Annotated in this window: 58 protein-coding genes (1 of these 58 cut by a window edge); 30 read left to right on the top strand and 28 right to left on the bottom strand. The window is 67.5% G+C overall.

Annotated features, from left to right (window positions below; translation table 11 throughout):
- The 6 genes from FHD67_RS11525 to tldD form a co-directional block, all read right to left on the bottom strand.
- On the bottom strand, positions 1–383 hold the 5' portion of the coding sequence (locus tag FHD67_RS11525) for a hypothetical protein (RefSeq protein WP_139598776.1). Its footprint begins 190 nt before the window's first position; the window shows 383 of its 573 coding nt (coding positions 1–383); it begins with the start codon at positions 381–383; the stop codon falls past the left edge of the window.
- Between the two features lie 65 nt (positions 384–448).
- On the bottom strand, positions 449–1,087 hold the full coding sequence (locus tag FHD67_RS11520) for a 3-oxoacid CoA-transferase subunit B (protein WP_046001381.1): 639 nt from the start codon (positions 1,085–1,087) through the stop codon (positions 449–451).
- On the bottom strand, positions 1,087–1,791 hold the full coding sequence (locus FHD67_RS11515) for a CoA transferase subunit A (protein ID WP_046001382.1): 705 nt from the start codon (positions 1,789–1,791) through the stop codon (positions 1,087–1,089). Before FHD67_RS11515 ends, FHD67_RS11520 begins: the two co-directional genes overlap by 1 nt.
- A gap of 99 nt (positions 1,792–1,890) precedes the next feature.
- Positions 1,891–4,596, bottom strand: a complete 2,706-nt coding sequence (gene topA / locus FHD67_RS11510; RefSeq protein ID WP_139598775.1) for a type I DNA topoisomerase — start codon at positions 4,594–4,596, stop codon at positions 1,891–1,893.
- Between the two features lie 94 nt (positions 4,597–4,690).
- A complete protein-coding gene (gene dprA, locus FHD67_RS11505) occupies positions 4,691–5,827 on the bottom strand; it encodes a DNA-processing protein DprA (protein ID WP_139598774.1) in 1,137 nt (378 codons plus the stop codon).
- Between the two features lie 67 nt (positions 5,828–5,894).
- A complete protein-coding gene (tldD, locus tag FHD67_RS11500) occupies positions 5,895–7,316 on the bottom strand; it encodes a metalloprotease TldD (protein ID WP_139598773.1) in 1,422 nt (473 codons plus the stop codon).
- Positions 7,317–7,524: 208 nt separating this feature from the next.
- Here tldD and coxB point away from each other — a divergent pair, with 208 nt between their 5' ends.
- The 10 genes from coxB to FHD67_RS11450 all read left to right on the top strand — a co-directional run bounded on the left by coxB (position 7,525) and on the right by FHD67_RS11450 (position 16,464).
- Positions 7,525–8,430: a cytochrome c oxidase subunit II gene (coxB, locus tag FHD67_RS11495; RefSeq protein ID WP_084693889.1), complete on the top strand. Its 906-nt coding sequence runs from the start codon at positions 7,525–7,527 to the stop codon at positions 8,428–8,430.
- A 68-nt stretch (positions 8,431–8,498) separates the two neighbouring features.
- The gene (cyoE, locus tag FHD67_RS11490; RefSeq protein ID WP_139598772.1) at positions 8,499–9,416 is read left to right on the top strand and encodes a heme o synthase; all 918 of its coding nucleotides are present in this window, start codon (positions 8,499–8,501) and stop codon (positions 9,414–9,416) included.
- Positions 9,416–9,646 (top strand): hypothetical protein, encoded by a 231-nt coding sequence (locus tag FHD67_RS11485; RefSeq protein WP_046001387.1) that lies wholly within the window; start codon positions 9,416–9,418, stop codon positions 9,644–9,646. The genes cyoE and FHD67_RS11485 overlap by 1 nt, the downstream gene beginning before the upstream one ends.
- The gene (locus FHD67_RS11480; protein WP_045982854.1) at positions 9,643–10,215 is read left to right on the top strand and encodes a cytochrome c oxidase assembly protein; all 573 of its coding nucleotides are present in this window, start codon (positions 9,643–9,645) and stop codon (positions 10,213–10,215) included. Before FHD67_RS11485 ends, FHD67_RS11480 begins: the two co-directional genes overlap by 4 nt.
- Before the next feature lie 34 nt (positions 10,216–10,249).
- The gene (locus FHD67_RS11475) at positions 10,250–11,077 is read left to right on the top strand and encodes a cytochrome c oxidase subunit 3 (protein WP_045982855.1); all 828 of its coding nucleotides are present in this window, start codon (positions 10,250–10,252) and stop codon (positions 11,075–11,077) included.
- A gap of 79 nt (positions 11,078–11,156) precedes the next feature.
- Positions 11,157–11,828, top strand: coding sequence for an SURF1 family protein (locus FHD67_RS11470; RefSeq protein WP_045982856.1), 672 nt, complete (start codon positions 11,157–11,159; stop codon positions 11,826–11,828).
- Between the two features lie 10 nt (positions 11,829–11,838).
- Positions 11,839–13,215, top strand: a complete 1,377-nt coding sequence (gene thrC / locus FHD67_RS11465; RefSeq protein ID WP_139598771.1) for a threonine synthase — start codon at positions 11,839–11,841, stop codon at positions 13,213–13,215.
- Positions 13,212–14,486 carry a M16 family metallopeptidase gene (locus FHD67_RS11460; RefSeq protein ID WP_084693890.1) on the top strand — a complete coding sequence of 425 codons (1,275 nt, stop codon included), beginning with the start codon at positions 13,212–13,214 and terminating at the stop codon, positions 14,484–14,486. The genes thrC and FHD67_RS11460 overlap by 4 nt, the downstream gene beginning before the upstream one ends.
- On the top strand, positions 14,486–15,067 hold the full coding sequence (locus FHD67_RS11455; RefSeq protein WP_139598795.1) for a GNAT family N-acetyltransferase: 582 nt from the start codon (positions 14,486–14,488) through the stop codon (positions 15,065–15,067). Before FHD67_RS11460 ends, FHD67_RS11455 begins: the two co-directional genes overlap by 1 nt.
- Positions 15,067–16,464 carry an FAD-binding oxidoreductase gene (locus FHD67_RS11450; protein ID WP_139598770.1) on the top strand — a complete coding sequence of 466 codons (1,398 nt, stop codon included), beginning with the start codon at positions 15,067–15,069 and terminating at the stop codon, positions 16,462–16,464. Before FHD67_RS11455 ends, FHD67_RS11450 begins: the two co-directional genes overlap by 1 nt.
- On the opposite strand, the gene FHD67_RS11445 is transcribed toward FHD67_RS11450, so the two are convergent.
- Complete coding sequence (locus FHD67_RS11445) at positions 16,461–16,994, bottom strand: adenine phosphoribosyltransferase (protein ID WP_127899092.1); 534 nt, start codon at positions 16,992–16,994, stop codon at positions 16,461–16,463. The two genes, FHD67_RS11450 and FHD67_RS11445, sit on opposite strands and share 4 nt — an antisense overlap.
- Positions 16,991–17,593: a flavin reductase family protein gene (locus FHD67_RS11440; protein WP_045982860.1), complete on the bottom strand. Its 603-nt coding sequence runs from the start codon at positions 17,591–17,593 to the stop codon at positions 16,991–16,993. Before FHD67_RS11440 ends, FHD67_RS11445 begins: the two co-directional genes overlap by 4 nt.
- A 112-nt stretch (positions 17,594–17,705) precedes the next feature.
- On the opposite strand from FHD67_RS11440, the gene FHD67_RS11435 reads away from it, so the two are divergent.
- Together FHD67_RS11435 and FHD67_RS11430 are read left to right on the top strand one after the other, a co-directional pair.
- Positions 17,706–18,302 (top strand): GNAT family N-acetyltransferase, encoded by a 597-nt coding sequence (locus FHD67_RS11435; protein WP_139598769.1) that lies wholly within the window; start codon positions 17,706–17,708, stop codon positions 18,300–18,302.
- A complete protein-coding gene (locus FHD67_RS11430; protein WP_045982861.1) occupies positions 18,262–19,053 on the top strand; it encodes an EcsC family protein in 792 nt (263 codons plus the stop codon). Before FHD67_RS11435 ends, FHD67_RS11430 begins: the two co-directional genes overlap by 41 nt.
- Before the next feature lie 48 nt (positions 19,054–19,101).
- Here FHD67_RS11430 and FHD67_RS11425 read toward each other — a convergent pair whose 3' ends face one another.
- A complete protein-coding gene (locus FHD67_RS11425; RefSeq protein WP_139598768.1) occupies positions 19,102–20,634 on the bottom strand; it encodes an ATP-dependent DNA helicase in 1,533 nt (510 codons plus the stop codon).
- A 98-nt stretch (positions 20,635–20,732) separates the two neighbouring features.
- Here FHD67_RS11425 and FHD67_RS11420 point away from each other — a divergent pair, with 98 nt between their 5' ends.
- On the top strand, positions 20,733–20,939 hold the full coding sequence (locus tag FHD67_RS11420) for a hypothetical protein (protein ID WP_045982863.1): 207 nt from the start codon (positions 20,733–20,735) through the stop codon (positions 20,937–20,939).
- Between the two features lie 66 nt (positions 20,940–21,005).
- On the opposite strand, the gene ccrA is transcribed toward FHD67_RS11420, so the two are convergent.
- Positions 21,006–22,295, bottom strand: a complete 1,290-nt coding sequence (gene ccrA / locus FHD67_RS11415; RefSeq protein WP_139598767.1) for a crotonyl-CoA carboxylase/reductase — start codon at positions 22,293–22,295, stop codon at positions 21,006–21,008.
- A gap of 208 nt (positions 22,296–22,503) precedes the next feature.
- Here ccrA and FHD67_RS11410 point away from each other — a divergent pair, with 208 nt between their 5' ends.
- Together FHD67_RS11410 and FHD67_RS11405 are read left to right on the top strand one after the other, a co-directional pair.
- Positions 22,504–24,462: a protein meaA gene (locus tag FHD67_RS11410; protein ID WP_139598794.1), complete on the top strand. Its 1,959-nt coding sequence runs from the start codon at positions 22,504–22,506 to the stop codon at positions 24,460–24,462.
- Positions 24,463–24,547: 85 nt separating this feature from the next.
- Positions 24,548–25,471 (top strand): acyltransferase family protein, encoded by a 924-nt coding sequence (locus FHD67_RS11405; protein ID WP_046001396.1) that lies wholly within the window; start codon positions 24,548–24,550, stop codon positions 25,469–25,471.
- A gap of 60 nt (positions 25,472–25,531) precedes the next feature.
- On the opposite strand, the gene rpmE is transcribed toward FHD67_RS11405, so the two are convergent.
- The 10 genes from rpmE to FHD67_RS11355 all read right to left on the bottom strand — a co-directional run bounded on the left by rpmE (position 25,532) and on the right by FHD67_RS11355 (position 31,513).
- Positions 25,532–25,753 (bottom strand): 50S ribosomal protein L31, encoded by a 222-nt coding sequence (gene rpmE / locus FHD67_RS11400; RefSeq protein WP_042249018.1) that lies wholly within the window; start codon positions 25,751–25,753, stop codon positions 25,532–25,534.
- A gap of 14 nt (positions 25,754–25,767) precedes the next feature.
- Positions 25,768–26,151 carry a 50S ribosomal protein L19 gene (gene rplS, locus FHD67_RS11395; protein WP_045982866.1) on the bottom strand — a complete coding sequence of 128 codons (384 nt, stop codon included), beginning with the start codon at positions 26,149–26,151 and terminating at the stop codon, positions 25,768–25,770.
- Positions 26,148–27,035, bottom strand: a complete 888-nt coding sequence (trmD, locus tag FHD67_RS11390) for a tRNA (guanosine(37)-N1)-methyltransferase TrmD (protein ID WP_045982867.1) — start codon at positions 27,033–27,035, stop codon at positions 26,148–26,150. The genes rplS and trmD overlap by 4 nt, the downstream gene beginning before the upstream one ends.
- Positions 27,032–27,532, bottom strand: coding sequence for a ribosome maturation factor RimM (rimM, locus tag FHD67_RS11385; protein ID WP_046001398.1), 501 nt, complete (start codon positions 27,530–27,532; stop codon positions 27,032–27,034). The genes trmD and rimM overlap by 4 nt, the downstream gene beginning before the upstream one ends.
- Positions 27,533–27,583: 51 nt before the next feature.
- Positions 27,584–27,940 carry a 30S ribosomal protein S16 gene (rpsP, locus tag FHD67_RS11380; RefSeq protein ID WP_045982869.1) on the bottom strand — a complete coding sequence of 119 codons (357 nt, stop codon included), beginning with the start codon at positions 27,938–27,940 and terminating at the stop codon, positions 27,584–27,586.
- A 28-nt stretch (positions 27,941–27,968) separates the two neighbouring features.
- Positions 27,969–28,265 (bottom strand): chorismate mutase, encoded by a 297-nt coding sequence (locus FHD67_RS11375; RefSeq protein ID WP_042249024.1) that lies wholly within the window; start codon positions 28,263–28,265, stop codon positions 27,969–27,971.
- Positions 28,262–28,798, bottom strand: coding sequence for a GNAT family N-acetyltransferase (locus FHD67_RS11370; protein WP_139598766.1), 537 nt, complete (start codon positions 28,796–28,798; stop codon positions 28,262–28,264). The genes FHD67_RS11375 and FHD67_RS11370 overlap by 4 nt, the downstream gene beginning before the upstream one ends.
- Entirely contained in the window at positions 28,795–30,291 is a 1,497-nt protein-coding gene (gene ffh / locus FHD67_RS11365) for a signal recognition particle protein (RefSeq protein WP_045982871.1), read from the bottom strand. Before ffh ends, FHD67_RS11370 begins: the two co-directional genes overlap by 4 nt.
- 163 nt (positions 30,292–30,454) lie before the next feature.
- On the bottom strand, positions 30,455–30,853 hold the full coding sequence (locus FHD67_RS11360; protein ID WP_139598765.1) for a TonB C-terminal domain-containing protein: 399 nt from the start codon (positions 30,851–30,853) through the stop codon (positions 30,455–30,457).
- Positions 30,854–30,925: 72 nt separating this feature from the next.
- Positions 30,926–31,513 (bottom strand): FMN-dependent NADH-azoreductase, encoded by a 588-nt coding sequence (locus FHD67_RS11355; RefSeq protein WP_046001400.1) that lies wholly within the window; start codon positions 31,511–31,513, stop codon positions 30,926–30,928.
- A 101-nt stretch (positions 31,514–31,614) separates the two neighbouring features.
- On the opposite strand from FHD67_RS11355, the gene FHD67_RS11350 reads away from it, so the two are divergent.
- The 3 genes from FHD67_RS11350 (at position 31,615) to FHD67_RS11340 (ending at position 34,286) form a co-directional block, all read left to right on the top strand.
- Positions 31,615–32,460 carry a LysR family transcriptional regulator gene (locus FHD67_RS11350; protein WP_046001477.1) on the top strand — a complete coding sequence of 282 codons (846 nt, stop codon included), beginning with the start codon at positions 31,615–31,617 and terminating at the stop codon, positions 32,458–32,460.
- A gap of 88 nt (positions 32,461–32,548) precedes the next feature.
- Positions 32,549–33,442 carry a DMT family transporter gene (locus FHD67_RS11345; RefSeq protein WP_139598764.1) on the top strand — a complete coding sequence of 298 codons (894 nt, stop codon included), beginning with the start codon at positions 32,549–32,551 and terminating at the stop codon, positions 33,440–33,442.
- Between the two features lie 73 nt (positions 33,443–33,515).
- Positions 33,516–34,286 (top strand): division plane positioning ATPase MipZ, encoded by a 771-nt coding sequence (locus FHD67_RS11340; protein WP_045982875.1) that lies wholly within the window; start codon positions 33,516–33,518, stop codon positions 34,284–34,286.
- Positions 34,287–34,339: 53 nt separating this feature from the next.
- Here FHD67_RS11340 and FHD67_RS11335 read toward each other — a convergent pair whose 3' ends face one another.
- From FHD67_RS11335 to FHD67_RS11305, 7 genes are all read right to left on the bottom strand, one after another.
- Positions 34,340–35,674, bottom strand: a complete 1,335-nt coding sequence (locus FHD67_RS11335; RefSeq protein WP_046001403.1) for a pyruvate dehydrogenase complex dihydrolipoamide acetyltransferase — start codon at positions 35,672–35,674, stop codon at positions 34,340–34,342.
- A 12-nt stretch (positions 35,675–35,686) separates the two neighbouring features.
- Positions 35,687–37,066: a pyruvate dehydrogenase complex E1 component subunit beta gene (locus FHD67_RS11330; protein ID WP_046001404.1), complete on the bottom strand. Its 1,380-nt coding sequence runs from the start codon at positions 37,064–37,066 to the stop codon at positions 35,687–35,689.
- A gap of 13 nt (positions 37,067–37,079) precedes the next feature.
- Positions 37,080–38,114 (bottom strand): pyruvate dehydrogenase (acetyl-transferring) E1 component subunit alpha, encoded by a 1,035-nt coding sequence (gene pdhA / locus FHD67_RS11325; protein WP_139598763.1) that lies wholly within the window; start codon positions 38,112–38,114, stop codon positions 37,080–37,082.
- Positions 38,115–38,198: 84 nt separating this feature from the next.
- Positions 38,199–38,492 carry an FtsB family cell division protein gene (locus FHD67_RS11320; RefSeq protein ID WP_045982879.1) on the bottom strand — a complete coding sequence of 98 codons (294 nt, stop codon included), beginning with the start codon at positions 38,490–38,492 and terminating at the stop codon, positions 38,199–38,201.
- A gap of 61 nt (positions 38,493–38,553) precedes the next feature.
- Positions 38,554–39,333 carry a 23S rRNA (adenine(2030)-N(6))-methyltransferase RlmJ gene (gene rlmJ / locus FHD67_RS11315; protein ID WP_139598762.1) on the bottom strand — a complete coding sequence of 260 codons (780 nt, stop codon included), beginning with the start codon at positions 39,331–39,333 and terminating at the stop codon, positions 38,554–38,556.
- Between the two features lie 39 nt (positions 39,334–39,372).
- Entirely contained in the window at positions 39,373–39,588 is a 216-nt protein-coding gene (locus tag FHD67_RS11310) for a hypervirulence associated TUDOR domain-containing protein (RefSeq protein WP_127899078.1), read from the bottom strand.
- A gap of 613 nt (positions 39,589–40,201) precedes the next feature.
- Entirely contained in the window at positions 40,202–40,429 is a 228-nt protein-coding gene (locus tag FHD67_RS11305; RefSeq protein ID WP_045982882.1) for a DUF1127 domain-containing protein, read from the bottom strand.
- 338 nt (positions 40,430–40,767) lie between these two features.
- On the opposite strand from FHD67_RS11305, the gene FHD67_RS11300 reads away from it, so the two are divergent.
- From FHD67_RS11300 to murD, 9 genes are all read left to right on the top strand, one after another.
- Positions 40,768–41,859 (top strand): Mrp/NBP35 family ATP-binding protein, encoded by a 1,092-nt coding sequence (locus tag FHD67_RS11300; RefSeq protein WP_139598761.1) that lies wholly within the window; start codon positions 40,768–40,770, stop codon positions 41,857–41,859.
- 630 nt (positions 41,860–42,489) lie between these two features.
- Entirely contained in the window at positions 42,490–43,002 is a 513-nt protein-coding gene (locus FHD67_RS11295) for a division/cell wall cluster transcriptional repressor MraZ (protein WP_045982884.1), read from the top strand.
- A gap of 3 nt (positions 43,003–43,005) precedes the next feature.
- Entirely contained in the window at positions 43,006–43,968 is a 963-nt protein-coding gene (gene rsmH / locus FHD67_RS11290) for a 16S rRNA (cytosine(1402)-N(4))-methyltransferase RsmH (protein WP_139598760.1), read from the top strand.
- Positions 43,968–44,327: a cell division protein FtsL gene (ftsL, locus tag FHD67_RS11285; protein WP_045982886.1), complete on the top strand. Its 360-nt coding sequence runs from the start codon at positions 43,968–43,970 to the stop codon at positions 44,325–44,327. The genes rsmH and ftsL overlap by 1 nt, the downstream gene beginning before the upstream one ends.
- Positions 44,324–46,153, top strand: coding sequence for a peptidoglycan D,D-transpeptidase FtsI family protein (locus FHD67_RS11280; protein ID WP_045982887.1), 1,830 nt, complete (start codon positions 44,324–44,326; stop codon positions 46,151–46,153). The genes ftsL and FHD67_RS11280 overlap by 4 nt, the downstream gene beginning before the upstream one ends.
- Positions 46,150–47,649: a UDP-N-acetylmuramoyl-L-alanyl-D-glutamate--2,6-diaminopimelate ligase gene (locus tag FHD67_RS11275; RefSeq protein ID WP_176695107.1), complete on the top strand. Its 1,500-nt coding sequence runs from the start codon at positions 46,150–46,152 to the stop codon at positions 47,647–47,649. The genes FHD67_RS11280 and FHD67_RS11275 overlap by 4 nt, the downstream gene beginning before the upstream one ends.
- Complete coding sequence (locus FHD67_RS11270; RefSeq protein WP_139598759.1) at positions 47,646–49,016, top strand: UDP-N-acetylmuramoyl-tripeptide--D-alanyl-D-alanine ligase; 1,371 nt, start codon at positions 47,646–47,648, stop codon at positions 49,014–49,016. Before FHD67_RS11275 ends, FHD67_RS11270 begins: the two co-directional genes overlap by 4 nt.
- A 4-nt stretch (positions 49,017–49,020) precedes the next feature.
- On the top strand, positions 49,021–50,103 hold the full coding sequence (gene mraY / locus FHD67_RS11265) for a phospho-N-acetylmuramoyl-pentapeptide-transferase (protein WP_046001410.1): 1,083 nt from the start codon (positions 49,021–49,023) through the stop codon (positions 50,101–50,103).
- Between the two features lie 29 nt (positions 50,104–50,132).
- Positions 50,133–51,539, top strand: coding sequence for a UDP-N-acetylmuramoyl-L-alanine--D-glutamate ligase (gene murD, locus FHD67_RS11260; RefSeq protein WP_139598758.1), 1,407 nt, complete (start codon positions 50,133–50,135; stop codon positions 51,537–51,539).
- Positions 51,540–51,542: 3 nt separating this feature from the next.
- Here the strand turns inward: murD and FHD67_RS11255 are convergent, their stop codons facing one another.
- Positions 51,543–52,304 (bottom strand): enoyl-CoA hydratase, encoded by a 762-nt coding sequence (locus FHD67_RS11255; RefSeq protein ID WP_139598757.1) that lies wholly within the window; start codon positions 52,302–52,304, stop codon positions 51,543–51,545.
- A 56-nt stretch (positions 52,305–52,360) separates the two neighbouring features.
- Here FHD67_RS11255 and FHD67_RS11250 point away from each other — a divergent pair, with 56 nt between their 5' ends.
- From FHD67_RS11250 to rpsI, 3 genes are all read left to right on the top strand, one after another.
- On the top strand, positions 52,361–52,801 hold the full coding sequence (locus FHD67_RS11250) for a PaaI family thioesterase (RefSeq protein ID WP_139598756.1): 441 nt from the start codon (positions 52,361–52,363) through the stop codon (positions 52,799–52,801).
- A 133-nt stretch (positions 52,802–52,934) separates the two neighbouring features.
- Entirely contained in the window at positions 52,935–53,399 is a 465-nt protein-coding gene (rplM, locus tag FHD67_RS11245; protein WP_042248180.1) for a 50S ribosomal protein L13, read from the top strand.
- A 2-nt stretch (positions 53,400–53,401) separates the two neighbouring features.
- Positions 53,402–53,893 carry a 30S ribosomal protein S9 gene (gene rpsI, locus FHD67_RS11240; RefSeq protein ID WP_045982905.1) on the top strand — a complete coding sequence of 164 codons (492 nt, stop codon included), beginning with the start codon at positions 53,402–53,404 and terminating at the stop codon, positions 53,891–53,893.
- Positions 53,894–54,265 lie beyond the last annotated feature (372 nt).

The following is a 54,265-nucleotide window of genomic DNA, read 5'->3' as shown; positions in this document are numbered from 1 at the left end:
GCGCCCCCCATCCTGACGAAGGTCAGGCAGGCGCGGATGCCGCCAGCCTCGTCAAAGCGGAACAGCCGGTACTGGTCGGCGCCTTGGCCCGCTAGACGGTCGGGCAGGCCGGGAAGGCCCGTCAGCCGGTCCAGATCGGGCACCCCGGCCAGTTCGGACCAGTCCCGCACGAAGAACAGCATCAGGTTTGCACCGGTTTCGGGGTCAGTATCGACCACCGGGTGGCGCGCATGCGCAAAGCCCGCACGGATCGCGGCGCGAAAGATGTCCAGGCTGTCATCGGCCAGGCCGAACACTGCGGGCGCCACCGGGCGGCCCCACCGCGCGCACAGGAAGCTGCCGTCGGGGCGGGTGAACAGGGTCTCTATCGCGGCGGGGTCCATGGCGTCTTTCCTGGGCATGAGAACGGGGGGCGAATGCCCCCCGGTCGGTGGTCGGTGCGAATGGGTCAGACCAGCGTGGCCTGGGTCGCGGCGCGGATCTCGTCCTCGGTGATGCCGTCGGCCAGCTGGACGATGCGCAGCCCGCCGGGCACCACGTCCAAGACACCCATGTTGGTGATGATCCGGTCGACCACGGCCTTGCCGGTCAGCGGCAGGGTGCAGGATTTCAGCACCTTGGACTCGCCCGCCTTGTTGGTGTGGTCCATGACCACGATCACGCGGCCCACGCCCGCGACCAGGTCCATCGCGCCGCCCATGCCCTTGACCAGCTTGCCAGGGATCATCCAGTTGGCCAGATCGCCCTCCTCCGAGACCTCCATCGCGCCCAGGATCGCCGCGGCGATCTTGCCGCCGCGGATCATGCCAAAGCTGGTGGCGCTGTCGAAATAGCTGGTGCGCGACAGCTCGGTGATGGTCTGCTTGCCGGCGTTGATCAGGTCGGGATCCTCGTCGCCCTCGAACGGAAAGGGGCCCATGCCCAGCATGCCGTTCTCGGACTGGAGCGTGATGTCCTTGTCGCCGACATAGTTCGCGACCAAGGTCGGAATGCCGATCCCCAGGTTGACGTACCAGCCGTCTTCCAGCTCCTCGGCCGCGCGGGCGGCCATCTGGTTGCGGTCCCAGCCTTTTGCTGCCTCGGTCATCACACGGCCTCCTTCTTGCGGGTGGTGCGCTGTTCGATGCGCTTTTCGTGCGACCCCTGGATGATCCGGTGGACATAGATGCCGGGCAGGTGGATCAGGTCGGGGTCCAGGCTGCCGCGTGGGACGATCTCCTCGACCTCGGCGACGCAGACGCGGCCGCACATCGCGGCGGGCGGGTTGAAGTTGCGTGCGGTCTTGCGGAACACCAGGTTGCCGGTGTCGTCGGCCTTCCAGGCCTTGACGATGGACAGGTCGGCCACGATCCCGCGTTCCAGGATGTAATCCTGGCCGTCGAAATTCTTGACCTCCTTGCCCTCGGCGATGACGGTGCCGACGCCGGTCTTGGTATAGAAGCCCGGGATGCCGGCGCCGCCCGCACGCATGCGTTCGGCCAGGGTGCCCTGCGGGTTGAACTCCAGCTCAAGCTCTCCGGACAGGTACTGACGCATGAATTCAGCATTCTCGCCAACATAGCTGCTGATCATCTTCCTGATCTGACGCGTGTCTAGCAGCTTGCCCAGGCCGAACCCGTCCACGCCGCAATTGTTGCTGGCGATGGTCAGATCCTTGACCTTGGATTCGACCAGGGCGTCGATCAGCAGCTCGGGGATGCCGCACAGGCCGAACCCCCCTGCCGCGATGAACATCCCATCATGCAAAAGCCCGTCCAGAGCCTCGCCCGCAGTGGCATAGACCTTTTTCATCGGTCCTCCCGTCCTTGATCCCGTTATCGGCCCAAGTTGTTGCGTGCGCTGGCGCAAGTGTCAATCGCGGGGGCGGCGTGTTAGCGCCGCCACCCGGTCCTACTCGGCCTCGGGCTTGGCCGCGGCAGGCTTCTTGGCCGCGGGCTTCTTTGCCGCCGGTTTCTTGGCGGCAGGCTTCTTGGCGGCTGTCTTGGGCGCGGCCTTCTTGGCGGCCGGTTTCTTGGCCTTGGACGGCGATTTCGCAGCCTTGGCCGCGATCAGCTCCAGCGCCTGTTCGACGGTCAGATCCTCGGGGGTGACGTCGCGGGGCAGGGTCGCGTTGACCTTGGCCCATTTGACATAGGGGCCGTACTTGCCGCCCAGGATCTGGATCGGACCGCCGTCCGGATGCTCTCCCAGCTCGCGCAGCGGTGCGGCCGCTGCGGCGCGGCCGCGGGTCTGCTTGGCGGCCAGCACCTCGACCGCGCGGTTCATGCCGATGGTGAAGACCTCGTCGACATCGGCGATATTGGCGTATTTCGACCCGTGCTTCACATAGGGGCCAAAGCGGCCGATCCCGGCCTCGATCAGCACCCCGTCCTCGGGGTGGGGACCGACGGGGCGGGGCAGGGCCAGCAGCTGCACGGCCTGATCCAGGTCCAGGGTCGCGACCTCCCATCCCTTTGGGATCGACGCGCGGGGGGGCTTGGGGGCCTCCTCGGTCGCCTCGCCGCGCTGGACATAGGGACCGAAACGCCCGGTCTTGAGGCTGATCTGATCGCCCGCATCCTCTCCCAGCACGCGGTCGCCGATGGGCGCCTCTCCGTCCGAGGCGGACAGGGGGCGGGTATAGCGGCATTCCGGATAGTTGGTGCAGCCGATGAAGGCCCCACCCGACCGCGCGGTCTTGAGGTTCAGGCGGCCCTGACCGCACAGCGGGCATTCGCGCGGATCGCCCCCATCCGCGCGCGGCGGATAGAGATGCGGCGCCAGCGCGTCGTCGATCGCCTCCAGCACCTCGGTGATGCGCAGCTCGGACGTGCCCTCCAGTGCTTTGGAGAAGTCCTTCCAGAAGCGGCTCAGAACCTCGCGCCACAGGCGGTCGCCGGCGCTGATCTCGTCCAGTTCGTTCTCCAGGTCGGCGGTGAAGTCATAGCTGACGTAACGCGGGAAATACTTCAGCAGGAAGATCGTAACCAACCGGCCCTTGTCCTCGGCGATCAGGCGGTTCTTGTCCTTGCGGACATATTCGCGGTCCTGGATCGTGGTGACGATGCTGGCATAGGTCGACGGGCGTCCGATGCCCAGCTCTTCCATCCGCTTGACCAGCGTGGCCTCGGTATAGCGCGGCGGGGGTTGGGTGAAATGCTGGCGCGCTGCGGCCTGGGCCTTGTCGCTGACCAAGAGGCCCGGCCCGGCCTTCAGCCCCGCGGGGGCCGCGACCGCGTCGCCGCCCTTCTCGCGGGCCTTGGCCAGTTCGTCGTCGAAGGCGTGGGCGACCAGGCGCGCGGCCTCGCCCTCGGTGATCGCGGGCAGGCGGGCGCTATCCTCTCCGTCGTCGTCGTCGCGACCCTGGTCATAGACGCGCAGGAAGCCGTCGAACAGCATCACCTGGCCGGTGGCGCGCAAGCCGATCTGGTCGTCGGGGCTGGCGATCTCGACTGTGGTCCGCTCCATCCGGGCGGCCTCCATCTGGCTGGCGATGGTCCGCTTCCAGATCAGGTCGTACAGCTTGCGCTGATCCTCGGCGGTGATCTTCAGCTTGTCCGGCGACAGCATCATGTCGGTCGGCCGAATGCACTCATGCGCCTCCTGCGCGTTCTTGGCCTTGTTCTTGTACATGCGCGGCGATTTCGGCAGGTACTTGTCGCCGAACTTGGCCTTGATCGCGTCGCGGGCGGCCATCACGGCCTCGGGGGCCATGTCGATGCCGTCGGTCCGCATGTAGGTGATCAGCCCGGCCTCGTACAGGCGCTGCGCCGCCGACATGCAGGCCTTGGCGCCCATGCCCATCTTGCGGCTCGCCTCCTGCTGCAGGGTCGAGGTCATGAAGGGCGGCCAGGGGTTGCGGCTGGCGGGCTTGGCTGCGACCGACGCGACCTTCAGGTCGCGGCTTGCCACCGCGCTCAGCGCCATCGCGGCCTGATCGGCGGCGGCCAGGTCGAACCGGTCCAGCTTCTTGCCGGCCAGCGACACCAGCGTGGCGTCGTATTCGTCGCCGCCCGGGGTCGCCAGGCGGGCATGGACCGACCAGTACTCGCGCGCCTTGAAGGCCTCGATCTCCATCTCGCGGTCGACGATCAGGCGCAGGCAGACGGACTGGACGCGGCCCGCCGACTTTGCGCCCGGCAGCTTGCGCCACAGAACCGGCGACAGCTTGAACCCGACCAGATAATCCAGCGCGCGGCGCGCCAGATAGGCGTCGACCAGCGGCTGGTCGATCTGGCGCGGCTTGGCCATCGCCTCGGTCACGGCGGTCTTAGTGATGGCGTTGAAGGTCACGCGGCTGACCGCGCTGCCCTTCTTCAGGGCCGGGGCCAGCGCCTCCAGCAGGTGCCAGCTGATCGCCTCGCCCTCGCGGTCGGGGTCGGTGGCCAGAATCAGCGTCTGGTCGTCCTTCAGCGCGTCCTTGATCGCCTTGAGGTGCTTGCGGCTGTCGGCCGCGACCTCCCATTTCATGTCGAAATCATGGTCGGTGTCGACGCTGCCGTCCTTGGGCGGCAGGTCGCGGACATGGCCGAAGCTGGCCAGAACCCGATAGTCGGAACCCAGGTATTTCTCGATGGTCTTGGCCTTGGCCGGGGATTCGACGACGACGACGGGCATGATGACCTCGGACAACTGCAATGGGGCGGCAAGATGGGTGCCGGGCGGGGCAGTGTCAACGGGGGGTGACAGCACAAGACCGCAAGACGGGGGGTCAGGACAGCGCCAGACGCCCCCCGGCCAGCCGCGTGACGCGGCCCTGCAGTTCCAGCGACAGGATCACTGCGCTGGCCGTCGCCGCCGGCACGCCCAGATCGCGGATCAGGTCGTTCTCCTCGGTCGGAGAGGGGGACAGGCGCTGCAGGATGCGGCTTTCCAGCTGGATCGGACCGCCCTGGTCGCGCGGCGGGGGCGGCAGGGGGTCGGGCGCGGTCATGACGACGGGCGCGGGCAGGGGCCGGGTCTGCGCCAGCGCGTCGGCCACGTCCGCGGCGCTGCGCACCAGCGTCGCCCCGTCGCGGATCAGCGCGTTGCAGCCCGCCGCCCGTGCATCCATCGGATGTCCGGGCACGGCCATGACCTCTCGTCCCTGGTCCAGCGCGTTCCGGGCGGTGATCAGGGTGCCGGACCGTTGTGCGGCCTCGATCACCACGACGCCCTGTGACAGGCCTGACACGATGCGGTTGCGGGTCGGGAAATGTCGCGCCGCAGGTTCCGTGCCGGGCGGCTGTTCGGACACCAGCACGCCGCATTCGGCGATCCGCGCGGCCAGATCGGCATTTTCGGCCGGATAGATGACGTCGACGCCCCCGGCCATCACGGCGATGGTCCCGGTGGGCAGGGCCGCGGCATGGGCGGCGGTATCGACGCCGCGCGCCAGCCCGGCGGCCACGGTGAACCCGGCCTCTCCCAGCCCGGCGGCCATGCCGCGCGCCATGCGCAGCCCCAGGGACGATGCGTTGCGCGCCCCGATCACCGCCATCACGTCGCGCGACAGCCAGCCCGGGTCGCCCCGGACCCACAGGATCGCGGGGGCGCCGTCGATTTGGCGCAGGCTGTCGGGATAATCGGCGCTGTCATGGCGGATCAAGCGGGCGCCCGCCCGCCGACCGGCGGCCAGTTCGGCCGCGGCGACGCCTTCGGGGCAGACGGCATAGTCGGCAATGCCGGACTGGGCCGCGATCCCGGGCAGCGCCTCCAGCGCGGCGCGGGCACTGCCATGTTCGGCGATCAGGCGGTGGAACGTGGTGGGGCCCACGCGGCGCGACCGGATCAGCCGCAGCACGGACAGGTCGTCGTCGACGGCCGAGGCGGGCAGGCCGAAACGGGCAGGGGCAAGTCCGATGGTCATGGGGCACCTTCTGCAGGACGGCCCCAGGATAGCCCCGTGGTGGTTAACAATCGGTTAGCGCGCGCCCTCAGGCGGCCGAGCCGCCGACCGTCAGGCCGCCGATCATCAGCGTGGGCTGGCCCACGCCGACGGGCACCCATTGCCCCTGCTTTCCGCAATTGCCGATGCCGGGGTCCAGCGCCATGTCGTTTCCGATGGCGCGCACCTGCTGCAGCGCGGTCGCCCCGTCGCCGATCAGCGTCGCGCCCCGAATCGGGTCGCCGACGACACCGTTCCTGACGCGATAGGCCTCGGTGCAGCTGAAGACGAACTTGCCGTTGGTGATGTCCACCTGGCCGCCGCCGAAACCCACCGCATAGATGCCGTCGCGCAGGTCGGCCAGGATCGCTGCGGGATCCGCGTCGCCGCCCGGCATGAAGGTGTTGGTCATCCGCGGCATCGGGACATTCGCGAAGCTTTCGCGCCGGCCGTTGCCGGTGGGCGCCACGCCCATCAGCCGCGCGTTCTGGCGGTCCTGCATGTACCCGGTCAGGATGCCGTCCTCGATCAGCACGTTGCGGGCGGGGGGCGTGCCCTCGTCGTCGATGTTGATGCTGCCGCGGCGGCCCGCGATGGTGCCGTCATCGACCACGGTCACGCCGGGTGCCGCGACGCGCTGGCCCATCAGGCCCGCAAAGGCGGAGGCCTTCTTGCGGTTGAAATCACCCTCCAGCCCGTGGCCCACGGCCTCGTGCAGCAGGATGCCGGGCCAGCCCGGCCCCAGCACGACGTCCATCACCCCCGCCGGCGCGGGGACCGACCGCAGGTTGACCAGGGCGATGCGCAGCGCCTCGTGGACCAGGCCCTGCCAATGGTCGGGGGCCATCAGCTGTTCCAGCCCGTGACGTCCGCCGCCGCCGGCGCTGCCGCTTTCGCGGCGGTCGTTGTTCTCGACGATCACCGCGACGTTCAGGCGCGCCATGGGGCGGATGTCGGTGGCAAGCCCGCCCTCGGGGCGCAGGATGGCGATCTCCTGTAGGCTGCTGCCCATGGAGATGGTCACCTGCACCACCCGCGGGTCCAGCGCGCGGGCAAAGGCGTCGATCTCGCGCAGCAGCGCGATGCGGCGGGCGGTCGAGATGCCCTCGGCCGGGTCGATCGCAGGATAGAGGTTCACCGGCTCCATCGCGGGGCGCATCGCGGCCGTTCCGCCGCCGCGGCCCACGGCCAGGCGCGCGGTCTCGGCCGCGCGGCGCAGCGCGGCCTCGGAGATGTCGGTCGAATGGGCATAGCCCGTGACCTCGCCCAGAACCGCGCGCAGGCCGAAGCCACGCCCGGCCATGAAGCTGGAATTGCGCAGCCGGCCATCGTCGAAGACCAGCGATTCCTGCTGGCTGCGTTCCAGGAACAGCTCTCCGTCATCGGAGCCGGCCACGGCATCGCGCAGGATCCGCAGCGCGCCGTCCCGGTCCAGATCGGTCGAGAACGGGTCGAAGGACGGGCGGGTCATGGCGGATCTCCTGGCGGTTGGCGGGCGGGGACGGGCCCTTGGACGGGCGCGGCAGGGGGTCGCGTTTCCTTCGGGCGGGGAAATGCTGTAGGTATGTCTTGCCCGTAAGGGCGAGATATGGTCATAGAACGGTCACTGTGAAAGGAAAAGGGGCAGCCTCCCGGCAGCCCCTGCGGTCATTGGGGCCGGGCCACTGCAACGGGATGGAATGATGGCAAAAGCGATGATGGGCCGTGCATTCGCGGCAGCGACAGGGTTCGCGACGGCGGGCATGTTGGCCGGGACTGCGATGGCACAGGACGTGCTGGGCGATCTGCCCACGATCGGCAAGCCGGTCGCAAGGGGCATGGGCTTTCAGCCGGCGTCCACGGAACTGGCGCGCGATCAGCAATGGCTGGACCATTTCGTGCTGATCATCATCACGGTCGTGACGGTCTTCGTCTGCCTTCTGCTGCTGTTCGTGATCTTCCGGTTCAACGCCAAGGCGAACCCGGTGCCCGCGAAATACACCCACAACACCCCGCTGGAGATCGGCTGGACCCTGGTCCCGGTGCTGATCCTGGTGGCCATCGGCGCCTTCTCCCTGCCGATCCTGTTCCGCAGCCAGGAGATGCCGGAAAATCCCGATGTCGTGATCAAGGCCACCGGCCACCAGTGGTACTGGTCCTATGAATATCCCGACAATGGCATCGCATTCGATTCGCTGATGCTGCCCGAGGAGGAGCTGGCCGAGAACGGCTATGCCCCCGACGAATACCTGCTGGCGACCGATACCACGGTGGTCGTGCCCGTCGGCCAGACCGTGCTGCTGCAGGTGACCGCCAGCGACGTGATCCATTCCTGGACCATCCCGGCCTTTGCCGTGAAGCAGGACGCCGTTCCGGGCCGCATCGCCCAGGCCTGGTTCAACGTCGAGCAGGAAGGCACCTATTTCGGCCAGTGCAGCGAGCTGTGCGGCATCAACCACGCCTACATGCCGATCGTCGTCAAGGCCGTCAGCCCCGAGGTCTATGCGGCCTGGGTCGCCGAGCAGGGCGGCACCATGGGCGACGAACCCGCACCGACCGCCAGCCTGGACGGCGCGGCCAAGGTGGACCTGGCCCGCGCCGACTGAGGTCGGACCCACCCAGGCCCGTGGCGGCATCCTGCCGGCACGGCCAAGGAACAGAGATTGCAGGCGCGATGACCGATATCAACGCATATGACGCCGCCCCCGAGGGCGATTTCCGCGATTACGTCGCGCTGCTGAAGCCGCGTGTGATGTCGCTGGTCGTGTTCACCGCCTTTGTCGGTCTGTTCGTCGCCCCCGTCGACGTGCATCCCTTCATCGCCTTCTGCTCGGTGCTGTTCATCGCCTTGGGCGGCGGCGCCTCGGGCGCGCTGAACATGTGGTACGACCGCGACATCGACGCGATCATGAACCGCACGCAAAGCCGCCCCATCCCGTCGGGCCGGGTCGAGCACAGCGCGGCCCTGGGCCTGGGGCTGGTCCTGTCGATCATCTCGGTCATGATGCTGGGCCTGGTGGCGAACTGGTTCGCGGCCGGGTTCCTGGCCTTCACCATCTTCTTCTATGCCGTCGTCTATACGGTCTGGCTGAAGCGCTGGACGCCCCAGAACATCGTCATCGGCGGCGCCGCGGGCGCCTTTCCCCCGATGATCGGATGGGCCTGCGCGACCGGCGGGATCAGCATCGAATCGCTTCTGATGTTCGCCCTGGTCTTCTTCTGGACGCCGCCCCATTTCTGGGCGCTGGCGCTGTTCATGAAGGAGGACTATCACAACGCGGGTGTCCCGATGCTGACCGTGACCCACGGTCGCCGCGCCGCGCGTCGCCACATCTTCGCCTATACGCTGGTCCTGGCGCCCTTTGCGTTGTGGCTGGGCGTGACCTCGGTCGGCGGGCCGCTCTACATGGCGGTCGCGGTCGTGCTGAACGCGGCCTTCATCCGCGGTGGCTGGCAGGTTCTGCGCCGTGACGAGGACGCCGCGATCGCCGACGGCTATCTGGTCGAACGGCGCGTCTTCAAGCTGTCGCTCTATTACCTGTTCCTGCATTTCCTCGCCCTGCTGGTGCAGAGCTGGATGGGAGGCTGGTGATGGCCCTGCGCACCGAACACGAGATCCACCGCCGCCGCCGGTCCCGCAACGTGGGGCTGGGCATTGTGCTGCTGGGCTTTGTCGCGCTGGTCTTTGGCCTGACGGTGGTCAAGGTCCAGGAGGGCGGCCTGGTCGAGGGTTTCGATCACCAGCCGCGCGTGTCGCTGACCCCGATGGAACCGCAGGCCCCGGCCCAGGGCCAGGCCCCCGTGCAGGAGGTGACCGAATGAAACGTCTGAGCCCCGAGGGCCGCACCGTTGCGATGCTGCTGGGCGTCGTCGTCACGATGGGCGCGCTGGCCTGGGCCGCCGTGCCCTTCTATGACTGGTTCTGCCGGGTGACCGGGTTCGGCGGCACCACGCAGGTGTCCGAGACCGCATCGGACCAGATTCTGGACGAGGTCGTGCGAGTCCGGTTCGACGCCAACACCGATTCCAATTTGGAATGGACCTTCCGCCCGATGCAGGCCCGCATGGACCTGAAGATCGGCGAAAGCGGACTGGCCTTCTACGAGGCCGTGAACAATTCCGACGTGCCGCTGACCGGAACGGCCAGCTACAACGTCGCCCCCGAGGTCTCGGGCTATTACTTCATCAAGGTCGAGTGCTTCTGCTTTACCGAGCAGACGCTGCAGCCGGGTGAACGGGTCGAGATGCCGGTCAGCTTCTACGTGGACCCCGAGCTGGTGGACGACCGCGACGCCGGTCATGTCCGCGACATCACGCTGTCCTATACCTTCCATCGGACCGAGCCGCGCAGCGCTGCGCTTGACAGCGGCGCGGCCGACACCATCAACTAAGACGAATACACGAGGGAGCCGACGGGGATCCGACATGGCGCACGCAAAGAACCACGACTATCACATCCTACCGGCCTCGGTCTGGCCGTTCCTAACCGCGATCGCGGTCTTCGTCATGCTGTTCGGCGCCGTGGCCTGGATGTCCGGAGAGGTGACCGTCATGGGCGTGCCGGTGACCGGCCCTTGGATGTTCGCGATCGGCCTTGTCGGCACCTTCTACGTGGCCTTCGCCTGGTGGGCCGACATGGTGCGCGAGGCCGAGCAGGGCGACCACACCCCGGTGGTCCGCATCGGCCTGCAATACGGCTTCATCCTGTTCGTGATGTCCGAAGCGATGCTGTTCGTGTCGCTGTTCTGGAACTTCATCAAGCACGCGATGTACCCGATGGGCGAGAACAGCCCCATCACCGACGGCGTCTGGCCGCCGCAGGGCATCGAGACCTTCGACCCCTGGCACCTGCCGTTCATCAACACGCTGATCCTGCTTCTGTCGGGCGTGGCCGTGACTTGGGCGCACCATGCCTGGGCGCATGAGGGTGACCGTCGCACCACCATCAACGGCCTGGCGATCGCCGTGGTCCTGGGCCTGGTCTTCACCGGCCTGCAGGCCTACGAATACAGCCACGCGGCCTTCGGTCTGGCCGACACGGCCTATGCGGCGGCCTTTTACATCGCGACGGGTTTCCACGGCCTGCACGTGATCATCGGGACGATCTTCCTGGCCGTCTGCCTGCTGCGCTTCCAGAAGGGCCAGATGACCAAGGACCAGCACCTGGGGTTCGAGGCCGCCGCCTGGTACTGGCACTTCGTCGACGTGATCTGGCTGGTGCTGTTCGCCGTCATCTATGTCTGGGGCAGCTGATCCCCGACGGTGACCGTTCAAGGCGCGCGGGGCGATCGTCCCGCGCGTTTTTCGTTGTCCTTTCACCCCGGAGCGCCCCATGCGCCGCTATCTGTTTCCCCTGATCCTCGGCGTCGTCGGCTGTGCCGTCCTGATCTATCTGGGGCTGTGGCAGCTGGACCGCCGCGCCTGGAAGGAGGACATGCTGGCAGACATCACCGCGGGCATTCAGGCCGACCCCGTGCCCTTGCCGGACGCGATCGACCCGTCGATGAAATACCTGCCGGTGACGGTCAGCGGCACCACCACCGGGGCCGAGATCGACGTGCTGTCCCACACCCGCGAACAGGGCGCCGGCTATCAGATCGTGTCTCGCTTCGTCACCGATGACGGGCGCGCGATCCTCTTGGACCGGGGCTTTGTCCCGCAGGAGGCGCGGCGCATTGACCGTCCCCCCGTCCGCCTGCAGGTGACGGGAAACCTGCACTGGCCGCAGGATGCCAGCAGCTCTACCCCGGCGCCGAACATGGACGAGAACATCTGGTTCGCCCGCGACGTGGACGCGATGGCCTTGACCTTGGACACGTTGCCCGTGCTGGTCGTGGCCAGCGCCGTCGAGGGCGACAACCAGGGCGCCCGTCCCCTGCCGGTGGCCATCGAGGGGATTCCCAACAACCACCTGTCCTATGCGGTGCAGTGGTTCCTAATCGCGGCCACCTGGGCGGTGATGACACTGGCGCTGATCTGGCGTATCAGGCAGCGCAGCTACTGAAGGATTTCCGATGCGTTACGTCTCGACGCGGGGCCAGGCCCCGGTGCTGAATTTCGAACAGGCCATGCTGTCGGGGCTGGCGCGCGACGGGGGCCTGTACCTGCCCGAGACGATCCCGGCCTTCGCGGGGCTGGAGCAGTTGGACGGCCTGTCCTACGAGGAGGTGGCATTCCGCGTGGTGCGCCCCTTCACCGGCGACAGCTTCAGCGATGATGAACTGCGCGGCGCCATCGACCGCGCCTATGCGCGCATCAGTCATGACGCCCGCGCGCCGCTGGTGCAGCTGGCCCCCGGGCACCACCTGCTGGAGCTGTTCCACGGGCCCACGCTGGCCTTCAAGGATTTCGCGATGCAGCTGATCGCGCAGCTGTTCCAGATCGCCCTGGCGCGGTCGGGCCAGCGGATCACCATCGTGGGCGCCACCTCCGGCGATACCGGATCGGCCGCGATCGAGGCCTTCCGCGGCATCGACAACGTGGACGTGTTCATCATGTATCCGCATGGTCGCGTCAGTGAGGTTCAGCGCCGCCAGATGACCACGCCCCCCGCCGCCAACGTCCATGCGCTGGCCGTGACCGGGCATTTCGACGACTGCCAGGCGCGGCTCAAGGACCTGTTCAACGACCATGCCTTCCGCGACGGGGTGGGGCTTGCGGGCGTGAACAGCATCAACTGGGCCCGCGTCGTGGCGCAGATCGTCTATTACTTCACCGCGACCGCCTCGCTTGGCATGCGGCCCACCGATTTCTGCGTGCCGACGGGCAATTTCGGCGACATCTTCGCGGGCTCCATCGCGCGCCAGATGGGCCTGCCGATCCGCCGGCTGATCGTCGCCACGAACCAGAACGACATCCTGCATCGTGCGCTGAGCAGCGGCGAATACCGCATGGGCGCGGTCGAGCCCTCGATCAGCCCGTCAATGGACATCCAGGTCAGCTCGAACTTCGAACGCGCGCTCTATCTGGCCTACGGTCAGGACGCGGGCGCGATCCGGCAGCTGATGGAGGAGCTGAAGCAGGGCGGCTTCGCGATCAGCCAGGGCGCGCTGGAGGCCCTGCGCGAGCAATACGCCTCGGGCCGCGTGTCCGAGGAGGAGACGCTGGACACGATCCGCGCCATGCGCGAGCGGACCGGAGAGATCCTCTGCCCGCACAGCGCCGTGGGCGTCGCCGTGGCCGAACGCCATCTGGAGCCCGGCGTGCCGATGGTCACGCTGGCCACCGCCCATCCGGCCAAGTTCCCCGACGCGGTGGAACGCGCCATCGGGGTCCGCCCCGGTCTGCCGCCGCATATGGCGGACCTGTTCGACCTGCCCGAGCGCCTGACCCGGGTTGAAAACGACGTGGACGCGCTTAAGTCCCTGATCCTTGAACGGAGGACCGCGTGAGCCAAGACCCCACCCCGCGCCTGACCACGCTGCCCAACGGGCTGCGCATCGTGACCCGGCAGATGCCCGGACTGCATTCGGCGGCCCTGGGCATCTGGGTCAGCGCGGGCGGGCGCAATGAACGCGCTGACCAGAACGGCATCGCGCATTTCCTGGAGCACATGGCCTTCAAGGGCACCGCCACCCGCAGCGCGTTGCAGATCGCCGAGGCGATCGAGGATGTGGGCGGCTATATCAACGCCTATACCTCGCGCGACGCGACGGCCTATTACGTCCGCGTGCTGGAGGATGACGTCGATCTGGCCTTCGACGTGATCAGCGACATCGTCCTGAACCCCGTCTTCGACGAACGCGAGATCGAGGTCGAGCGCGGCGTGATCCTGCAGGAGATCGGGCAGTCGCTGGACACGCCCGACGACATCATCTTCGACTGGCTGCAGGAGGCCGCCTATCCCGATCAGCCGATGGGCCGCACCATCCTGGGCCCCGCCGAACGGGTCAGCAGCTTTGGCCGCGCCGATCTGGCCGGTTTCGTGACCGAGAATTACGGCCCCGGCCAGATGGTCGTGGCCGCCGCGGGATCGGTCGACCATGACCGGATCGTGCGGCTGGCCGAAAAGGTGCTGGGCCATATCGTGCCGCGTCCTCAGGGTCCGCGCGAACAGGCCCGCTGGCAGGGGCTGGAGAGCCGGACCGTCAAGCCGCTGGAGCAGGCGCATTTCGCGCTGGCGCTGGAAGGGCCGGGTTACCTGGCGCCCGATTTCTATGCCGCCCAGATCTTCTCCTCGGCGCTTGGCGGGGGGATGTCGTCGCGGCTGTTCCAGAAGATCCGCGAGGAACGGGGGCTGTGCTATACGATCTTCGCCCAGTCGGGTTTCCATGACGACACGGGGATGCTGACCATCTATGCCGGCACCGGCGCCGAGGATCTGGGCGATCTGGCGACCCTGACAATCGACGAGGTCCGTCGTGCGGCCGACGACATGTCCGAGGCCGAGATCGCCCGCGCCAAGGCGCAGCTGCGGGCAGGACTGTTGATGGGGCTGGAAAGCCCGTCGGGCCAGGCCGAACGCATGGCGCGCAGCCTGGCGATCTGGGGCCGCGTCCCGGACCCGGCCGAGGTTGCCGAACGCATTGCCGCCGTCACCGCCGCGGACGTGCGCGCGCATGCCGAGGCGCTGCTGGCCAATGCCCGCCCGGCGCTGGCGCTTTATGGTCCGGTGGACGGTGCGCCGTCGCGCGAGGCCCTGGCCGAACGGCTGGCCGCATGATCCTGGCGCGGCGCCGTGCCTTTCGGCTGGATGCCGAACGCATCGCGCTGCGCCTGCCCTTGCATTCCGATTTCAGCGCGTGGCGGACGCTGCGCGATGACAGCCGCGCCTTTCTGACCCCGTGGGAGCCGGTCTGGTCCCCCGACCATCTGTCACGCAAAAGCTTCACCAACCGCGTCTATTGGGCGGCCCGCTCTGCCAAGGCGGGGACGGCCTATCCGCTGTTCCTGGTCCATCGCGACGGCACGTTGCTGGGCGCGATCACGCTGGACAACATCCGCCGCGGCCCCGCGCAGTCGGGCACCATCGGATACTGGATCGGGCAGGAGCATGCCCGACATGGCTATATGCGCGAGGCGATCGGGGCGCTGGTGCATCACGCCTTCACCGCGCTGGACCTGAGCCGAATCGAGGCCGCCTGCCTGCCCGAGAATGCCGCATCGCGGGGCGTGCTGGAACGGTCGGGCTTCAAGTACGAGGGCGTGGCCCAGAGCTATCTGCAGATCGACGGTCGCTGGCGCAACCATGTGCTCTACGCCAACCTGCGCAGCGACCGGCGCGGAAAGACCGAGGTGCGTTGATGCTGATCCCCGCCGACAAGACCCTGGCCGCGGCCCTGCCCGCGGGCGTGCTGCGCGACCCGTCCCCCGCCTATACCGAGGAACCGCGGGGCCGGTATCACGGGCAGGCGGGCCTGGTCGCCGCGCCCCGCGACGCGCAGGAATGCGCCGCGATCATCCGCGCCTGTGCCGCGGCGCGCGTCCCGGTGGTGCCGCGCGGTGGGGGCACCGGGCTGGTCGGGGGGCAGGTGATGACGGACGGTCCCGCGCCCCTGATCCTGTCGATGGAGCGGATGACAGCGATTCGCGACACCTTTGCCGAGGAAGGGGTGATGATCGCCGAATCGGGCGTGACGCTGCAGGCGGCGCGGCAGGCGGCGGCGGGCGTGGGACGGCAGTTCCCGCTGTCGCTGGCCTCGCAGGGCTCGGCCCAGATCGGTGGCGTGCTGTCGACCAATGCGGGGGGCGTGAACGTTTTGCGATACGGCAATGCCCGCGCGCTGTGCCTGGGTTTGGAGGCGGTGCTGCCCGACGGGTCGGTGATGCACGACCTGAAGCGCCTGCGGAAGGACAATACCGGATACGATCTGCGCGACCTGCTGATCGGGGCCGAGGGGACGTTGGGCATCATCACCGCCGCGTCGCTGGTCTTGGCGCCGGTGCCTGCAGAGACCGGCGTCGCGATGCTGGTCGTGGACAGCCCCGCGGCGGCCCTGTCGCTGCTGTCGCTGGCGCAGGCGCGGATGGCGGGCGGCGTCACGGCCTTCGAACTGATCTCAGGCCAGAGCCTGCATTTCCTGGACATGGCCTTTCCCGACATGCGCCAGCCGTTCGACACGCGGCCCGACTGGCTGGTCCTGATCGAGGTCGGCCTGCCCGCGGGCCTGTCGGCCGACGCGGCGCTGGAGGGGCTGTTCACCGCGGGGACCGAGGCCGGTCTGGTCCATGACGGCGTCATCGCGCAATCGGGCCAGCAGGGCGCGGACCTCTGGGCGCTGCGCGAGCATATCCCGCTGGCCAACCGGCACATCGGCGCCATCGCCAGCCATGACATCAGCCTGCCTCTGTCCGAGGTCGCCCGCTTCATCGACGATGCCGGGGCCTGGCTGGCGGGGCAGGGGGACATGCGCGTCAACTGCTTCGGCCATCTGGGCGACGGCAACCTGCATTACAACCTGTTCCCGGCGGCGGGCCGGACCCGCGACGACTACGAAACCATCCGCCGCGACCTGTCACGCAGGCTGCACGAAATGGTCGTGGCGCGGGGCGGGTCGTTCTCGGCCGAACATGGCGTGGGGCGGCTCAAGGCCGCCGATCTGGCGCGGTGGGGCGATCCGGCGCGGCTGGCCGCGATGCGGGCGATCAAGGGGGCGCTGGACCCCCTTGGCATCATGAACCCCGGCGCGGTGCTGGCCTAGGCGCCTTCGAAGTCGCAGAGCGCGTGGACCGGCATGTCCATGCCCTCCAGCACGCGGCGCCCGCCCAGTTCGGGCAGGTCGATGACGAAGGCGCAGCCGATGACTTCGGCGCCAAGACGACGGCACAGCGTGATCGCCGCCGCCGCCGTCCCGCCAGTGGCCAGCAGGTCGTCCACGATCAAGACCTTTTCGCCGGGCTTCAGCGCGTCGTCATGGATCTCCATGATCGCCTCGCCATATTCCAGCTGATAGGCCTCGGAGATGACGGTGCCGGGCAGCTTGCCCTTCTTGCGGATCGGCACAAAGCCGGTGGACAGCTGATGCGCCACCGCGCCGCCCAGGATGAAGCCGCGCGCTTCGAGCCCCACGACCTTGTCGATACGGGTTCCGGCATAGGCGTGCAGGATCTGGTCCACCGCCATGCGAAATCCGCGTGCATCCGCGAACAGCGTGGTCACGTCGCGGAAGATGATCCCCTCATGCGGGAAATCATGGATGGAGCGGACATAGTCCTTGACGGTGCGGCTCATGCAGGGCGGTCCATTTCGAAAAGATCGGTCACCGCGGCATAATCCTTGTATCCCAGACGCGCAATCCAGCCGCCCGCGGCACGCGGATCGAACCGCCCGTCCACGACGCAATCGTCGCGCATGTGGATGCCGGTCACCACGCCGAAGACGGCAAAGTTCGCCTGACCGGCCAGGGGCACGATCTGGGTCATGCGGCATTCCAGCGCTGCCGCGGCACCCGCCACGCGCGGACAGTCGATGGTGGTGCAATCGGCGGCCTCGATCCCCGCGGCCGCGAATTCGCTGGCCCCCGCGGGCAGGGGGGCCGAGGTCGCGTTGACCGCGTCGCGCAGATCGCCCGTGGCGATGTTCACGCAGAAGACGCCCGTCTCGATGATCTGGGCCACGCTGTCCTTGGTGCCGGGCCGGTCGCCCTTGGCGCCGGTCGAGGCGAACATCACCTGCGGCGGGACATAGGCCACGGCGTTGAAGAAGGAATAGGGCGCCAGGTTGTCGCCCTGCGACCCGCGGGTCGAGATCCAGCCGATCGGGCGGGGGGCGATGATCGCGTTGAAGGGATTGTGCGGCAGGCCGTGTCCGGCTTCGGGGCGATAGAACATGGGCGGCCTCCTTGTGGGTTCGGGCGCCAACCTGCCCCGCTTTTTCGCGCGACGCAATGTTTCGCCCGACTTGCACCCGTGCTAAACGCCCGCCCGACAGCAAGGAGGCGCGATGTACGAGATCTGCCCCGAGACGCCCGCCGACGAACCCGAGGTCGAGGGCCTGTACGATCTGTGCTTTGCGCCGGGTCGCACCGCGCTGTCGTCCTATCGCCTGCGCGACGGGGTGCCGCGGGTGGCCGAACTGTGCCTGGTGCTGCGCGATGCGGGCGGTACGCTGGTGGCCGCGATCCGGTTCTGGCCGGTGCGCGTCGACGACCATCCCGTGCTGCTGCTGGGGCCCATCGCCGTGCACCCCACCGCGCAGGGAGAGGGTCTGGGCGGGCTCTTGATGCGCGACAGCCTGACGCGCGCGCGCCGGATGGGGTTCGACCGGGTTCTGCTGGTGGGCGACGCGCCCTATTACAGCCGTTTCGGCTTTCAGCGCCTTGACGATGTGGTGATGCCGCCGCCTACGAACCCCGACCGGGTGCTGGGGCTGGAACTTCGGCCGGATGCATGGGTTAACGTGGCAGGCCCCGTCCAGCGAGAGACCCGGCCCCCCGTAGACCCGCCCGCGCCGGACCCCACGGCTTGCACCCAGGTCGACCCTCCGAAAAGGCCCGCTGATGACAGAACCGAAACCCCTCGTCCTGCCCCCCATCACTGATCCGGCGTTGCACGCCCAGATCGATCGTCTGGCGTTGCGCTATCTGGAGGCCGGGGGTCTGGGCATGCAGATCATGTCCCGCATCGGCAACGGCGCCGAAGGGCTGATCGAACGCCTGCCGGGCTTCGTGCGGTCGCGGCTGGACAGCGTCACGCGGGCCGCGCTGACGCGGGCGTTTGGTGCCGCCAGCCAGTCGCGCAAGGTGGTGCGGGACCGGGGCGATTGGTTCAACCGCATGGCCTCGACCGTTAGCGGTGCGGCGGGCGGGGTCGGCGGTTTCGCGGGCGCGCTGGTCGAACTGCCGTTCACGGTCACGCTGCTGCTGCGCGCCATGCTGGACATCGCCGCCGAGCACGGCCTTGATCCCGAAAGCGAGGAAGTGCGCCTGGAATGCCTGCGCATCTTCGCCGCCGCGGGTCCGATGGCCGATGACGATCAGACCGACTTGGGCATGCTGGCCGCGCGCTTGTCGGTGACCGGCCAGACGGTGCAGAGCATGGTCAGCAAGGTCGCCCCGCGCCTGTCCGTCTCGCTTGGGCAGAAGATGGCGGCGCAGGCGGCGCCGGTTTTCGGCGCGGTGGTCGGCGCGTCCATCAACTATACCTTTGCCCGCTACTATCAGGAACTGGCCCGCGTCCATTTCGGTGTCATGCGCCTGTCCCATGAAACCGGCATTCCGCAGGAGGCCCTGACCGAGGCGCTGCGCCTGTCCATCCAGCGCCAGACGCCCCCCGACCGATCATCGCGCTGACCGCGGGGGGTCCGGGGGGCGGTAGCCCCCCGGCGTCGCGGGACGCAATCACGCCTCCTCGGCGTCCAGTGCCAGGGGCGCGGACGGGGCCGCCAGATCGTCCGTCGTCAACGGCCCTGCGGGACGCGCCAGCCGCGCCTTGGTCACCCAGTACAGCCGCTCCTGCGCCCGGGTGATGGCGACATAGGTCAGCCGCTTCCACAGCTGGACCCCGGCCTCGGACCGGTTCGACCAGGCGGCGGCGCTGATGTCGGGGCCGAACACCTGCACCTCGGGCCACTGGCTGCCCTGCGCCTTGTGGATCGTGACCGCCGCCCCGTGCAGAAAGGCCGCGCCCATCCGCGCCGCAAAGGGGATGAAGGGTTCGTCCTCGTCTGGCATCTCGATCTTGACGATGCTGGCGGCCGACAGGCGCGGGTCCTCGGCCCCGATCACGTGCAGGCGCGAAAAGCCCGGCTTGCGGCCCGGCCCCAGATAGACGACCTGCGCGCCCTTGATCAGGCCGCGCGCCTCCAAGTCGATCCGCTTCTTGCGATGCTTCAACGGCAGCTCCAGCCCGTCGCAGATCAGCGGCTCTCCGGGCAGCAGCGCGTCCCCCGGCGCGCCGAAGGCCGTGCGGAACGCATGGATCAGCCGGATGCGCGTCGCGTTGCGCCAGACCAGGACCGGGCTGCGCGCCATCAGGTCGCTTTCCACCCGCTCGGCCCAGACCACGCGGTCGTCCTTGCGCGCCGCATCGCGGATCATCTGCTCGAAATCGTCAAAGCTCAGCTGATCATCAGCCAAAGCATGGGCCAGGTCCAGAATCGGGTTGTCGTCGGCTTGACGGTGAATGCGGCTCAGCATCAGGCGCTGCGCCGGGGCCAGCTTGTCGAACACCATCTCTCCGGACTGGCCGACCGGGGCCAGCTGGGCGGGGTCGCCGAACAGGACCAGCACGGGAAAGATCTCGCGCAGGTCCTCGAACTGCTTCTCGTCCAGCATCGAGGCCTCGTCGATCAGCCCGACGTCCAGCCCCTCCTCGCGCCTGGTCCAGCCGCGGATGAAATCCGACCCGCGCAACCCGGCCGTGGCCAGCGCCCCGGGGATCGAGGCATGCTGGTCATAGAACGCCTTGGCCCGGTCCAGCGCCGTGTCCGACAGTTCCGCGATGACCGGGCGTTCGGCCGCCCCGGTCAGCCATTCGGCGATCTTCTCGTATTGCGGATCATAGACCGGGGTGTACAGGATCCGATGGATCGTCGTGGCAGGCACGCCGCGCATGCGCAGCACGAACGCCGCCTTGTTCGTCGGCGCCAGGATGGCGACGCTGCGCCGGTCCTTGCGGCGCCGCCCTTCGTAATCTGGGCTGATCAACTCGACCCCCGCCTCCAGCAGGGCCTTGGTAATCTGCGACAGCATCAGCGTCTTGCCCGATCCGGCCTTGCCGATGACCGCCATGACGCGACCTTTTCCCGACTGGGGCGGATGCAGTTCCTCTGCGATGATGTCGATGCCCGCCGCGCCAAAGGTTTCGGCCAGCGCATCCCAGGCATCGGCCTGATCGGGCGAAAGGGTCGGGGCGGGGACGGGACTGTTCATGCCAGACCCTTAGCCTGCCTTCGCGGCCAAGGCAAAGCGCCGCGCAACTTTTCCGCCCCGGGCACCGTGCCTGCGGGCACCCCAACAGGAGAGACGCGATGATCGAGCTGTTCTTCGTCACCTGCCTGCTTGCCGACCCACAGCGCTGCAGCGATCACAGCCTGCTGTTCGAGGAACGGAACGGCCTGTTCACCTGCATGCTGCAGAGCCAGTCCGAGCTTGCGAAATGGGTGGCCACCCATCCGACCGAACAGGTTCGCGAATGGAAATGCCGCCGCGCCGGAGAGGGGGACCGCAAGGTCTGATCCCATGCACCGCCGCGCGGGGGGTCCGGGGGGCGGCAGGCCCCCCGGCACGTCGCGGGACGCAGGTCAGCGCCGGCCGGCCTCCAGCGCATCCTCGAAGGTGCGCAGCCCGGTCCGCGGCGATTGGACCAGCACCGCCATGTTGCCCGGCTTGTGCTGGTTGCGCAGCATCATCATGTGCGCGGCTGGGATCTCGGCCCAGGGGAACACCTCGGACATGCAGGGGTCCAGGCGGCGTTCCAGCATCAGCTTGTTCGCGGCGCTGGCCTGTTTCAGATGCGCGAAATGCGATCCCTGGATGCGCTTCTGATGCATCCACAGGTACCGCACGTCGAAGGTGCAGTTGAACCCGGTCGTGCCCGCGCAGATCACCACCATCCCGCCCTTCTTGCAGACCAGCGTGCTGACCGGGAAGGTCGCCTCGCCCGGATGTTCAAAGACGATGTCGACATTGTTGCCCTTGCCGGTGATGTCCCAGATCGCCGCGCCGAACTTGCGCGCCTCGTTGAACCACTCCTTGTATTCCGGCGTGTTCACCGTAGGCAGCTGCCCCCAGCAGCGGAATTCCTTGCGGTTGATGACCCCTTTCGCGCCCAGCCCCATGACAAAGTCGCGCTTGTCCTCCTCGGAGATCACCCCGATGGCGTTGCCGCCCGCCGCGTTGACCAGCTGGATCGCATAGGAGCCAAGCCCCCCCGACGCGCCCCAGACCAGGACGTTCATGCCCGGCTTCAGCTCGTGCGGCTCGTGCCCGAACAGCATCCGGTACGCCGTGGCCAGCGTCAGCGTATAGCAGGCCGATTCCTCCCAGGTCAGGTGGCGCGGCCGGGGCATCAGCTGCTGGGCCTGCACGCGGGTGAACTGGGCAAAGCTGCCGTCCGGCGTCTCGTATCCCCAGATCCGCTGCGTGGGCGAGAACATCGGGTCGCCGCCGTTGCAATGCTCGTCGTCGCCGTCGTCCTGGTTGCAATGGATGACGACCTCGTCCCCGACCTTCCAGCGCTTGACCTTGTCGCCCACCGCCCAGACGATCCCCGACGCATCCGATCCGGCGATGTGATAGGGTTGCTTGTGCACGTCGAACATGCTGATCGGCTTGCCCAGGCCCGCCCAGATCCCGTTGTAGTTGACGCCCGCCGCCATCACCAGGACCAGCACCTCGTTGCTGTCGATGGCAGGGGTGTCCACGACCTCCAGCTGCATCGCCTGATCGGGCTCTCCCTGCCGTTCGCGGCGGATCGCCCAGGCATGCATGCGCGCAGGCACATGGCCCAGGGGCGGCATCTCGCCCACGGCGTACAGGTCTTTGACCGGGGCGTCGTAGGGCGCGATCGGGGTGGGTGCGTCGAGAGCCATCGTCTTTCTCCTGTCCTGTGCCGCAGTGCAGAATCACCGCGCCGATTTGCCCTGTCCTACGACATGAAAAGCAACAATGCAACTATCAGACACCATTGCGCGCAATAATATGTCGGAATGATCAGAAATGCGCCGCGCTGCGGCGAATTGACGGCGCAGCTTTGTGTCTGTATCGATACTCAGGATGACATTTTCTTGCGAGGGCATGATGGCCGACAAGGACAAACCCTGGCTGTTCCGCACCTATGCGGGCCATTCCACGGCGGCGAAATCCAATGCGCTGTACAGGACGAACCTGTCGCGCGGACAGACCGGCCTGTCGGTGGCCTTCGACCTGCCCACGCAGACCGGTTACGACAGCGATCATATCCTGGCGCGCGGAGAGGTCGGCAAGGTCGGCGTCCCCGTCTGCCATCTGGGCGACATGCGCGCGCTGTTCGACCAGATCCCGCTGGAGCAGATGAACACCTCGATGACGATCAACGCGACCGCGCCGTGGCTTCTGTCGCTGTACATCGCCGTGGCCGAGGAGCAGGGGGCCGATGTCAGCCGCCTGCAGGGCACCGTCCAGAACGACCTGATCAAGGAATACCTGTCGCGCGGTACCTATATCTGTCCGCCCGCGCCGTCGCTGGCGATGATCACCGACATCGCCGCCTATACGCGGCAGCACCTGCCGAAATGGAACCCGATGAACGTCTGCAGCTATCACCTGCAGGAGGCCGGGGCGACGCCGGAACAGGAGCTGGCCTATGCGCTGGCCACAGCCGTGGCCGTGCTGGACGATCTGCGGGACAAGGTGCCCGCCGACAGCTTTCCCGAGATGGTCGGGCGGATCAGCTTCTTCGTGAACGCGGGCATCCGCTTCGTCACCGAGCTGTGCAAGATGCGCGCCTTTACCGAGCTGTGGGACGAGATCACCCGTGACCGCTATGGCATCGCGGATGAGAAATACCGTCGGTTCCGCTATGGCGTGCAGGTCAACAGCCTGGGCCTGACCGAGCAGCAGCCCGAGAACAACGTCTATCGCATCCTGCTGGAGATGCTGGCCGTCACGCTGTCCAAGAACGCCCGCGCCCGTGCGGTGCAGCTGCCCGCCTGGAACGAGGCCCTGGGCCTGCCGCGGCCCTGGGATCAGCAATGGTCGCTGCGGATGCAGCAGATCCTGGCCTATGAGACCGACCTCTTGGAATATGGCGACCTGTTCGACGGCAATCCGGTGATCGCCGCCAAGGTCGAAACCCTCAAGCAGGGCGCGCGGGACGAATTGGCGCTGCTGGACCAGATGGGCGGCGCGATTGCGGCCATCGACTACATGAAGGCGCGGCTGGTCGAATCGAACGCGGCCCGCCTTGGCCGGATCGAGACGAACGAGACGGTCGTGGTCGGCGTCAACCGCTGGCAGCAGGCCGAGCCGTCGCCGCTGACGGCGGGCGATGGCGGCATCATGGTCGTCGACCCCGCGGTCGAGGCCGATCAGGTCGGCCGCCTGATCGCCTGGCGCGCGGAACGCGACGCAATCGCGGTCGAGGCGGCGCTGACGGCGCTGCGCCGCGCCGCGCAGTCGGGCGCGAACATCATGGAGCCGTCCATCGCCGCCGCCCGCGCGGGCGTCACCACCGGCGAATGGGCGGGCGTGATGCGCGCGGTGCATGGCGAATACCGCGGCCCGACGGGGGTGTCGCAGGCGCCCTCGAATCGCACCGAGGGACTGGAGGAGATCCGGGACGCGGTCGATGCGGTCAGCGCCCGGCTGGGGCGGCGGCTGAAGTTCCTGGTGGGCAAGCCGGGCCTGGACGGCCATTCGAACGGCGCCGAACAGATCGCCTTCCGCGCCCGCGACTGCGGCATGGACATCACCTATGAGGGTATCCGCCTGACCCCGGAGGAGATCGTTGCGCGTGCCCGCGAACAGGACGTCCATGTCGTCGGCCTGTCGATCCTGTCGGGCAGCCACCTGCCGCTGATCGAGGATCTGATGGCCCGCATGCAGGCCGCCGGAATGGGCCATGTGCCGGTGATCGTCGGCGGCATCATTCCCGACGACGACGCCGCCCGCCTGACGGCGATGGGCGTGGCACGGGTCTATACGCCCAAGGATTTCCAGCTGAACACGATCATGATGGACATCGTCGGGCTGGTCGCGCCGGGCGCCGCTGCCGCGTGACCGGGCAGGGCGCAGATAACGCGCCCCGTGGGTGAACCGGACGGGCCTTTGGCCGTTGACAGGGCTGCACGACAAAGGCCGGCCCATGACATCCCAGACCCGGCGCAACAGCGCCATCGACCCGTTGCGCATCCTTCTGGCGCTGATGGTCATCGCCCTGCATAGCGGATTTCCCGAGGGCGCGCCTCCGCTGGTCAAGCAGGTGCTGTTCAACGGCCTCTATCGTCTGGCGGTGCCGGTCTTCGCCTTGATCTCGGGGTACTTCTTCCTGTCAGCCATGCGCGGCGGGCGCAGTGGGCCGTATCTGCGCCGCATCCTGGTGTTGTACCTGCTGTGGATGACGATCTATCTGCCGATCTATGGTCCGGACCTGACCGGGGCGGGGCATGCGCTGCAGACGCTGGTGTTCGGCTATTTCCATCTGTGGTTCCTGCCGGGCCTGCTGGTATCGGCGGTGATGGTCATGGTGCTGCGGCGACCGATGCGGATCGCCGTCGCGGCGGCGCTTCTGGCGGGTACGGGGCTGGCCCTGCAACTGCTGGTCCTGACCGGGCAGGCAGAGATCCAGCTGGACCATTATCGCAACGGGGTCTTCACCATCTTTCCGTTCTTCGCGCTTGGCGTTCTGCTGGCGCATGGCTGGGGTTCGGGGCTGCGGCGGTGGGCCATGCCGCTGGCCGGTCTGGCGCTGCTGGCGGTGATGGGGGAAAGCTTGGTCTGGCGGGTGATCGCGGGCGGGGGCTGGGGCGTCGACATGATGCTGTCGCTGCTGGCGGCGGCACCGCTGCTGTTCCTGGCTGCGCAGCAGGTGCAGGGGGCGTGGGACGGCAAGCGCGCGGCCAGCACTGCGGCCTTCGTCTATTTCGTGCATGTCATGATCATGATCTGCGCCAGCCGGTTCGGGCTGGAGGGGGACACCAAGGCGCTGACCGTCATGGCGGTCTGCCTGGCCTTGGCCACCTGGCTGGGGATGGCAGAGCGCCGCCGCGTGCTGGCGTTTTTCACCTGACCCCGGAATGAGAAACGCCGCCCCGAGGGGCGGCGTCTGCGACGTCGATCGTGGCGTGGATCAGAAACCCAGGCCCGCGTATTTCGACTTGAACTTGGTCACGCGGCCGCCGGCATCCATCAGGCGCGACGAACCACCGGTCCAGGCCGGGTGCGAGGTCGGGTCGATGTCCAGCGACATGCTGTCGCCCTCGGCGCCCCAGGTCGAACGGGTCTGGTAGGTGGTCCCGTCCGTCATCTTGACCGAGATCGTGTGGTAATCGGGGTGAATCTCTTTTTTCATGGCGTGACCTCTGCTCAGGCTTTCGCGTCCGACAGCGGACGGTAGTTGGTCTTTTCGACGATACGGGCCGACTTGCCGCGACGATCGCGCAGATAGTACAGCTTGGCGCGACGGACCTTGCCGCGACGAACGACCTCGATCGTGGCGATGTTGGTCGAATACAGCGGGAACACGCGCTCCACGCCTTCGCCGAAGCTGATCTTGCGGACCGTGAAGCTGGCCGCGATGTTCGCGCCGCCACGGCGCGAGATGCAGACGCCTTCGTAGTTCTGGACGCGGGTACGGGTACCCTCGGTCACTTTGTAGCCGACGCGGATGGTGTCGCCGGCCTTGAAGTCGGGAATGGACTTGCCAAGCTCGGCGATCTGCTCGGCTTCGAGTTGTGCGATCAGGTTCATCGCTTTGGTTCCTTGTCATGCTCGCGGTACATCCGCGATTGGTCTGATGCGCCCGAGCGCTGTCGGTCCTTAGCCGGGTCCACATGCGTTTCCGCATATGCCCGCCACAGATCGGGGCGGCGTTCTTGTGTCAGCCTCTCGGCCTCACCGGACCGCCATGCGGCGATGGCTGCGTGATTGCCCGACAACAGCACGGGCGGTATCTCACGGCCATCCCAGAGGGCGGGCTTGGTGAACTGCGGCGCTTCCAGAAGACCCCGGTTGCCGATGGAAAAGGACTCCTCGGCCAGGGAATCATGATTGCCCAGCACGCGCGGTATAAGCCGGACCGTCGCGTCGATCAAGACCTGTGCGGCGATCTCTCCGCCGGTCAGGACATAATCCCCGATGCTGATCTCCTCGATGGCGTGCTTGTCCAGCACGCGCTGGTCGATTCCCTCGAACCGGCCGCAGATCAGCGTGACGCCCGGCCCCTGCGCCAGCGCCCGGGCACGGGCCTGGGTCAGCGGTCTGCCACGCGGCGACATGTAAAGGACGGGCAGGGTCGGCCCCGGTCCCGCCTGCGCCTCGGTCAGGGCCGCGTCCAGCACGTCCGCGCGGATGACCATGCCGGCCCCGCCGCCCGCGGGCGTGTCGTCGACATTGCGATGCCGGCCCATGCCGAAATCGCGAAGGCCGATGGTGCGCAGGTTCCACAAGCCCTGCGCCAGCGCCTTGCCGGTCAGGGACAGGCCCAGGATGCCGGGAAAGGCTTCGGGGAACAGCGTGACGATCCGCGCGGTCCATGCGCCCGCCACCTGCGGTTCCGCCATCAGCTCGCGCGGGCGCAGGCTGGGACGGGCGGTCAGGCGGCCATGCGACTTGGGACTGGGCGCGTCGCTCATTCGTCGTCGCCGGGCGGGTCCACCACGATGCGACGCGCGGCCAGATCGACGGTCGGCACGACGGCACGGGTAAAGGGCAGCATCAGCACCTGCGTGCCGCCCACCACCTCGATGATGTCGCCGGCGCCGTGATCGTACAGCGCACGCACCCGGCCCAGGGATTTGCCGCCGGTATCGACGACCTCCAGCCCGATCAGGTCGGCATGATAGAATTCGTCATCCGGCAGCGCGGGCAGGGCACTGCGCGGGGCCCACAGGGTCACGCCGCGCAGGGCGTCGGCATCCTCCTTGGTGGCGATGCCCTTGATGCGCGCACCCAGGGCCCCCGTCACCTCGCGCGTCAGCGACACCTCGAACCGGCGGGTGCCGTCCTCGGACGTCAGGGGGGAATAGGTCGCGATATCGGCAGGGTCCGAGCAGAAGCTTTTCAGCCGCACCTCTCCGTGGACCCCGAAAGCCCCCGCGATGGCGCCGACGCAGATGCGGTCTTCGGTCATGTCACACCCTTGCAATAAAGGACTGGCGGGGTTTCCCCCGCCAGCGTCAGATCACTCGGCTTCGGCGGGCGCCGCGGCCTTCTTGGCGCGCTCGTCGGCGCGGGCCTTGGCTTTCTTGCCGGGCTCTGCCTTCTTCATGTTCTTGCGCTCGGCCTTTTCCTTGACGCCCGCGGCTTCCAGGAAGCGTGCGACGCGGTCGGTCGGCTGCGCGCCGTGGCTCAGCCAGTACTGGATGCGCTCGACGTCCATCTTGACGCGGTCTTCGCTGTCCTTGGCCAGCAGCGGGTTGTAGGTGCCCAGCTTCTCGATGAAGCGGCCGTCGCGCGGCATGCGCGAATCGGACGCGACGATGGCGTAATGCGGGCGCTTCTTGCTGCCACCACGGGCCAGGCGGATCTTCATGGACATCAGATAGTCTCCTTGGGTTGTCGTCCGGTCAGGACTGATAATGTTCGTGGTGCCGAATGACTTCGGCGATCACGAAGGTCAGGAATTTGCGCGCGAATTCCGGGTCAAGATCGGCCTCGCGCGCGAGGCGTTCCAGGCGTTCGATCTGGCTTGCCTCGCGCGAGGGATCGGACGGCGGAAGGTCGTGCCGGGCCTTCAGGCGGCCGACGGACTGGGTGTGCTTGAAGCGTTCGGCCAGCGTATAGACCAGGATGGCGTCAAGCCGGTCGATGCTGGCACGGTGGTCGCGCAGCAGGTCGGCCGCGCGGGTGGTTGCGTCGGTCATGCGGCCTCCGGGCTGTGACGATAGACGAGGCAGGGCTTGTCGAAGACTGGCTGCCGCGCGCCGCGGTCGCGCACCGCGCCAAGCCGTTCGGCCAGCGCGATCGACCGGGCATTGTCCGGGTCGATATAGCTGACGGCCGTGGTCCAGCCCAGGTCGCGGAACGCATGCGCGCGCACCGCACGGGCGGCCTCGGCGACATAGCCGCGGCCTTCGGCGGCCCGCGACCAGACGGTCCAGCCCAGCTCATGCTCGGGCCAGCCGTCGGGGTACCACGGGCCGGTCATGCCCAGGGGCGTGTCGTCGCCCTTGAGGCAGAACACGAACATCCCGAAACCGCGCATCACCCAATGGCCGGTCAGGTGGCCGAAGGCCCGCCAATAGGCGCCAGGCTTGGGTTCGGGCGAACCGCCGCCCACGAATTGCGCGCGATCCGACTGATAGAAGCTGCGCCAATGCGGCCAGTCGCTGCCCAGGGGCGCGCGCAGGGTCAGCCGTTCCGTCTCCAGAACCGGGGTGGGGGACAGCGTGATCATTTCTTGCCGAACAATCCGCCCAAGCCGGCAGGCAGGCCCGCGCGGCCCAACTGGCCGCCCAGGCCCTTGGGATCGGCCAGCATTTTCTGGGCCTCGGCCATCTTGGCGGGGTCCAGGTTCTCCATGTCGGGCAGGCCGCCGCCCTTGCCGGTCATGGCGCGCATGGCCTGCTTCATCAGCCCGCCCTTGCCCATCTTGCCCAGCTTCTTCATCGTGTCGGCCATCTGCTTCTGCATCTTCAGCAGCTTGTTCAGGTCTGACACGTCCAGACCCGCACCGGCAGCAATGCGCTTTTTCCGGCTGGCCTGCAGCAGGTCGGGATTGGCCCGTTCCTTCTTGGTCATCGAATTGATCAGGGCGATCTGGTGGCGGACGACCTTGTCGTCATAGCCCGCGGCCTCGGCCTGCTTGGCCATCTTGGCCATGCCGGGCATCATCCCCATGACCGAGGACATGCCGCCCATCTTCTGCATCTGCTCCAGCTGGCCGCGCAGGTCGTTCATGTTGAAGAGGCCCTTCTGGAACCGCTTCATCATGCGTTCGGCCTGCTCGACCTCCAGCACCTGCTGGGCCTTCTCGACCAGGGCCACGATGTCGCCCATGCCCAGGATGCGGCCCGCGACGCGGCTGGCGTCAAAGGTCTCCAGCGCGTCCATCTTCTCGCCCAGACCCACGAAGCGGATCGGCTTGCCGGTCACGGCGCGCATCGACAGGGCCGCACCGCCACGCCCGTCGCCGTCCATCCGGGTCAGGACCACGCCGGTGACGCCGACCTTGGCGTCGAACTCGGTCGCGACGTTCACGGCGTCCTGGCCGGTCAGGCCGTCGACGACCAGCAGCGTCTCGCGCGGGTTCGCGATGTCGCGGACCTGCTGGACCTGGGTCATCAGCGCCTCGTCGATATGCAGGCGGCCGGCGGTGTCCAGCATCACCACGTCATAACCGCCAAGCGAGGCCTGCGTCTTGGCGCGCTGCGCGATCTGCACGGCGGTCTGGCCCATCACGATGGGCAGCGTGTCGACGCCGATCTGCTGGCCCAGGATGGCCAGCTGCTCCATCGCGGCGGGGCGGTTGGTGTCCAGGGACGCCATCAGCACGCGCTTCTTCTCGCGGTCCTTCAGGCGCAGGGCCAGTTTCGCGGTGGTGGTGGTCTTGCCCGAACCCTGCAGGCCGACCATCAGGATGGCGGCGGGCGGGTTGTCGATGCGCAGCGCCTCGGGGGCGTCGTCGCCCTGCAGGACCTTGATCAGCTCGTCATGGACGATCTTCACGACCTGCTGGCCGGGGCTGACCGATTTCGTGACCGCAGCGCCGGTGGCCTTGGCCGTGACGGCCTTGACGAAGTTGCGCGCCACCGGCAGCGAGACGTCCGCCTCCAGCAGGGCCACGCGCACCTCGCGCATGGCGGCGGTGACGTCCTCCTCGGACAGGGCGCCCTGCTTGGTCAGCCGGTCGAAGACGCCGCCCAGGCGATCGGAAAGGTTCTCGAACATGGCCGGGCCTCCTATGGCTCCAAATCGGTTTAGCCCCCGTGGGCGCAACGCGCTGACGGGGGGCGATCCCCGCATCTGGCGCAGGGACCGGAAGGCTGTGCTTCCGGGAATCCGGGGTCTTGTACAGGGCAGGGGGGGTCCTGTCAACGCAGGCCCGGTCGGATCACGGGGTCGCGACGTTGACCGGCAGAACGAAGCTGGCGCTGCCCCGCGGCATGTCGTCCGCTAAGGGCGGCATCCGGGGCATGTCCATGATTCTGTTGCGCAGGGCATGATCCATCAGCGGGTTGCCCGAGGACTGCGTGGTCCGCACGTCGATGATCATGCCGTCCTGGGCCACGACGATGACGAATTGGGCGGAGTTGGTCGCGCTGACGGTCGCCGCTTGCAGAAGGGCCACATGGCTTTGGCGGGCGGTAGTGTCGCGCAGCAGCTTGGTCCATTCGATCATGTCACGGGGGCGGTGCGTGGCGATTTCGTTGACCGCGGTCTGCGCCACGGCCGGGGTGTAAAAAACCGCCAGCCCTGTCAGCAGGGAGGCGGTCGCAATCGTGAAACGCATGGCGGCAATGTCCCCGAAGGATGCAATGCCGCCATATGAGGATGGGGTGAACCTGAGCAACAGCGCAGCCGGTCAGGCCGCGATCTGCTCCAGCGCCTGTTGCGCGCGTGCCATGCCGGCCTCGCGGTCCATGGCAAGGCCGTCGGCGGCCACGAAGGTCACGTCGGTGATGCCCAAGAACCCCAGCATGTGGCGCAGATAGCCCGACGCGTGGTCAAGGTCCGAACCCATCGGCGTGCCTGCGGCGGTATAGGCCACGAAGGCGCGCTTGCCCGTCAGCAGGCCCTCGGGGCCCTCGGCGGTATAGCGGAAGCTGACACCGGCGCGGGCGATCTGGTCCAGCCAGGTCTTCAGCTGCGACGGCAGGAAGAAGTTGTAGACCGGCAGCCCGATCACCAGCGTGTCGGCGGCCTGAACCTCGGCCAGCAGCGCGTTCGAGGTGTCGATCTGCGCCTGCTGCTGCGGGGTCGGATCGTCGGTGCCCACGCGCACGGCCTTGAACCATGCGGTGTCGATGGCGGGGACGCCCGTGCTGAGATCGCGATAGGTCACCGTCGCGTCGGGATTGGCGGCGGTCAGGCGGGCCAGGATGTCGGCGGTCAGCTGGCGCGAGACCGAGGCGTCGGCGGTGATGGCGCTGTCGAGATGCAGGATGTTCATGGCAAGCTCCCAGAGAGTTGTTTCTGCGTTGCAGCAGATTTAGGTCTATGCACCTGCGAACGTAAGGGGGATAACTGCGCATTCACTGTGCGGGGATGCACATGCAGATCGAATCGTGGGACGATATCCGCGTGGCACTGGCCGTGGCGCGCACCGGAACGGTCAGCGGGGCGGCCGCCGATCTTGGCGTGCACCACGCCACGGTGATCCGCCGCATCGACGCGCTGGAATCGGCCCTGCGCGCCCGGTTGTTCCAACGCCACACCCGCGGCTATGCCCTGACCGAGGCGGGGCGCACCCTGCTGGATGCGGCGGGGGCCGCGGATGAACGCTTTGCCCAGATGGCCGCGCAGATCGCCGGCGCCGGAGAGCGGATCGAGGGAGAGCTGGTCGTGACCTCGCTGCCGGAACTGGTGGATCTGGTCATGCCGCGGCTGATCGCGCTGATGGCGCGCCATCCCGACCTGCGCCTGACCTATGCCACGGACGCGCGCCTGTTCCGGCTGGGCGCCGGAGAGGCGCATGTGGCCATCCGCGGCGGGGCCGAACCGACCGAGCCCGACTATGTCGTGCGTGCGATGGGGCGGATGGGGCATGTGATGTATGCCGCGGCCTCGTACCTGGACCGGCACGGGCCGGTCGACGATCCGCGTGACCACCGTTTTGCCCTGCCGGGACCAGAGGCGCGCGGCGCGCCCTACATGCGCTGGCTGCAGGACCGCATCGGCCCCGAGAACATCCTGGTCACCGCCAACGAGGCCACTGCGCGCGAGGCGGTGATCCGCGCCGGGCTGGCGGTCGGTGCCTTGCCCGACAGCCTGGCGCATGGCCTTCTGCCGGCGCTGAGCCTGCCGGAATGGGATTCCAACCTGTGGCTGGTCACCCATGTCGACCTGCATCGCACCCCGAAGGTCCAGGCCGCGCTGGCGGCGCTGCGCGACGGCTGAGCCCTTTCCCTCGGCCCCGGCTTGGGGCAGCGTGCGCCGCAGGAGGACCCATGACCCATTCCCGCCCATTGCCAGACCGGACCGTCCGATGATCACCGCGCGGATGAGCGCATCCGACTGGGGCCTTCTGCTGCTGCTGTCACTGATCTGGGGCGGGTCGTTCTTTCTGATCGCGCTGATCGTGGGGCATATGCCGGTCCTGTGGGTGGTGGCATTGCGCGTGATGATCGCCGCTGCGGTCCTGTGGGCCATCGTGCTGGCGACCGGGCGGGCACTGCCGCGCGGGGCGGAGCTGTGGGGCGCGTTCCTGGTGATGGGCGTCCTGAACAACGCCATCCCCTTTGGGCTGATCGTCTGGGCGCAGGGGTTCATCCCGGCAGGGCTGGCGTCCATCCTGAACGCGACGACGCCGCTGTTCACGGTGCTGGTCTCGACCTTGGTGCTGGCGGATGAACGCGCGGGACTGATGCGCCTGGCCGGGGTCGCCCTGGGCCTGGGGGGTGTCGCGGTGATGATCGGCGTGGACGAACTGGCCGGTCACGGCCATGGCGTGCTGCCGCAACTGGCGATGCTGGGCGCCGCGATCAGCTATGCCTGGGCCGCGGCCTTTGGACGGCGGTTTCGTGCACAGGGCGTTGACCCGCTGGTCACGGCGGCGGGTATGGTGTCGGGCACCAGCGTCGTGCTGCTGCCGCTGGCATTGGCGCATGACGGGCTGCCGCCGGCGGCTTCTGCCCAGGTCTGGCTGGCGATCAGCCTGCTGGGGCTGGTCTGCACGGGGCTGGCCTATGTGCTGTTCTTTCGCATCCTGGGCCGGGCGGGGGCCACGAACATCTCTCTGGTGACGTTCCTGGTGCCGGTGTCGGCGATCCTGCTTGGCTGGCTGTTCCTGGACGAGGTTCTGGGCCTGCCGCAACTGCTGGGCATGGCGGTCATCGGGCTTGGGCTGGCGATGATCGACGGACGGCTGCTGCGGCGCTAGGACTGCCGGGGCGGCTTTCCATCCGGCGGCGCGGTCGCTAGGTTTCCCGTCGGGACAGGACAAGAGGCTGCTTGTGGCGCATATCATCGTGGTCGGAAACGAAAAGGGCGGCTCGGGCAAGTCGACCACCTCGATGCATGTGGCGACCGCGCTGGCGCGGATGGGGCACCGGGTCGGTGGGCTGGACCTGGACGTCCGCCAGCGCAGCTTTGGCCGCTATCTGGAGAATCGCGCCGCCTTCCTGGTGCGCAAGGGGCTGGACCTGCCCATGCCCGTGCTGGCGCCGCTGGGCGAGGGCGCCGATCCCCTGACGCCCGCCCTGCGGCAGCTGGAGGAGACGTGCGATTTCATCCTGCTGGACTGCCCCGGGTCGCACACCAAGCTGAGCCAGATGGCGCATACGGTCGCCGATACGCTGATCACGCCCCTGAACGACAGTTTCGTCGATTTCGACCTGCTGGCGCGCCTGTCGCCCGACGGTGACGTGCTTGGTCCCTCTATCTATGCCGAGATGGTGTGGGGCGCACGCCAGCTGCGCGCGCAGGCCGGGGCAGGGCCCATCGACTGGCTGGTGCTGAGAAACCGCCTGGGCAGCCAGCAGATGCACAACAAGCGCAAGGTCGGCGGCGCGCTGGCCGACCTGTCCAAGCGGATCGGGTTTCGGGTGGCGCCCGGATTTTCGGAACGCGTGATCTTTCGCGAGCTGTTTCCGAACGGGCTGACCCTGCTGGATCTGAAGGATGTCGGCACCGAGGCCATGAGCATGTCCCAGATCGCCGCGCGGCAGGAGTTGCGCGACCTGATCAACGAACTGCGCCTTCCGGGCGTCACCGTCACGTTCTGACAACGAAAGACGGCGGGCCGATGGCCCGCCGTTTGTTCCGTCCGGTGGCTGGATCAGGCCAGCATGCCCATCGGGTTTTCCAGATGGGCGACGATCGCCTCCAGCAGCTGCGCGCCCATGGCGCCGTCGATCACCCGGTGGTCCACCGACAGCGTCATCGACATGACGTTGCGCACCACGACCTCGCCCTTTTCGACGACCGGGGTCGGGATGCCCGCACCCACGGCCAGGATCGCGCCATGCGGCGGGTTGATGACCGCGTCGAAGTTCTCGATGCCGAACATGCCCAGGTTGCTGATCGCGAAGCTGCCGCCCTGGTATTCATGGGGGGCCAGCTTCTTGGACTTGGCGCGCGCGGCCAGATCCTTCATCTGCGCCGACAGCGCCGACAGGGTCTTCTGATGTGCGTCCTTCAGCACGGGCGTGAACAGCCCGCCCTCGATGGCCACGGCCACGGCGACGTCCGACGGTTTCAGCTTGAGGATGCGATCCCCCGCCCAGACCGCGTTCGCGTCAGGCACCTGCTGCAGCGCCAGGGCGCTGGCCTTGATGATGAAGTCGTTGACCGACAGCTTGACGCCACGGCTCTCCAGCTGCTTGTTCAGCGTGGCCCGGAACTCCATCAGCGCATCCAGCTTGGCCGAGCGGCGCAGATAGAAATGCGGGATGGTCTGCTTGGCTTCGGACAGGCGGGCGGCGATGGTGCGGCGCATGCCGTCCAGCGCGACCTCCTCGGTCTCGCGGTCGGCATACATCTTCAGCACAGCGTCGGTCGACAGACCCTTGGGGGCCTGGGCCGGGGCTGCGGCTGCCGCGGGGGCCGCCTTCGCCTCGGGCTGGGCCGCAGCCGACGCGGAGGGCTTGGCGTCACCTGCCTTGGCGTTCTCGACATCAGCCTTGACGATGCGGCCACGGGGGCCGCTGCCTTGGATCTGCGACAGGTCCAGACCCTTGTCCTTGGCGATGCGCCGCGCCAAGGGCGAGGCGAACACCCGGTTGCCCTTGGGTGCGTCGGCCTTGGCATCGCCGGCGACCGGCGCGCCGATCGGGCCGCCATAGCCCTTCTCAGCCGGTTCGGGCTCGGCATCCGCCTTGGGCTTGGGCTCTTCCTTGGCCTTGGGCGCGCTGATGTCGCCCGCCTCCTCGCCGTCCTCCAGCAAGACCGCGATGGCGGTGTTGACCTTGACCGCCGAGGTGCCCTCGGCGATCAGGATCTTGCCGATGCGGCCTTCGTCGACGGCCTCGAACTCCATCGTGGCCTTGTCGGTCTCGATCTCGGCGATGACGTCGCCGGACTTGACCTCGTCGCCTTCCTTGACCAGCCACTTGGCCAGCGTGCCCTCCTCCATCGTCGGGGAGAGGGCGGGCATCAGGATTTCCGTGGGCATCGCGCAGCTCCCTTACTTGTAGGTGACTTTTTTCACGGCTTCGACGATCTCGGCGGGCGTGATCAGCGCGTGCTTTTCCAGGTTGGCGGCATAGGGCATCGGCACGTCCTTGCCGGTGCAGTTGATGACGGGCGCGTCCAGATAGTCGAACGCGTTCTCCATCAGATAGGCCGAGATGTGGTTGCCGATGGCGCCCACGGGGAAGCCCTCCTCGACGGTCACGCAGCGGTTGGTCCGCTTGACCGATTCCAGGATCGCGTCATAGTCCAGCGGCCGCAGGGTGCGCAGGTCGATCACGTCGGCCTCGATGCCCTCCTCGGCCAGCTTGGCCGCGGCCTCCAGCGCATGCGCCACACCGATGCCGAAGCTGACCAGCGTCACGTCGTCGCCCGACCGGACCGTGTTGGCCTTGCCGAAGGGAATGGTGAAGTCCTCAAGGTCCGGCACCTCGAAGCTGCGGCCATACAGGATCTCGTTCTCCAGGAAGATGACCGGGTTGTTGTCGCGGATCGCCTGCTTCATCAGGCCCTTCGCGTCGGCGGCCGAATAGGGCATCACGACCTTGAGGCCCGGAATGGCCGCGTACCATGCGGCATAGTCCTGGCTGTGCTGCGCGCCCACGCGGGCGGCGGCGCCGTTCGGGCCGCGGAACACGATCGGACAGCCCATCTGGCCCCCCGACATGTACAGCGTCTTTGCGGCCGAGTTGATGATGTGGTCGATCGCCTGCATGGCAAAGTTGAAGGTCATGAACTCGACGATCGGGCGCAGGCCGGCCAGGGCCGCCCCCGTGCCGATGCCGGCAAAGCCGATCTCGGAGATGGGCGTATCCACGACGCGGCGGGGGCCGAACCGCTCCAGCAGGCCTTGGCTGATCTTGTAGGCGCCCTGGTATTCGCCCACTTCCTCGCCCATCAGGAAGACGGTCTCGTCGCGGTCCATCTCTTCGGCCATGGCCTCGCGCAGGGCTTCCCGCACGGTCATGGTCTTCATCTTGGTGCCCTCGGGCCAGTCGGGGCTGCGCGGCTTGGGCTGCGGGGTCACGACCTCCTCGATGGCGGATTCGCCGGGCTGGGCGCCGTCATCCTTCTTGGGGGCTTCGGCCGGCTTGGCCTCGGCTTTGGGGGCAGGGGCCGCGTCGGCGTCCTCTCCCTCCTCGACCAGCACCGCGATGGGGGTGTTCACGGCGACGCCCTGGGTGCCCTCGGCCACCAGCAGCTTGCCCATGATCCCCTCGTCGACGGCCTCGAACTCCATCGTGGCCTTGTCGGTCTCGATCTCGGCGATGACGTCGCCGGATTTCACCGCGTCGCCCTCTTTCTTCAGCCATTTCGCCAGCGTGCCTTCCTCCATCGTGGGGGACAGGGCGGGCATCAGGATTTCAATTGCCATGTGACGGTCCCCCTCAGGCGTTCTCTTCGGCGCTGCCCTGGGGCAGTTCGTCGGCATAGATGTCGGTCCACAGCTCGGCCAGGTGGGGCTCGGGGCTGTCCTTGGCGAATTCCGCGGAATCGTTGACGATGTCCTTGATTTCCTTGTCCAGCGCCTTGAGGTCCTCCTCGGTCGCGTGCTTGCCGGTCAGCAGCATCTCACGGATGTTCTCGATCGGGTCACGCTCGTCGCGCATCTTCTGGACCTCCTCGCGGGTCCGGTACTTGGCCGGGTCCGACATCGAGTGCCCGCGATAGCGATAGGTCATGACCTCCAGGATGTAGGGGCCCTTGCCGGCGCGGCAATGCGCCACGGCCTTTTCGCCCGCCGCCTTGACCGCCAGCACGTCCATGCCGTCGACCTGTTCGCCGGGGATGCCGAAGGCCTCTCCGCGACCGAAGAAGGTCGTCGATTTCGTCGAGCGCTTGACCGACATGCCCATGGCATACTGGTTGTTCTCGATCACGAAGACGACCGGCAGGTCCCACAGCTCGGCCATGTTGTAGGTCTCGTAGACCTGGCCCTGGTTCGCCGCACCATCGCCGAAATAGGTGAAGGTGACGTTGTCGTTGCCCAGATACTTGTCCGCAAAGGCCAGGCCCGCGCCAAGTGGCACCTGCGCCGCGACGATGCCGTGGCCGCCATAGAAGTGCTTTTCGCGGCTGAACATGTGCATGCTGCCGCCCTTGCCCTTGGAATAGCCGTCCTGACGCCCGGTCAGCTCGGCCATGACGCCGCGCGCCTCCATCCCGCAGGCCAGCATGTGACCGTGGTCACGATAGCTGGTGATGCGCTTGTCGCCGTCCTTGGCGCAGGCCTCCAGACCCACCACGACGGCCTCCTGGCCGATATACAGGTGGCAGAACCCGCCGATCAGGCCCATGCCGTACAGCTGGCCGGCCTTCTCCTCGAATCGGCGGATCAGCAGCATGTCGCGATAGTATTTCAGCAACTCTTCCTTCGACGTGTTCGAAGGAGCCTCCTGCTGGGGGCTTGGTTTTCTGGCCATGCGGCGTGTCCTCCTGGAAGCGTGGCGGATAGTTCAGCGTTAAACTATCCGTAGCGCATCACCGACAGCCGTGCAATCCCGGCCCTAGCGCAGGAGAATCTCGTCCGCGCGCAGCAGGCCCAGCACCTCGCGGGCGCGTTCGTCCAAGAGGTCCAGGTCCAGATAATCGTCCGACAGGCGGCGGGTCAGGTTCTGCATGCGGGTCACATCGGCCTGCAGCAGGTCGCGGGCCTCGCGCAGATCCTCGGTCTCGGCCTGGATCTGGATCCGGCGCAGGATGCCCGACGGGCCCTGCACCGCGGCATAGGCGAAATACAGACCGACCAGGACGGTCAGAACCAGGAACACGGTGGCGCCGATGGACAGACGTTGAGGCATGGCAGGGAATCCTTGTGGCCGGGCCGATCATGGCACAGCGCAATCGGCGGGGGAATCCCCGTCAGGCGCGCTCGCGGAACGTCGCCTCGATCTGGCGGGCGTGCTCGGCCAGACCCCAGGGGGCGTTGAGCACGAACATGCCCGATCCGATCATCGAATGGCCTGGACGGGCAGGGGGAAACGACACCTCGGACAGCAGGGCATCGGGGAAATCGCTGACCAGCTGTGCGGTCATGCCCATGTGGCGGTGATCGGTCAGGATCGGATACCACAGCGCGATGACGCCCACGTTCCACTTGCGCGCGATCAGGCCGATCTGGCGCGGGATCGCGGCATAGTCTGCCTTGACCTCATAGCTGGGGTCGATCAGCAGCAGGCCCCGGCGCGGATCGGGCGGGCAGACCGCCTGCGCCATCGCGAACCCGTCCTGTTGGTGCAGGGTGGCAAAGCCCGCCACGCGGCGCAGGGCCTGAAATTCCGCGGGGTGCAGTTCGGCCAGATGGGCCTTGTCCTCGTGTCGCAGGAAATGCCCCGCGATCAGCGGTGAACCTGGATAGGCCTGCCCGCCCCGCAGGTCGCGCACGGCCCGCAGCGCCTGCATCAGCGGGTGATCCTGCGGCAGCCAGTGTTCGACCGTGGCGCGGGCAATGCCCTGCGCGGCCTCCTGCGTCTTCTGCGCCTCGGCGCCGGTCAGGTCATAAAGGCCACGACCCGCATGGGTTTCCAGATAGGAAAGCGGCTTGTCCTTGCGGGTCAGGTAGTCCAGCGCGACCGCCAGCAACGCGTGCTTGTGCAGGTCGGCCAGGTTCCCGGCATGATAGGCATGTTGATAGCTGAGCATCCACCAGCCTTAGCGTGGGCGCACGGCGGGGAAAAGGCGTCAATCGGCGCGGCGCAGTTCTGACCGGCCCTTCAGCACCTGGTCACCGTCTTCCTGTTCGATCAGGTAGGCGGGATCGTCCTTGGACGCCTTTCGGCTGATCTTGCTGCCCTTGATCGTCCGTTCGACGTCATCGGTGAAGATGTCGGTGATCTTTCCGGTCGCCTTGTGGCCCGACCAGTCCCATTCCACCTTGGTGCCCTTGCGCAGAATCATGCGGCCTCCGACTGCGTGTCGGGGGCAATGCGTCATGGGGGCGATGGGTTCCGGAGGAAGGGCGCGGCGACCTCCAGGGAGGAGGAGGGAGGTCGCCGCTGAACGCTGGCCCAGGGAGGAGGAGGGGCCGCGTATGGGTCGCGGTTCCGGCCAGGGAGGAGGAGAGGCCATCACCGCTTACGACAGGGCAGGGAGGAGGAGAGCCCGTCGTATCCGTGTGCCGCAATCGAGGCGGCTATGAAGGCGCGGCGACCTCCAGGGAGGAGGAGGGAGGTCGCCGCTGAACGCTGGCCCAGGGAGGAGGAGGGGCCGCGTATGGGGTGCGGTAGGGCCAGGGAGGAGGAGAGGCCGTACCGCGAACGCCGGGTCCGGGAGGGAGGAGGAGAGGACCGGGCGTATCAGCGTGCCGCGAATGGGGCGGCTATGAAACTTTTTGCGGCGACCCCTGGGAGGGAGGAGTGGGGCCGCCGCCTGGCACGTGAACCCGGGGAGGAGGATCGGGTTCCAGTGCGTCTTTTGGGCGGCACCCTCCAGGGAGGAGAGGAGGATGCCGCCGGTCCCGGACCCAGGGAGGAGGAGAGGGCCGGGAATGCGAATTCTTGGTGTCCCAGGATTACTGGGCCGAACCCCATGCCGCTTCGTGCGCCAGGCGGGTGATCATCGAGCGGCTGATGCCCAGATCGTCCAGATCGCGGGTGGTCAGGGCATTCAGTTCGCGCACGGTCTGGCGGTAAACGGCGCGGCGGGCGCGGTTTTCCTGCATCCGCTGGATCGCGCTCAGCAGGCGGCCACGCAGGCCGGCGTCGGCGGTGGCGTTGTGTGCTTGGGCGATAACAGCCATGGTCGTATCCTTTCGGTTCATCTCGTCTGCGCCGTTCCCGGATTGGCCCGGCGTTTCGTTGAGTTGAAGATGGCCCCATCGACGGCGTTTCACAACGGATGGTTTCGTAATGCTGCCATGCAGCAATTGCATAGCCAAGGCTGACCTATTGCCTTCTTTAACGATGAATTAACGACATAAAATTGACACGATACATCTGTTAGCGATCACGCCGCGGGCGCAAAAATCACCTGTTTGAAAGCGGTTAGCGCCGTGCGGTACGGATTGTCGCAGGGGGTGTTGAGGGTCCCGTCTCTATGCTTCATGCTGCCGGGCGAACAAAGACACAGGTCCCTCACATGCCCGTCACACGCGAAACGATCCTTACGGCAATCTCGGATATTGCCCTTCCGCAGGGAGGGACGCTGGGTCAGGCCGACCTGATCCGCGCGCTGACCATCGACCAGGATACGGTGCGATTCGTGCTGGAGGTCGAGAATGCGGCCACCGCGCAGGCCATGGCCCCGGTCGAGGCCGAGGCCCGTGCCCGGCTGGAACGTATCCCCGGTGTGGCCAAGGTCCAGATCGTCATGACCGCCCCCGCCAAGCCCGCGCCGCCCAAGGCCGTATCCGGGCAGGGCGCCGCCCCGTCCCTGAAGATCGGCGGGCATCCCACGCCCCAGGCCGGTCCGCAGGCGATTCCCGGCGTGCGCCACATCATCGCCGTCGGATCCGGCAAGGGCGGTGTCGGGAAATCCACCGTCACCTCGAACCTTGCCGTCGCCCTGGCGCGCGCGGGGCGCAAGGTCGGCCTGCTGGATGCCGACATTTATGGCCCCTCGCAGCCGCGCATGATGGGCGTCTCGGGCCGGCCTGCCAGCCCGGATGGACAGCGGATCGATCCGATGCATGCGCATGGCGTCACCGTCATGTCGATCGGACTGATGCTGAAGGAGGGCGAGGCACTGGTCTGGCGCGGCCCGATGCTGATGGGCGCGCTGCAGCAGCTGTTGCAGCAGGTGAACTGGGGCGAACTGGACGTCCTGCTGATCGACCTGCCGCCCGGCACGGGCGACGTGCAGCTGTCGCTGTGCCAGAAGGCCCCCGTCACGGGTGCGATCATCGTGTCCACGCCGCAGGACGTGGCGCTGCTGGACGCGCGTCGTGCGATCGACATGTTCGGCAAGCTGAAGACACCGGTCCTGGGCCTGGTCGAGAACATGTCGACCTATATCTGTCCCAAATGCGGGCACGAGGCGCATCTGTTCGGCCATGGCGGCGTCGCGGCCGAGGCCGAGGCGCTGAACTTGCCGTTCCTGGGCGCCCTGCCGCTGGAGCTGGAGGTCCGGCTGGCCGGCGATTCGGGACGACCGGTGGCCCTGGGCGATGGTGCCGTGTCCGAGGCCTATGCCCGCCTGGCCGACCGTCTGGTGCAGGGCGGCATCGCCTGATCGGCGCGAAATCCGGGCTTGCTTTGGGAATGCACGGGACGGTTGGGAAATTGCGGGAAGTGAGGCTCAAATGACCTCTCGATTTCGTGATCGTCCGTGATCTGTTCCAAAAGTTTTGCAAGGCTGCCCGGATTTTCGACTTGCAGGGCTTTGAACTGTGGTGAAATGGACCCAGTGACCGGCAAAATGCGTTTGTTACTCGCCTTCTAGATGTAGTGTGGCTTTCGCGTCACGCCACCAAACTTTGCCGCATCACTGCCGCTTCTGCGGCATTTTTTGATTCGGGCTGAGGCAAAAGCTGCGGCGGAATGCGGCTGGTGGCCCAAGAATACCGTTGCTTCCCATGAAATCCCATGTCACAACCGGATCACGAAAACGGGCAGTTCAAGGGGCGCCAAGACCCCGGACAGGCGAAGCAGACTTCATACAGGCAACCGTTTTCCAACATAGCCGGCCCGCGTCCGCGAGCAGCACCTCCCCCAGGTGGCGTGCGACGGGTCGGCAACCAACCCCGCAAAGGGGCCCGGGTAAATCGGGAACGAGGGCGGCGGATCGGGCAGTGGCAGCGGCCCGATCCGCCCTTTCTCTTTCGGACGTCCCGAAAGAGCAGGACAGTGAGGGCGGGCCCAGGTGGCGCGGAAGTTCAGAGGCACCGAAACCGTCAAGGTCGATGGCAAGGGACGGATGTCGATCCCGGCCCGGCTGCGCCGCGTGTTCGATGCCGGCGACCCGTCATTCTCGGGAACGAACACCGGGCGCACGCAGCTTGTGGCGGTCTATGGCCCTGACTGGTGGAACTGGCTGGAGCTGTACACCATCGAGGCCATCGAGCAGATCGACGAGCAGATCGACCGCCTGACCCGCGGCAGCCAGGAGCGCCGCTGGCTGGAGCTGCTGATGAACGGACAGTCCACCGACCTTGAGATCGACCGCGAGGGCCGCCTGGTCCTGCCCGCAAAGCTGCGCGACAGGCTGGGCTTTGCCGACGGGACCGAGACGATCTTTGAATCGCGCGGCGACTACATCCAGGTCTATCACCCCGAATCGCGTCCCAAGGACGTGCAGGCGCTGGAGGATTTCGCGGCCAGCAAGGGCCCCGAATTCGACCCCCGCGCCTTCCTGCAGCAATCCTCCGAGGGCTAGGGCATGGCGGATCCGCATATTCCGGTCCTGCTGGCGCCGCTGCTGCGCGCGACCGCACCCATCGGGGGAGTCTGGCTGGACGGCACGTTCGGCGCGGGCGGCTATGCCCGTGGCCTGCTGGATGCGGGGGCCGACCTGGTCATCGGCGTCGACCGCGATCCGTCGGTGTTTCGCATGGCCGAGGCATGGCGCGGCCAGTACGGCGACCGCCTGCGCCTGGTCGAGGGCACGTTTTCCGACATGGACGTCCTGGCCGGTCAGGCGCTGGACGGGGTGGTGCTGGACCTTGGCGTCAGCTCGATGCAGCTGGACCAGGCGGATCGCGGGTTCTCGTTCATGCGGGACGGGCCGCTGGACATGCGGATGGGCGGCGATGTGCCGTCCGCCGCGGATCTTCTGAACAGCGCCGAGGAATCGGACATCGCGGACGTGCTGTATCATTACGGAGAGGAGCGCGCCGCGCGCCGCATCGCGCGTGCCATCGTGGCCGCGCGCCCGCTGACCCGGACCACGCAGCTGACCCAGGTGGTCACCGGCTGCCTGCCGCGCGCCAAGCCGGGGCAGAGCCATCCCGCGACGCGCAGCTTTCAGGCGATCCGCATCTGGGTGAACGACGAGTTCGGGCAGCTGGTGGCGGGCCTGTCGGCCGCCGAACGCGCGTTGAAGCCGGGCGGCCAGCTGGCCGTCGTCAGCTTTCATTCGCTGGAGGACCGGATCGTCAAGCGCTTCATGCAGGCGCGGTCCGATGCGGGCGGCGGCGGCAACCGCTATGCACCAGTCACGCAGGTCGTGGAGCCGGCCTTCCGCCTGCCGTTCCGCCGTGCGATCGGCCCCGACCCCGAGGAGCTGGACGTGAACCCGCGCGCGCGTTCAGCCTTGCTGCGCGTGGCCGTGCGGACCGACGCCGCAGCGGGCGAGGTCGATGCCCGGTCGCTGGCCATGCCGCATCTTCCGGGAGCTGCGTGATGCGGTCGTTGACCTGTCTGGCCTGCGTGCTGATGCTGATGGGACTGGCCTTCTGGGCCTATCGCGAGAACTATGCCACCCAGGCCGCCATCGGAGAGATGTCCCAGGTCCAGCGCCAGATTGCGGGCCTGCGCGAGGAGCTGGGCGTGCTGCGGGCCGAATGGGCCTTCCTGAACCGCCCCGACCGCCTGCGCCAGCTGGTCGACCTGAACTTCGACCGGCTGGAACTGGGTCCGGTCGAATCGGGGCAGTTCCTGGACCTGGACCACATCGACTATCCCAAGCCGCCCCCGCCGTCGGCCGACATGGTCACCGACCTTCTGCCCGAAACCGATCCTGCCGAGGAGCCTCAGCCATGATCCGCACCCCCCTGCGCCCCCTGGCCCGCATCCTGAGAGCGCGCGAGCGCGGCGAGAACCCCGACGACATCGAGGCCGAGAACCGCCGCCGCCGCCACGAGCAGATTCAGGACCGCGCCCGCAGGCGCGCCGAAGGTCGGCTGATCGTCATGGCGGGCTGTTTCATGCTGGCCTTCGGCACGGTTGCGGTGCGCATGGGGACGCTCGCCTCCAGCGCGGCGGCAGAACCGCGCGCGCAGGTGCTGTCGTCGCAGATCATCTCTCAACGGGCGGACATCACCGACCGGCGGGGCAGGGTGCTGGCCACGAACCTGCTGACCCATTCGGTCTATGCCCATCCCCACCAGATGGTCGATCCCATCGGCACCGCGCAGGGCCTGGCCGAGATCTTTCCCGACCTGGACGTACAGCGCCTGACCCGCGACTTCACCGGCAACCGCAAGTTCATGTGGATCAAGCGCAAGATCAGCCCCGAGCAGATGCAGGCCGTCCACGACCTGGGCGAGCCCGGCCTGCTGTTCGGCCCGCGAGAGATGCGCATCTATCCCAATGCCGACCTGGCCAGCCACATCCTGGGCGGGTCCGGCTTCGGCAGCGAAGGCGTGAACAGCGCCGAGGTCATCGGCGTCGCAGGCGTCGAGAAGGCGTTCGACGCCTGGCTGCGCGATCCCGGCAACGAGGGGGCGCCGCTGGCCCTGTCCATCGACCTGACGCTGCAGCAGGCGATGGAGGACGTGCTGGCCTCGGGCATGAACGTCATGAACGCCAAGGGCGCGACCGGCATCCTGATGGAGGTCGAGACCGGAGAGATCCTGGCCATGGCCAGCCTGCCCGATTTCGACCCCAATGACCGTCCCCGCCCGCTGCTGACCGGAGAGCCGTCGGACAGCCCGCTGTTCAACCGCGCCGTCCAGGGCCAGTACGAGCTGGGTTCGACCTTCAAGATATTCCCGGTCGCGCAGGCGCTGGACCTGGGGCTGGTCAACCCCGCGTCGGGCATCAATGCTGCAGCACCCATGCGGATCGGCCGGTTCCTGATCAACGATTTCCACAATTACGGCAAGGAACTGAGCGTGACGGACGTCATCGTGAAGTCCTCGAACGTGGGAACGGTGCGCATCGCGCAGCTGATCGGGCCCGAGCGGCAGAAGGATTTCCTGGAGAAGCTTGGCCTGTTCGTGCCGACCTCCATCGAGATGGTCGAGGCCCCCACCGGACAGCCGCTGGTGCCCACGCGCTGGCCCGCCGTCACTGCGGCGACGGTCAGTTTCGGCCACGGGCTGGCGGCCAGCCCGCTGCACTTGGCGGCCGCCTATGCGACGATCGCGAATGGCGGCAAGCGCGTGACGCCCACGCTGGTGCATGGACGACAACGCCCCGAGGGTGAACAGGTGCTGTCGCCCCGCGCCGCCGCGATGGCTGTCGACATGTTGCGCCAGGTCGTCACCCGCGGCACCGCCCGCCAGGCCGAGGTGCCGGGATACGAGGTCGCGGGCAAGACCGGTTCGGCGGACAAGCCCAGAGCCGCAGGCGGGTACTACGAGAACAAGATCATCGCGACCTTTGCGTCGGTCTTTCCGGCCAGCGATCCGAAATACGTCCTGATCACCATGCTGGACGAGCCGTCAACGACCATCAACGGGACTGCGGTGCGTACCGCAGGTCATACCGTCGCGCCCGTCGCCGCGGAAATGGTCCGCCGCATCGGCCCGCTGTTGGGGCTGGAGCCGATCACCGACGAAATCCTGCCGACGATCACCGCGCGCTTCGAACCGCGTGTTGAACCCGACGAGGAGGCTGCGGTAAGGCTCGTCGCAAATCAATGACGGGTGGGACTGTGGACAAGGACGACGTGACGCTGTCGCAGCTGGGGCTGCGCGCCCCCGGTGGGCGTGACCCGCGGATCACGGGGTTGTCCATCGACAGCCGCACGGTCAAGCCCGGGCACCTGTTCGCGGCCCTGCCGGGATCGGCCGTCCATGGCGGCGAATTCATCCAGTACGCGCTGCGCATGCAGGCCGCCGCCGTCCTGACCGACCGCCAGGGCGCCGAGATCGCCGCCGACGTCCTGTCGGGCTGGGATGGGGCGTTGATCGTGGCCGAGGATCCGCGCGCGGCCCTGGCCGGCGCGGCGTCGCTGTGGTTCGCCGATCAGCCCGACCATGTCGTGGCCGTCACCGGCACCAGCGGCAAGACCAGCGTAGCCAGCTTCACCCGCCAGATCTGGCAGGCGCTGGGCCACAAGGCGATCAGCTTGGGCACGATGGGGGTCGAGGGCGATCACCAGGCAAAGCTCGCCCATACCACCCCCGATCCGCTGACCCTGCACCGCGTCCTGGCCGAGGCGGTCGCCGCGGGCGTCACCCATGCCGCGATGGAGGCCTCCAGCCACGGACTGGATCAGCGCCGCCTGGACGGGGTGCGGGTCGAGGCCGGGGCCTTCACCAATTTCAGCCAGGATCACCTGGATTACCACGCGGGCTTCGACGAATATTTCGCGGCCAAGGCGCTGCTGTTCAATCGCGTGCTGGAGGACGGCGCCGCTGCCGTCATCAACATCGACAGCCAGCGCGGCCGCCAGATGGCCGACATCGCGACCGATCGCGGCCTGGCTCTGACCACCGTCGGCACCGGAGAGGCCGCGATGCTGCGCATCCTGGGCCAGCGCTATAACGCGACGGGGCAGGATCTGCGGTTCTCGGTGATGGGGCGGGCCCATCTGGTACGGCTGCCGCTGATCGGCGGGTTCCAGGCGGAAAACGTGCTGGCGGCGATGGGCCTGTGCCTGGCCTCGGGCGACAGCGCCGACGACATCCTGCGCGTGCTGCCGCAGCTGACCACCGTGCGGGGCCGGATGCAGCTGGTCGCGCAGCGCGAGAACGGTGCGGCGGTCTTTGTCGATTACGCCCACAAGCCGGGCGCGGTGGTTGCGGCTCTGCAATCGCTGCGCCCGCATGTGATGGGTCGCATCGTCTGCATCATCGGCGCGGGCGGCGACCGCGACCGGGGCAAGCGCCCGCTGATGGGCGAGGCCGCGCGCGATCATGCCGACGTGGTGATCGTCACCGACGACAACCCCCGGACCGAGGACCCGGCCCTGATCCGTGCCGCCGTCATGGCCAGCGCGGGCCCCGACGCGACAGAGATCGCCGACCGGGCCGAGGCGATCCTGCGCGGCGTCGATGCGCTGCAGCCGGGCGATGCGCTGCTGATCTGCGGAAAGGGCCATGAGACCGGCCAGATCGTGGGGCAGGACGTCTATCCCTTCGACGATGCCGAACAGGCCTCGGTCGCGGTGGCGGCACTGGACGGGCGGATATGACGCTCTGGACATCCGATGACGCCGCCGCCGCCACTGGCGGGCGGGTGACGGCCGCATGGGCCGCGACGGGTGTGTCCATCGACACGCGCACCATCGCCCCCGGCGATTTGTTCGTCGCGCTGCAGGCCGACCGCGACGGGCATGATTTCGTGGCGCAGGCCCTGGCCAGGGGGGCGGCCGCCGCGCTGGTCAGCCGCATCCCCGACGGCGTGGCGTCTGACGCGCCGCTGCTGGTGGTGCCCGACGTGCTGACCGCGCTGGAGGATCTGGGCCGGGCGGGCCGCGCCCGCATGACGGGCCGGGTCATCGCCATCACCGGGTCGGTCGGCAAGACCTCGACCAAGGAGATGGCGCGGATCGCGCTGGCGGGGCAGGGCGTGATCCACGCGGCCGAGGCCAGCTACAACAACCATTGGGGCGTGCCGCTGACGCTGGCGCGCATGCCAGCCGCGACCGATTTCGCGATCATCGAGATCGGCATGAACCATCCCGGAGAGATCGCGCCCCTGTCGCGCATGGCGCGGCCGCATGTGGCGCTGATCACCACGGTGGCCGCCGCCCATCTGGAGGCCTTCGGCGCGATCGAAGGCATCGCCCGCGAAAAGGGTGCGATCTTCGAGGGGCTGCAGCCCGTGGGTCACGCGATCCTGCCCGAGGATCTGCCCGTGACCCAGATCCTGCGGGATTGCGCGGACCGGGCCGGCGCGGTGGTCGTGGGTTTTGGCGAACACGGCGTGGCGCGTCCGCTGCGCATCGTGCCGCAGGACGGGGCGCTGTCGTGCCATGCCCGCATCATGGGCGACACGCTGGCCTTCACCCTGCCCACCACGGGACGGCATTTCGCGATGAATGCCGTCGGCGTGCTGGCCGCGCTGGGCGCGGCGGGGGCCGACCTTGCGCAGGCCGCCGCGCATATGTCGGACTGGCACCCCCCACAAGGGCGCGGCGCGGTCGAGACGCTGGGCGGCATCCGCCTGATCGACGACGCCTTCAACGCCAACCCGGCATCGCTGTCCGCGGGGCTTGCCACGCTGGCGGGCCTGCAGGGCGGCCGCCGGGTGGCGATTCTGGGCGACATGCTGGAGCTGGGCACGGAAGAGGTCGCGATGCATCGCGCCGTGGCCGACGATCTCTCCATGGCCGCGATCGACCTGGTCCATTGTGCCGGCTCCCTGATGCGGCACCTGCACGAGGCCCTGCCTGCGGACAAGCGCGGGCTGTGGACGCAAACGGCGGCCGAACTGGCCGCCCACCCCGACAAACTGATTTCCGCCGGCGACATCGTGCTGGTGAAAGGCTCGAAATCCTCACGGATCTCGATGGTGGTCCAGGCGCTGCGCGCCGGTGCCGCCCAAGACAAAGGATAATGCCATGCTCTACTGGCTCAGCAACCTGTCCGAGGGCGGGGATTTCTTCAACCTGTTCCGATACATCACCTTCCGGGCGGGGGCCGCGTTCTTCACCGCGCTGTTCTTCGGCTTCATCTTCGGACGGCCGCTGATCAACTATCTGCGCCGCGTCCAGAAGAAGGGCCAGCCGATCCGCGACGACGGCCCGCAGAGCCACCTGGCCAAGGCGGGCACGCCGACGATGGGCGGGTTGCTGATCCTGTCGGCGCTGCTGTTCTCGACCCTTCTTTGGGCGCGGCTGGACAACGGCTATGTCTGGATCGTGCTGCTGGTGACCGCGGGCTTTGCGATGATCGGCTTTGCCGACGACTACGCCAAGGTGACCAAGCACAACACCAAGGGCGTCAGTTCGCGCATGCGGATGCTGCTGGGTCTGGGCATCGCGGCCTGCGCCGGGATCGCGGCGTCGCTGCTGCATCCCGCGGGGCTGACCAACCAGCTGGCATTGCCGATCTTCAAGGATGTCCTGGTCAACCTGGGCTGGTTCTTCGTGCCGTTCGCGATGATCGTGATCGTGGGCGCGGCCAATGCGGTCAATCTGACCGACGGTCTGGACGGGCTGGCGATCATGCCGGTGATGATCGCCGCGGGCACCCTGGGCATCATCGCCTATACGGTGGGTCGCGTCGACTTCACCGAATATCTGGGCGTCCACCACGTTCCCGGCAGCGGAGAGATCCTGATCTTTGTCGCCGCCCTGATCGGCGGGGGACTGGGCTTTCTGTGGTACAACGCCCCGCCGGCTGCGGTGTTCATGGGCGATACCGGATCGCTGGCCCTGGGCGGCGCGCTGGGCGCCATCGCCGTCGTCACCAAGCATGAGATCGTGCTGGCCATCGTCGGTGGTCTGTTCGTGGTCGAGGCCCTGTCGGTCATCATCCAGGTGCTGTATTTCAAGCGGACCGGCAAGCGGGTCTTCCTGATGGCCCCCATCCACCACCATTTCGAGAAGAAGGGCTGGGGCGAGGCGCAGATCGTCATCCGTTTCTGGATCATCGCGCTGATTCTGGCGCTGATCGGCTTGGCGACGCTGAAGCTGCGCTGATACCGTCCCATTTTCGCAAGGAGCCACCCATGATACCCGTTCAGGGCGTCGAAGAACTGACCGTCGCTGTGCTGGGGCTTGGCCGGTCCGGCAAGGCGACCGCCGCGGCTCTGGCCGCGGGCGGGGCGCGGGTCGTGGCCTGGGATGACGGCGTCGACACGCGCGACGCGGCCCATGCCGATGGCCTGAGCATCCTGGACCTGACGCGCGAGGCGAACTGGCAGGGCATCGCGATGCTGATCGTCAGCCCCGGCATCCCGCATCTGTATCCCCGTCCGCACCCGGCCATCGCGATGGCATGGCAGCTTGGCATTCCGGTCGATAACGACATCGGCCTGTTCTTCCGCAGCTATGCGACCCGCGACTGGGACCAGTTCGACCGCGCGCCACGGGTGATTGCGGTCACCGGGTCTAACGGCAAGTCGACGACCACCGCGCTGATCCATCACGTGCTGGAGGAATGCGGCCGCCCCACGCAGATGGGCGGCAATATCGGCACGGGCGTGCTGTCGCTGGAGCCAGCGGTCGAGGCAGAGGTCGTGGTGCTGGAACTGTCCAGCTATCAGACCGAACTGGCGCGGGCGCTGACGCCCGACGTGGCGGTCATGACCAACCTGTCGCCCGACCACCTGGACCGCCATGCCGGCCTGGGCGGCTATTTCGCGGCAAAACGGCGGCTGTTCTCCGAGGGCGGTCCGGACCGGGCCGTGATCGGCATCGACGACCCCGAGGGGTCGTATCTGGCCAACCAGCTGTCGATGGGTCCCACCGACGACCGGGTGATCCGGGTGTCGTCGGGACAGAAGCTGGACCGGGCGGCGTGGTCGGTCTTTGCGCGCAAGGGTTTCCTTTCCGAATACCGCAAGGGGCGGCAGGCGGCATCGATCGACCTGCGCGCGATGCAGGGTCTGCCCGGTGCGCACAACCACCAGAACGCCTGCGCGGCCTATGCCGCCTGCCGCGCCGTGGGCCTGGCCCCGCGCGAGATCGAGGCCGCGTTCCACAGCTTTGCGGGCCTGCCGCATCGCAGCCAGACGGTCGCCCAGATCGACGGCGTCCGGTATGTCAATGACAGCAAGGCCACCAACGTGGATGCCGCCGCCAAGGCGCTGCAGGCCTTTCCGCGCATCCGCTGGATCGCCGGGGGCCTGGGCAAAGAGGGCGGCATCGCGGCCCTGCAGCCGCATCTGGGCGCGGTCGCCAAGGCCTATCTGATCGGCCATTCCGCGCGCGACTTTGCGCTGGAGATCGGCCAGACCCCGTACGAGATCGCCGACACGATGGAGCAGGCCGTCGCCCGTGCCGCGGCCGAGGCCGAGCCGGGCGACACCGTCCTGCTGGCCCCCGCCGCAGCCAGCTTTGACCAGTATCCGAACTTCGAAAAGCGCGGAGAGCATTTCGTGGCCCTGGTCCAGGCACTGGCCGCAGGGGCCTGACGGTCAGGCCCAGTTCGGCGGGCGCTTTTCCAGAAAGGCGCCGATCCCCTCGACCGTCTCGGGCAGGGCCATGTTCGTGCACATGACCTGCGCCGTAGCCGCATAGGCGGCGGCGGTTCCCTGTCCCAGCTGGTCGTGGAAGGCACGTTTGCCCATGCGGATCACCTGGGGCGGCTTGGCCGCGATGCTGTCGGCCAGCCGCATCGTCTCTGCCTCCAGATCTGCGGCGGGGACGACGCGGTTGACCAGGCCCAGCTCCGCCGCGCGGGTGGCGGTGATGAAGTTGCCGGTCGTCAGCATCTCGAACGCGGCCTTGGGCGGGATGGCGCGGGTCAGGGCCACCATCGGCGTGGCGCAGAACAGACCGATCGAAACCCCGTTGACCCCGAAGCGCGCCCCGTCTGCCGCCACCGCCATGTCGCAGGACGCGACCAGCTGGCAACCCGCCGCGGTGGCAACGCCCTGAACCTGGGCGATGACCGGCTGGGGCAGGGCGGGGATCATCTGCATCAGATAGGCGCAGCGGTCGAACAGATGCGCCAGTTGGTCCGGAGCCATCCCTTGCATCTGCCGCAGGTCGTGGCCGGCGCAGAAGGCCTTGCCCTCGGCCGCCAGGATCACGACCCGCGTCTCGTCGTCGATCCTGGCAAGGGCCGCGATCAGCGCCTCGATCATCTCCAGCGACAGGGCGTTGTAGGTCGCGGGCCGCGACAGCGTCAGGCGGGTCACGGGCCCAAGGTCGTGTCGCGTCAGCAGGTCGTCCATCTTGCATCCTCCCGAATTTGGCGAAAGCCTAGGCCGGGACGCATCGGGGGGAAAGCATGACGATCGTGATGGACAAGGATGCGCTGAACGCGTTCCTGGCGCGGGACTTTCCGCAGGTGGCCGGCAGCTATCGGGTGGAGGCGGTGAGGGCGACGGGGCTGACCGCGCGCCTGATCACGGGGGACGATCATCTGCGGCCGGGCGGGACGGTCAGCGGTCCGTCGATGTTCGCGCTGGCGGATCTGGCGATCTATTGCGCGATCCTGGCGCGGATCGGCCCGGTCGGGCTGGCGGTCACGACGAACGCGTCGATCGACTTCATGCGCAAGCCCGCGGCAGGGGTCGATCTGCTGGCGGAATGCCGGGTGCTGAAGCTGGGCCGCGTGCTGGCGGTGGCCGAGGCACTGATCTTTTCCGAAGGGGTGGCGGATCCGGTCGCACGCTGTTCGATGACCTATTCGATTCCGCCGAAATCCAGCGATTTCCGCGCCGTGTGATGGGGTATTCAGATACCTAAGTTTCAAGGCATTGATTTGGCGTCGTTAATCCGGCTTCGCTGCACTTGACGGATGGCGGGCAATCTTCGATATACCGCCATCTCTTACGATTACGACCCTGAAGGGACGACAGATGAAAACCTATACCGCGAAACCGGCGGAGATCGAGAAGAAGTGGATCCTGATCGACGCCGAGGGCGTCGTTCTGGGCCGCCTCGCCACGATCGTCGCCAGCCGCCTGCGCGGCAAGCACAAGCCCACCTTCACGCCGCACATGGACATGGGCGACAATGTCATCATCATCAACGCCGACAAGGTGCAGATGACCGGCAACAAGCGTGAAGACAAGAAATACTACTGGCACACCGGCCACCCGGGCGGCATCAAGCACCGCACCGCGCGCCAGATCCTGGAAAGCGCGCACCCCGAGCGCGTGGTCGTCAAGGCCGTCGAGCGCATGATCAGCCGCAACAAGCTGGGCAAGCAGCAGATGACGAACCTGCGCGTCTATGCCAGCGCCGAACACCCGCACGAGGCCCAGCAGCCCGAAGTTCTGGATGTCAAAGTCCTGAACAAGAAAAACACCCGGAGCGCATGATCATGGCCGACGACATCAAAACTCTGGACGACCTGAAGTCCGCCGTGTCGGGCACCCCCGCCGCAGCCGTCGACGCCGCGATCAACCGCGAGCCGCAGATCGACAGCCAGGGCCGCAGCTATGCCACCGGCAAGCGCAAGGACGCCGTCGCACGCGTCTGGGTCAAGCCGGGCTCGGGCAAGGTCCTGGTGAACGGCAAAGAGATCAACGCGTATTTCGCGCGTCCCGTTCTGCAGATGATCCTGAAGCAGCCGTTCGAGGTTGCGGGCGTGGTCGGTCAGTACGACGTGCATGCCACCGTCAAGGGCGGCGGCCTGTCGGGCCAGGCAGGCGCCGTCAAGCACGGCATCAGCCAGGCACTGCAGCTGCACCAGCCGCACCTACGCGCCGCGCTGAAGGCCGCAGGCTTCCTGACCCGCGACAGCCGCGTCGTCGAGCGTAAGAAGTACGGCAAGGCCAAGGCTCGCCGCAGCTTCCAGTTCTCGAAGCGCTGATCTTCGTATCAGGACCACCTTTTCAAGGGGCGCAGCGAAAGCTGCGCCCCTTTCGCGTTCCGAAACTGCCGACCCGGCAGGCATCCTTGCCGAAATTCAGGGCCGAATGGATCCAGGCCCCTGTGATTCACCCTGATTCCGTCATCGCCCCGACGTGATTCCATGCTTTTGTGGCACCGTAGATCGATGGCAGTTCTTGGGATGCTTTAGCCTCCCTTAATTTGAAACGCTAAATCAATGGGTTGCAGTTTTATTGCTGTGACCCGCCATTTTCTTGTTGCGTGTATTTGTTCTCGGGCCTAAACACCGCTTCACCGAAGGCGGGAACGCTGGAGGGGCCGGGAAGGCGGTGCTGGGAAGCGCGGTTGGATC

Origin of the sequence: Paracoccus haeundaensis, from assembly GCF_006239215.1 — a bacterium.
Lineage (GTDB): Bacteria > Pseudomonadota > Alphaproteobacteria > Rhodobacterales > Rhodobacteraceae > Paracoccus > Paracoccus marcusii.
The sequence above is the reverse complement of the archived record's forward strand: the minus strand, read 5'-3'. Positions and strand labels throughout refer to the sequence as shown.

Bases quoted from the DNA above. Each gene is read 5' to 3' on its own strand.
- FHD67_RS11520 (WP_046001381.1), bottom strand. From the start codon at position 1,087: ATGACCGAGGCAGCAAAAGGCTGGGACCGCAACCAGATGGCCGCCCGC.
- FHD67_RS11515 (WP_046001382.1), bottom strand. From the start codon at position 1,791: ATGAAAAAGGTCTATGCCACTGCGGGCGAGGCTCTGGACGGGCTTTTG.
- topA (WP_139598775.1), bottom strand. From the start codon at position 4,596: ATGCCCGTCGTCGTCGTCGAATCCCCGGCCAAGGCCAAGACCATCGAG.
- dprA (WP_139598774.1), bottom strand. From the start codon at position 5,827: ATGACCATCGGACTTGCCCCTGCCCGTTTCGGCCTGCCCGCCTCGGCC.
- tldD (WP_139598773.1), bottom strand. From the start codon at position 7,316: ATGACCCGCCCGTCCTTCGACCCGTTCTCGACCGATCTGGACCGGGAC.
- coxB (WP_084693889.1), top strand. From the start codon at position 7,525: ATGATGGCAAAAGCGATGATGGGCCGTGCATTCGCGGCAGCGACAGGG.
- cyoE (WP_139598772.1), top strand. From the start codon at position 8,499: ATGACCGATATCAACGCATATGACGCCGCCCCCGAGGGCGATTTCCGC.
- FHD67_RS11485 (WP_046001387.1), top strand. From the start codon at position 9,416: ATGGCCCTGCGCACCGAACACGAGATCCACCGCCGCCGCCGGTCCCGC.
- FHD67_RS11480 (WP_045982854.1), top strand. From the start codon at position 9,643: ATGAAACGTCTGAGCCCCGAGGGCCGCACCGTTGCGATGCTGCTGGGC.
- FHD67_RS11475 (WP_045982855.1), top strand. From the start codon at position 10,250: ATGGCGCACGCAAAGAACCACGACTATCACATCCTACCGGCCTCGGTC.
- FHD67_RS11470 (WP_045982856.1), top strand. From the start codon at position 11,157: ATGCGCCGCTATCTGTTTCCCCTGATCCTCGGCGTCGTCGGCTGTGCC.
- thrC (WP_139598771.1), top strand. From the start codon at position 11,839: ATGCGTTACGTCTCGACGCGGGGCCAGGCCCCGGTGCTGAATTTCGAA.
- FHD67_RS11450 (WP_139598770.1), top strand. From the start codon at position 15,067: ATGCTGATCCCCGCCGACAAGACCCTGGCCGCGGCCCTGCCCGCGGGC.
- FHD67_RS11445 (WP_127899092.1), bottom strand. From the start codon at position 16,994: ATGAGCCGCACCGTCAAGGACTATGTCCGCTCCATCCATGATTTCCCG.
- FHD67_RS11440 (WP_045982860.1), bottom strand. From the start codon at position 17,593: ATGTTCTATCGCCCCGAAGCCGGACACGGCCTGCCGCACAATCCCTTC.
- FHD67_RS11435 (WP_139598769.1), top strand. From the start codon at position 17,706: ATGTACGAGATCTGCCCCGAGACGCCCGCCGACGAACCCGAGGTCGAG.
- FHD67_RS11430 (WP_045982861.1), top strand. From the start codon at position 18,262: ATGACAGAACCGAAACCCCTCGTCCTGCCCCCCATCACTGATCCGGCG.
- FHD67_RS11425 (WP_139598768.1), bottom strand. From the start codon at position 20,634: ATGAACAGTCCCGTCCCCGCCCCGACCCTTTCGCCCGATCAGGCCGAT.
- FHD67_RS11420 (WP_045982863.1), top strand. From the start codon at position 20,733: ATGATCGAGCTGTTCTTCGTCACCTGCCTGCTTGCCGACCCACAGCGC.
- ccrA (WP_139598767.1), bottom strand. From the start codon at position 22,295: ATGGCTCTCGACGCACCCACCCCGATCGCGCCCTACGACGCCCCGGTC.
- FHD67_RS11410 (WP_139598794.1), top strand. From the start codon at position 22,504: ATGGCCGACAAGGACAAACCCTGGCTGTTCCGCACCTATGCGGGCCAT.
- FHD67_RS11405 (WP_046001396.1), top strand. From the start codon at position 24,548: ATGACATCCCAGACCCGGCGCAACAGCGCCATCGACCCGTTGCGCATC.
- rpmE (WP_042249018.1), bottom strand. From the start codon at position 25,753: ATGAAAAAAGAGATTCACCCCGATTACCACACGATCTCGGTCAAGATG.
- rplS (WP_045982866.1), bottom strand. From the start codon at position 26,151: ATGAACCTGATCGCACAACTCGAAGCCGAGCAGATCGCCGAGCTTGGC.
- trmD (WP_045982867.1), bottom strand. From the start codon at position 27,035: ATGAGCGACGCGCCCAGTCCCAAGTCGCATGGCCGCCTGACCGCCCGT.
- rimM (WP_046001398.1), bottom strand. From the start codon at position 27,532: ATGACCGAAGACCGCATCTGCGTCGGCGCCATCGCGGGGGCTTTCGGG.
- rpsP (WP_045982869.1), bottom strand. From the start codon at position 27,940: ATGTCCATGAAGATCCGCCTGGCCCGTGGTGGCAGCAAGAAGCGCCCG.
- FHD67_RS11375 (WP_042249024.1), bottom strand. From the start codon at position 28,265: ATGACCGACGCAACCACCCGCGCGGCCGACCTGCTGCGCGACCACCGT.
- FHD67_RS11370 (WP_139598766.1), bottom strand. From the start codon at position 28,798: ATGATCACGCTGTCCCCCACCCCGGTTCTGGAGACGGAACGGCTGACC.
- ffh (WP_045982871.1), bottom strand. From the start codon at position 30,291: ATGTTCGAGAACCTTTCCGATCGCCTGGGCGGCGTCTTCGACCGGCTG.
- FHD67_RS11360 (WP_139598765.1), bottom strand. From the start codon at position 30,853: ATGCGTTTCACGATTGCGACCGCCTCCCTGCTGACAGGGCTGGCGGTT.
- FHD67_RS11355 (WP_046001400.1), bottom strand. From the start codon at position 31,513: ATGAACATCCTGCATCTCGACAGCGCCATCACCGCCGACGCCTCGGTC.
- FHD67_RS11350 (WP_046001477.1), top strand. From the start codon at position 31,615: ATGCAGATCGAATCGTGGGACGATATCCGCGTGGCACTGGCCGTGGCG.
- FHD67_RS11345 (WP_139598764.1), top strand. From the start codon at position 32,549: ATGATCACCGCGCGGATGAGCGCATCCGACTGGGGCCTTCTGCTGCTG.
- FHD67_RS11335 (WP_046001403.1), bottom strand. From the start codon at position 35,674: ATGCCCACGGAAATCCTGATGCCCGCCCTCTCCCCGACGATGGAGGAG.
- FHD67_RS11330 (WP_046001404.1), bottom strand. From the start codon at position 37,066: ATGGCAATTGAAATCCTGATGCCCGCCCTGTCCCCCACGATGGAGGAA.
- pdhA (WP_139598763.1), bottom strand. From the start codon at position 38,114: ATGGCCAGAAAACCAAGCCCCCAGCAGGAGGCTCCTTCGAACACGTCG.
- FHD67_RS11320 (WP_045982879.1), bottom strand. From the start codon at position 38,492: ATGCCTCAACGTCTGTCCATCGGCGCCACCGTGTTCCTGGTTCTGACC.
- rlmJ (WP_139598762.1), bottom strand. From the start codon at position 39,333: ATGCTCAGCTATCAACATGCCTATCATGCCGGGAACCTGGCCGACCTG.
- FHD67_RS11310 (WP_127899078.1), bottom strand. From the start codon at position 39,588: ATGATTCTGCGCAAGGGCACCAAGGTGGAATGGGACTGGTCGGGCCAC.
- FHD67_RS11305 (WP_045982882.1), bottom strand. From the start codon at position 40,429: ATGGCTGTTATCGCCCAAGCACACAACGCCACCGCCGACGCCGGCCTG.
- FHD67_RS11300 (WP_139598761.1), top strand. From the start codon at position 40,768: ATGCCCGTCACACGCGAAACGATCCTTACGGCAATCTCGGATATTGCC.
- rsmH (WP_139598760.1), top strand. From the start codon at position 43,006: ATGGCGGATCCGCATATTCCGGTCCTGCTGGCGCCGCTGCTGCGCGCG.
- ftsL (WP_045982886.1), top strand. From the start codon at position 43,968: ATGCGGTCGTTGACCTGTCTGGCCTGCGTGCTGATGCTGATGGGACTG.
- FHD67_RS11280 (WP_045982887.1), top strand. From the start codon at position 44,324: ATGATCCGCACCCCCCTGCGCCCCCTGGCCCGCATCCTGAGAGCGCGC.
- FHD67_RS11275 (WP_176695107.1), top strand. From the start codon at position 46,150: ATGACGGGTGGGACTGTGGACAAGGACGACGTGACGCTGTCGCAGCTG.
- FHD67_RS11270 (WP_139598759.1), top strand. From the start codon at position 47,646: ATGACGCTCTGGACATCCGATGACGCCGCCGCCGCCACTGGCGGGCGG.
- mraY (WP_046001410.1), top strand. From the start codon at position 49,021: ATGCTCTACTGGCTCAGCAACCTGTCCGAGGGCGGGGATTTCTTCAAC.
- murD (WP_139598758.1), top strand. From the start codon at position 50,133: ATGATACCCGTTCAGGGCGTCGAAGAACTGACCGTCGCTGTGCTGGGG.
- FHD67_RS11255 (WP_139598757.1), bottom strand. From the start codon at position 52,304: ATGGACGACCTGCTGACGCGACACGACCTTGGGCCCGTGACCCGCCTG.
- FHD67_RS11250 (WP_139598756.1), top strand. From the start codon at position 52,361: ATGACGATCGTGATGGACAAGGATGCGCTGAACGCGTTCCTGGCGCGG.
- rplM (WP_042248180.1), top strand. From the start codon at position 52,935: ATGAAAACCTATACCGCGAAACCGGCGGAGATCGAGAAGAAGTGGATC.
- rpsI (WP_045982905.1), top strand. From the start codon at position 53,402: ATGGCCGACGACATCAAAACTCTGGACGACCTGAAGTCCGCCGTGTCG.